Origin of the sequence: Tropicibacter alexandrii (assembly GCF_003667315.2) — a bacterium.
In the GTDB taxonomy this organism is placed as follows: domain Bacteria; phylum Pseudomonadota; class Alphaproteobacteria; order Rhodobacterales; family Rhodobacteraceae; genus Tropicibacter; species Tropicibacter alexandrii.
The window spans coordinates 1-57432 of record NZ_RCTZ02000018.1 but is presented as its reverse complement, the minus strand read 5'-3'; the positions used below and the strand labels follow the sequence as shown (position 1 = coordinate 57432).

Annotated in this window: 50 protein-coding genes, 2 tRNA genes and 1 pseudogene (1 of these 53 only partly in view); 33 read left to right on the top strand and 20 right to left on the bottom strand. The window is 58.9% G+C overall.

Annotated features, from left to right (window positions below; all coding sequences use genetic code 11):
• The 3 genes in view from D8Z78_RS18970 to D8Z78_RS18960 are tightly spaced (each overlapping or abutting the next) and all read left to right on the top strand, a layout consistent with a single transcriptional unit that may run on beyond the window.
• Positions 1-1375, top strand: the end of a protein-coding gene (locus D8Z78_RS18970; protein WP_128910858.1) for a hypothetical protein. 1460 nt of this gene lie to the left of the window's left edge; 1375 of the gene's 2835 nt are visible here — the last part of the coding sequence; the start codon falls outside the window, past its left edge; its stop codon occupies positions 1373-1375.
• Positions 1342-3732 (top strand): amidohydrolase family protein, encoded by a 2391-nt coding sequence (locus tag D8Z78_RS18965; RefSeq protein WP_128910857.1) that lies wholly within the window; start codon positions 1342-1344, stop codon positions 3730-3732. Before D8Z78_RS18970 ends, D8Z78_RS18965 begins: the two co-directional genes overlap by 34 nt.
• On the top strand, positions 3671-3991 hold the full coding sequence (locus D8Z78_RS18960) for a hypothetical protein (protein WP_164933013.1): 321 nt from the start codon (positions 3671-3673) through the stop codon (positions 3989-3991). Before D8Z78_RS18965 ends, D8Z78_RS18960 begins: the two co-directional genes overlap by 62 nt.
• A 150-nt stretch (positions 3992-4141) precedes the next feature.
• Here D8Z78_RS18960 and D8Z78_RS18955 read toward each other — a convergent pair whose 3' ends face one another.
• The 5 genes and pseudogenes from D8Z78_RS18955 to D8Z78_RS18935 all read right to left on the bottom strand — a co-directional run.
• Complete coding sequence (locus D8Z78_RS18955; protein WP_240672187.1) at positions 4142-7438, bottom strand: DUF499 domain-containing protein; 3297 nt, start codon at positions 7436-7438, stop codon at positions 4142-4144.
• A 48-nt stretch (positions 7439-7486) separates the two neighbouring features.
• Positions 7487-10285 (bottom strand): DUF1156 domain-containing protein, encoded by a 2799-nt coding sequence (locus tag D8Z78_RS18950; protein ID WP_121632041.1) that lies wholly within the window; start codon positions 10283-10285, stop codon positions 7487-7489.
• Positions 10286-10287: 2 nt separating this feature from the next.
• Positions 10288-10680 carry a hypothetical protein gene (locus D8Z78_RS18945; protein WP_121632043.1) on the bottom strand — a complete coding sequence of 131 codons (393 nt, stop codon included), beginning with the start codon at positions 10678-10680 and terminating at the stop codon, positions 10288-10290.
• A 13-nt stretch (positions 10681-10693) separates the two neighbouring features.
• A complete protein-coding gene (locus tag D8Z78_RS18940; protein ID WP_121632045.1) occupies positions 10694-14200 on the bottom strand; it encodes a helicase-related protein in 3507 nt (1168 codons plus the stop codon).
• A gap of 224 nt (positions 14201-14424) precedes the next feature.
• Positions 14425-14550, bottom strand: a pseudogene (locus D8Z78_RS18935) (ATP-binding protein); the annotation flags it as partial.
• Between the two features lie 293 nt (positions 14551-14843).
• Here D8Z78_RS18935 and D8Z78_RS18930 point away from each other — a divergent pair.
• The 6 genes from D8Z78_RS18930 (at position 14844) to D8Z78_RS25375 (ending at position 19134) form a co-directional block, all read left to right on the top strand.
• Complete coding sequence (locus D8Z78_RS18930; protein WP_121632047.1) at positions 14844-15185, top strand: hypothetical protein; 342 nt, start codon at positions 14844-14846, stop codon at positions 15183-15185.
• A 60-nt stretch (positions 15186-15245) separates the two neighbouring features.
• Complete coding sequence (locus D8Z78_RS18925) at positions 15246-15662, top strand: hypothetical protein (protein WP_121632049.1); 417 nt, start codon at positions 15246-15248, stop codon at positions 15660-15662.
• Positions 15663-16077: 415 nt separating this feature from the next.
• Positions 16078-16404: a hypothetical protein gene (locus D8Z78_RS18920; protein WP_128910856.1), complete on the top strand. Its 327-nt coding sequence runs from the start codon at positions 16078-16080 to the stop codon at positions 16402-16404.
• Positions 16405-16662: 258 nt separating this feature from the next.
• Positions 16663-17019 carry a hypothetical protein gene (locus D8Z78_RS18915; protein ID WP_128910855.1) on the top strand — a complete coding sequence of 119 codons (357 nt, stop codon included), beginning with the start codon at positions 16663-16665 and terminating at the stop codon, positions 17017-17019.
• 224 nt (positions 17020-17243) lie between these two features.
• Positions 17244-17480, top strand: coding sequence for a hypothetical protein (locus tag D8Z78_RS18910; RefSeq protein ID WP_121632055.1), 237 nt, complete (start codon positions 17244-17246; stop codon positions 17478-17480).
• A 76-nt stretch (positions 17481-17556) separates the two neighbouring features.
• Positions 17557-19134: a recombinase family protein gene (locus D8Z78_RS25375; RefSeq protein WP_420824329.1), complete on the top strand. Its 1578-nt coding sequence runs from the start codon at positions 17557-17559 to the stop codon at positions 19132-19134.
• Here the strand turns inward: D8Z78_RS25375 and D8Z78_RS18900 are convergent.
• Both D8Z78_RS18900 and D8Z78_RS18895 read right to left on the bottom strand, forming a co-directional pair.
• Positions 19097-19172, bottom strand: a tRNA-Thr gene (locus D8Z78_RS18900). The two genes, D8Z78_RS25375 and D8Z78_RS18900, sit on opposite strands and share 38 nt — an antisense overlap.
• 49 nt (positions 19173-19221) lie before the next feature.
• Positions 19222-20874 (bottom strand): ABC transporter permease, encoded by a 1653-nt coding sequence (locus D8Z78_RS18895; protein WP_121632058.1) that lies wholly within the window; start codon positions 20872-20874, stop codon positions 19222-19224.
• An 83-nt stretch (positions 20875-20957) separates the two neighbouring features.
• Between D8Z78_RS18895 and D8Z78_RS18890 the strand changes: the two genes are divergently transcribed.
• Entirely contained in the window at positions 20958-21839 is an 882-nt protein-coding gene (locus D8Z78_RS18890; RefSeq protein WP_121632060.1) for a hypothetical protein, read from the top strand.
• Here D8Z78_RS18890 and D8Z78_RS18885 read toward each other — a convergent pair.
• The 3 genes from D8Z78_RS18885 to D8Z78_RS18875 are packed head-to-tail and all read right to left on the bottom strand — an operon-like array spanning position 21836 to position 24349.
• Positions 21836-21937 carry a DUF2474 family protein gene (locus tag D8Z78_RS18885; protein WP_121632061.1) on the bottom strand — a complete coding sequence of 34 codons (102 nt, stop codon included), beginning with the start codon at positions 21935-21937 and terminating at the stop codon, positions 21836-21838. The two genes, D8Z78_RS18890 and D8Z78_RS18885, sit on opposite strands and share 4 nt — an antisense overlap.
• Entirely contained in the window at positions 21937-22941 is a 1005-nt protein-coding gene (gene cydB, locus D8Z78_RS18880) for a cytochrome d ubiquinol oxidase subunit II (RefSeq protein ID WP_121632063.1), read from the bottom strand. Before cydB ends, D8Z78_RS18885 begins: the two co-directional genes overlap by 1 nt.
• The gene (locus D8Z78_RS18875; RefSeq protein ID WP_121632065.1) at positions 22931-24349 is read right to left on the bottom strand and encodes a cytochrome ubiquinol oxidase subunit I; all 1419 of its coding nucleotides are present in this window, start codon (positions 24347-24349) and stop codon (positions 22931-22933) included. Before D8Z78_RS18875 ends, cydB begins: the two co-directional genes overlap by 11 nt.
• Positions 24350-24547: 198 nt before the next feature.
• Between D8Z78_RS18875 and D8Z78_RS18870 the strand changes: the two genes are divergently transcribed.
• Together D8Z78_RS18870 and D8Z78_RS18865 are read left to right on the top strand one after the other, a co-directional pair.
• A complete protein-coding gene (locus D8Z78_RS18870; RefSeq protein WP_121632067.1) occupies positions 24548-24928 on the top strand; it encodes an arginine transporter in 381 nt (126 codons plus the stop codon).
• Between the two features lie 58 nt (positions 24929-24986).
• Entirely contained in the window at positions 24987-25952 is a 966-nt protein-coding gene (locus D8Z78_RS18865; protein ID WP_121632120.1) for a LysR family transcriptional regulator, read from the top strand.
• Between the two features lie 47 nt (positions 25953-25999).
• Here the strand turns inward: D8Z78_RS18865 and D8Z78_RS18860 are convergent, their stop codons facing one another.
• Genes D8Z78_RS18860 through D8Z78_RS18850 form a run of 3 tightly spaced genes read right to left on the bottom strand, consistent with a single transcriptional unit; the run spans position 26000 to position 27874 of the window.
• Complete coding sequence (locus D8Z78_RS18860; protein ID WP_121632069.1) at positions 26000-26761, bottom strand: alpha/beta fold hydrolase; 762 nt, start codon at positions 26759-26761, stop codon at positions 26000-26002.
• A 3-nt stretch (positions 26762-26764) separates the two neighbouring features.
• The gene (locus D8Z78_RS18855) at positions 26765-27475 is read right to left on the bottom strand and encodes an NUDIX hydrolase (protein ID WP_121632070.1); all 711 of its coding nucleotides are present in this window, start codon (positions 27473-27475) and stop codon (positions 26765-26767) included.
• Positions 27476-27487: 12 nt separating this feature from the next.
• Positions 27488-27874: a DUF983 domain-containing protein gene (locus D8Z78_RS18850; RefSeq protein WP_121632072.1), complete on the bottom strand. Its 387-nt coding sequence runs from the start codon at positions 27872-27874 to the stop codon at positions 27488-27490.
• Positions 27875-28212: 338 nt separating this feature from the next.
• Here D8Z78_RS18850 and D8Z78_RS18845 point away from each other — a divergent pair, with 338 nt between their 5' ends.
• From D8Z78_RS18845 to D8Z78_RS18830, 4 genes are all read left to right on the top strand, one after another.
• Positions 28213-28782 carry an EF-hand domain-containing protein gene (locus tag D8Z78_RS18845; protein ID WP_240672186.1) on the top strand — a complete coding sequence of 190 codons (570 nt, stop codon included), beginning with the start codon at positions 28213-28215 and terminating at the stop codon, positions 28780-28782.
• 105 nt (positions 28783-28887) lie between these two features.
• Positions 28888-29457, top strand: coding sequence for an RNA polymerase sigma factor (locus D8Z78_RS18840; protein ID WP_240672185.1), 570 nt, complete (start codon positions 28888-28890; stop codon positions 29455-29457).
• A complete protein-coding gene (locus D8Z78_RS18835; protein WP_121632075.1) occupies positions 29450-29803 on the top strand; it encodes a hypothetical protein in 354 nt (117 codons plus the stop codon). Before D8Z78_RS18840 ends, D8Z78_RS18835 begins: the two co-directional genes overlap by 8 nt.
• Before the next feature lie 4 nt (positions 29804-29807).
• Positions 29808-30296, top strand: a complete 489-nt coding sequence (locus tag D8Z78_RS18830; RefSeq protein WP_164933012.1) for a periplasmic heavy metal sensor — start codon at positions 29808-29810, stop codon at positions 30294-30296.
• 45 nt (positions 30297-30341) lie between these two features.
• On the opposite strand, the gene D8Z78_RS18825 is transcribed toward D8Z78_RS18830, so the two are convergent.
• Positions 30342-31799 (bottom strand): diguanylate cyclase, encoded by a 1458-nt coding sequence (locus D8Z78_RS18825; protein ID WP_121632085.1) that lies wholly within the window; start codon positions 31797-31799, stop codon positions 30342-30344.
• A gap of 104 nt (positions 31800-31903) precedes the next feature.
• On the opposite strand from D8Z78_RS18825, the gene D8Z78_RS18820 reads away from it, so the two are divergent.
• The 7 genes from D8Z78_RS18820 (at position 31904) to D8Z78_RS18790 (ending at position 38615) form a co-directional block, all read left to right on the top strand.
• On the top strand, positions 31904-32188 hold the full coding sequence (locus D8Z78_RS18820; protein WP_121632087.1) for a DUF3572 domain-containing protein: 285 nt from the start codon (positions 31904-31906) through the stop codon (positions 32186-32188).
• On the top strand, positions 32185-32886 hold the full coding sequence (locus tag D8Z78_RS18815; protein ID WP_121632089.1) for an HAD family hydrolase: 702 nt from the start codon (positions 32185-32187) through the stop codon (positions 32884-32886). Before D8Z78_RS18820 ends, D8Z78_RS18815 begins: the two co-directional genes overlap by 4 nt.
• Positions 32887-33078: 192 nt before the next feature.
• Positions 33079-34644, top strand: a complete 1566-nt coding sequence (locus D8Z78_RS18810; RefSeq protein WP_121632090.1) for a trimethylamine methyltransferase family protein — start codon at positions 33079-33081, stop codon at positions 34642-34644.
• A 161-nt stretch (positions 34645-34805) separates the two neighbouring features.
• Complete coding sequence (locus tag D8Z78_RS18805; protein ID WP_121632092.1) at positions 34806-35408, top strand: heme NO-binding domain-containing protein; 603 nt, start codon at positions 34806-34808, stop codon at positions 35406-35408.
• Positions 35405-36400, top strand: a complete 996-nt coding sequence (locus D8Z78_RS18800; protein WP_121632094.1) for a GGDEF domain-containing protein — start codon at positions 35405-35407, stop codon at positions 36398-36400. The genes D8Z78_RS18805 and D8Z78_RS18800 overlap by 4 nt, the downstream gene beginning before the upstream one ends.
• Positions 36401-36461: 61 nt before the next feature.
• Positions 36462-36536 (top strand) — tRNA-Gln (locus tag D8Z78_RS18795).
• Between the two features lie 144 nt (positions 36537-36680).
• The gene (locus D8Z78_RS18790; RefSeq protein ID WP_164933011.1) at positions 36681-38615 is read left to right on the top strand and encodes a site-specific integrase; all 1935 of its coding nucleotides are present in this window, start codon (positions 36681-36683) and stop codon (positions 38613-38615) included.
• Here the strand turns inward: D8Z78_RS18790 and D8Z78_RS18785 are convergent.
• The 3 genes from D8Z78_RS18785 to D8Z78_RS18775 all read right to left on the bottom strand — a co-directional run bounded on the left by D8Z78_RS18785 (position 38607) and on the right by D8Z78_RS18775 (position 41268).
• Positions 38607-39857, bottom strand: coding sequence for an AAA family ATPase (locus D8Z78_RS18785; RefSeq protein WP_164933010.1), 1251 nt, complete (start codon positions 39855-39857; stop codon positions 38607-38609). The genes D8Z78_RS18790 and D8Z78_RS18785 overlap by 9 nt on opposite strands.
• Before the next feature lie 311 nt (positions 39858-40168).
• Positions 40169-41056 carry a metallophosphoesterase gene (locus D8Z78_RS18780; protein WP_121632099.1) on the bottom strand — a complete coding sequence of 296 codons (888 nt, stop codon included), beginning with the start codon at positions 41054-41056 and terminating at the stop codon, positions 40169-40171.
• Positions 41053-41268 (bottom strand): hypothetical protein, encoded by a 216-nt coding sequence (locus D8Z78_RS18775; protein ID WP_121632101.1) that lies wholly within the window; start codon positions 41266-41268, stop codon positions 41053-41055. The genes D8Z78_RS18780 and D8Z78_RS18775 overlap by 4 nt, the downstream gene beginning before the upstream one ends.
• A gap of 530 nt (positions 41269-41798) precedes the next feature.
• Here D8Z78_RS18775 and D8Z78_RS18770 point away from each other — a divergent pair.
• Positions 41799-42587, top strand: a complete 789-nt coding sequence (locus D8Z78_RS18770; protein ID WP_128910854.1) for a hypothetical protein — start codon at positions 41799-41801, stop codon at positions 42585-42587.
• Positions 42588-42938: 351 nt separating this feature from the next.
• Here the strand turns inward: D8Z78_RS18770 and D8Z78_RS18765 are convergent, their stop codons facing one another.
• The 3 genes from D8Z78_RS18765 to D8Z78_RS18755 all read right to left on the bottom strand — a co-directional run bounded on the left by D8Z78_RS18765 (position 42939) and on the right by D8Z78_RS18755 (position 46033).
• A complete protein-coding gene (locus D8Z78_RS18765; RefSeq protein ID WP_121632104.1) occupies positions 42939-44132 on the bottom strand; it encodes a hypothetical protein in 1194 nt (397 codons plus the stop codon).
• Positions 44129-44842, bottom strand: a complete 714-nt coding sequence (locus tag D8Z78_RS18760) for a hypothetical protein (protein ID WP_121632106.1) — start codon at positions 44840-44842, stop codon at positions 44129-44131. The genes D8Z78_RS18765 and D8Z78_RS18760 overlap by 4 nt, the downstream gene beginning before the upstream one ends.
• 867 nt (positions 44843-45709) lie before the next feature.
• Positions 45710-46033, bottom strand: coding sequence for a hypothetical protein (locus D8Z78_RS18755; RefSeq protein WP_121632108.1), 324 nt, complete (start codon positions 46031-46033; stop codon positions 45710-45712).
• Between the two features lie 77 nt (positions 46034-46110).
• Here D8Z78_RS18755 and D8Z78_RS18750 point away from each other — a divergent pair, with 77 nt between their 5' ends.
• From D8Z78_RS18750 to D8Z78_RS24880, 9 genes are all read left to right on the top strand, one after another.
• Positions 46111-48966 (top strand): type I restriction endonuclease subunit R, encoded by a 2856-nt coding sequence (locus D8Z78_RS18750; protein WP_206169712.1) that lies wholly within the window; start codon positions 46111-46113, stop codon positions 48964-48966.
• Complete coding sequence (locus D8Z78_RS18745; protein ID WP_121632111.1) at positions 48963-50489, top strand: restriction endonuclease subunit S; 1527 nt, start codon at positions 48963-48965, stop codon at positions 50487-50489. The genes D8Z78_RS18750 and D8Z78_RS18745 overlap by 4 nt, the downstream gene beginning before the upstream one ends.
• Positions 50486-51337 carry a hypothetical protein gene (locus D8Z78_RS18740; protein WP_121632112.1) on the top strand — a complete coding sequence of 284 codons (852 nt, stop codon included), beginning with the start codon at positions 50486-50488 and terminating at the stop codon, positions 51335-51337. The genes D8Z78_RS18745 and D8Z78_RS18740 overlap by 4 nt, the downstream gene beginning before the upstream one ends.
• Positions 51334-51471, top strand: a complete 138-nt coding sequence (locus D8Z78_RS24715; RefSeq protein ID WP_164933009.1) for a hypothetical protein — start codon at positions 51334-51336, stop codon at positions 51469-51471. Before D8Z78_RS18740 ends, D8Z78_RS24715 begins: the two co-directional genes overlap by 4 nt.
• Complete coding sequence (locus D8Z78_RS18735; RefSeq protein ID WP_121632114.1) at positions 51461-52453, top strand: DUF4917 family protein; 993 nt, start codon at positions 51461-51463, stop codon at positions 52451-52453. Before D8Z78_RS24715 ends, D8Z78_RS18735 begins: the two co-directional genes overlap by 11 nt.
• A gap of 4 nt (positions 52454-52457) precedes the next feature.
• Positions 52458-54350 (top strand): DUF262 domain-containing protein, encoded by a 1893-nt coding sequence (locus D8Z78_RS18730; RefSeq protein ID WP_121632116.1) that lies wholly within the window; start codon positions 52458-52460, stop codon positions 54348-54350.
• Between the two features lie 6 nt (positions 54351-54356).
• Positions 54357-55832: a class I SAM-dependent DNA methyltransferase gene (locus tag D8Z78_RS18725; RefSeq protein WP_121632117.1), complete on the top strand. Its 1476-nt coding sequence runs from the start codon at positions 54357-54359 to the stop codon at positions 55830-55832.
• 820 nt (positions 55833-56652) lie between these two features.
• On the top strand, positions 56653-57051 hold the full coding sequence (locus tag D8Z78_RS18720) for a helix-turn-helix domain-containing protein (protein ID WP_121632119.1): 399 nt from the start codon (positions 56653-56655) through the stop codon (positions 57049-57051).
• Positions 57052-57222: 171 nt separating this feature from the next.
• On the top strand, positions 57223-57432 hold a 210-nt coding region (locus D8Z78_RS24880), incomplete at its 3' end, for a hypothetical protein (RefSeq protein ID WP_206169711.1).

The following is a 57432-nucleotide window of genomic DNA, read 5'->3' as shown; positions in this document are numbered from 1 at the left end:
GGGATGCATGCGCGCGCTGTTTGCACTCAACTTGCCGATTTCCATGATGCAGCGCGAGCGCTACGCGATGCCAGATGTGCGCAAGTCCATCTTTGATTTCATTTGGGAAGACGCGAGCCCTGATCTTCTGGAAGTGGCTGGACGCCTCGGCTCCATCAGCCGGTCTGGAAAAGATGAAGAGGGTGCGAACATTGGCAACTTGCGGGCCAGTTCCTTTGGGTCTGTTGGTACGATGCGCGATGTGCGTGGAAACCGCTTTTCCCGATTGTTCGATTTCACACAGGAGCAGGTCAAAGCAGGGGCCAAAAAGATAAAGGACGTTGATGAGGTTGTAAGAAATCAGACTTCGAACTTCTCGAATTCGAAATGGGTTCGGAGTTTGGCAAGTGAAGGAGAAAGAGCCGAGTTAAGCGCTGAAAAAGGAATCCTCTGGTTCCCGCTCGAAGACCTCGAAGCGCGCAGCGGTCAATTCAAGAACGTGCTCGGCTTGGCCACATTTGACCGTTTCAGTAGTCGGGGAGAGCAGTTCCGCTCGATTTCTGCGCTCTCACTATTCGCGGCAATCGGTGAGCTTTTGGCGCGAGATGACGTCAGCGATCTCGGCTCAATGGCACCGACCTCGATAATGCCTGCCTTCATGCCAGACGCGAAAGTGGCCCGCGAAGGGTCGGTCGATGTCTCATCCACTTCAGCAGATGAGGAAGACGACAATAACGACGAGATCGAGACTGAAGACGAAAACTCTGAATATACTGCGTTTCTGAAAAACTTGCAGGCTTGGCATGAATTTGCGAGCGCGAACTCGGAACATGCTGCGTTGTCGCCGGCGATGCTGGCGCGTGTTTCTGAACGCATTCACGATCAACTGATCGCTCTGGATGAAGCCGTGAAGGTAGACTGGAAGACGGGTCACATTCTTCATCGCCAGATCACAAATATATTGCATGCTTTGCTCGTAGTCTCGTCAGGTTGGTCCGGGCGTCTCGACTCGCCCAAAACCTCTGATCGCCCCTTTGTTGAGGGCCTACAACGTGCCGCCGCAGATGATGCGCGCAGGTTCCATTCGCTGGCCGCAATTGTGATTTCCTGCCCACTTGTCTGGGTATTTCTCAATCCCGAAGAATCCTACAAGCAAAGCGGGACCAACCTTCAGTTTCTGCGCAATGAGGTCGAAAAAGCCCTGACGACTTGGCAGGAAGCGCGTGGCTCTAAAGAGGCGACATTCAATCCGGAGTGGCTAAAAGCTCCGGAAATAGAAATTGCAATTGGGCGCAGCATCAAAAGAAACTCTCAACGAACGTTACCACAGAATGGCTTTTACGATGTTCTAAACGTGGTGCCTTGTTATTCACCGAAATCCGGCACCTCAAAATGATCGACGGCGGGCCCGAGCAAAAAGCGCGACTTCGCGGTTTAATTGATGTTGCCAAGGCCACGCTCTCGAACGTGCATCTTGCCCGATTTCTCGAGCACGAGGCGTCGGGACGCCAGGCCGAAGGTCAGCTTCAATCAGTATGGGGACAGCACAGCAAGCGCGATGCGCTGAAGGCTGCTCATGCAAGCGGGCGCTTTCTTCACTACCGAAAGCTGAAGCCAAAGCTGACAGATGAAGCCATCGAGAACCGCATTGCCTTGACCGCGGCGGAATTGGATCAGGACACGCATGCAAGCCGTCGCAATATTCTTGATGACCCGTCCAAATGCCTGGTTCCAGTCCTCACACGTTTGGGAGAAACGTTCCTTTGCGAAGGACGCGACGGGTCCTTGCGTGTGCATACACGGCTATTGGCCGAATGGCAGGACTTGATCCTTGTTGTTCCTCCAATGTTGATCACTGCGGCTTGGATGGCGGCGCGCCGTCCAAAATCATGTGAAGACCGCCAATCTCTCTCAGCAGTGAAGAGCTTTCAGAAGAAGGTACAGGGATGGCTATGCGACAGCACTCTTCCAGTGGATGACGACCCTTTGTTGGATCATCTCTGCCGGTTGGAAGGGCTTGACGAGACGCACATGCACCTGAATGGCACCACAGAAGCGGAGAAGGTCTGGATCGATGCGCTACTGCGCCCCGAAGCCGTTGTCGGAGCGCTGTCGCACAAGGTCGTATCTCGGGAGAGCGGCTTGCATGTTGCAATCGGGAACGGCGTTGAGCGGCTGCTCCAGCAAGAAGACCAAAATCTCTCGCCAAGGCGCCTCAGATCTCGGGTGGCACAGGCAATTGCCCTTAAAGTCTTTCTTAAGGAAAAAGTGGGCCAAGATCGCCCGAAGGCTGCTCGAGCGGCGGGCCACTCTTACACACGTTCAGCCGAGAACCGTATTGCCGGATCGCAAGTATCCAGGACAACCGCTGAGGCGCTGCATCTGATAGACATTATCGGAATGCTTGATCAACCCGAGCCGCGCGAGATGTATGGGCTGGCTTTCTACTGGTATGCCCTACTGCGCGCACAATTTTGCCGCCTCTTGGTCCAGCAGGTTTCACAGAAGGGATTTGACCAGTTTCAACATATTACCTTGAACGAACTGCGGGAAACGACGGAAAAAGACTTCGCTGATCGGTTCCGGCAGATCGAACGGGGGGTGCAGTCGCCGGTCGATTTCTTGGAGGGGCGTTTTGCTCCAAAAATGACGCCAGACGCCACTGCAAAGCGATTGATGCAAATGCTGCGCGGCTATCTTGAGTTCTTGGACGAGAAACCAGACGGAACGCCGCGGAAGCATCGCCATGGCCATCTATCCGATCCCCAAAAGACCCCGATCTCACTTACCGAACTAATTAGATTGGTCCGAGTTTTCGAAAACGGTTCGGATAACTTACCGCTCAGCGAACGCCGCTTGCGGCTTGGTTTGGTTGCGCATTTTATCAAGCGAACTGACGGGGACGAACTGGAAAAGTTTTATCAACGGACGCAGCCTGCGCCAGTCTGTCGAGACGCCAAAGTGAGACGTGAAGTCGATCAGGCCGCACGGGCTCTGGTCGTCTTGATGAACAGCACCTCGGGTCTGTCAGACCTTATTCGCGGAGTAGATGCCGCAAGCAACGAGAGGCACGCTGGCCCAGAGGTCTTCGCACCGGTCTTCCGCAGAATGCGGCGGGCAGGCGTGAAACGCTTTACGTATCACGTAGGAGAAGATTTCGTTCACTTGGCATCAGGTCTCCGCGCTATTTCGGAGGCTATACATTTCCTGGATCTCTCCGCCGGGTGTCGCATTGGCCATGGAACTGCGGCAGGCCTGCCGCATGACAAATGGTGGAAAGCTCAAGGAGGAGCGGTAGTCCAGACCCTCGAAGAACGCTTGGATGATCTCGTCTTCGTGTGGGGTCTGTTGCGACAAAAGTCTTTGCTGCCAGAGAAAATTGTCATGCTCGATATGGAAATCCGTCGATTGGCTATGCGGATTTGGAAAAATCCCGCGCTCACGCCTGACGTTTTGCACCGTGCTTGGAAGCTGCGGCACCTTGATCCGATTGTGCGAACATATGGACGTTACGACGTAGATCCCGATCGAGACGAAGAGATCAAGTTGTTTCGGAATAGCGCGGCAAAGGATCCGGACGCACATTCTCAGTTTCTTCGGCGCCATGGTTTCGGCGTAGAAGCTGACGTTTTGACTCGTGCAAGGCAGCCAAATCTTTGTCGAGCAGGCTGCAGACGTCTTGTCCGCAGAAGTGCTTCCGGTCGTTCAATCTGCGGTTCTGGAACTGCTGCAATGCCAAAACGTCGGCATTGAAACCCTGCCCAGCAGCAACGTGCGCATCAGCATACATGAAACCTACGATGATCACCATGTCACCAGGTGGCTGGGATATGGCAGTAACTTCTGCCCGGCTTCGGTTGTTGTCGGCTCGGATGACCCAGGTATTTTCGCCACGAGCCTCCGTATGGAGTACGCCCATATCAAGCGAGCGCTGCAGGCCCAAGGCGCTGGAATCGATGCCGATGCCCACCTTCAAGAAATGTGTAAAGCCTCTAAAAGGTATCGCTTTTGACGGTCTATTTGGGCACGAAGTGAGTTCGTCTTTGCGTTGAGAAAGACGCGCAGGTGATTTCACCTCATCGTCGCAATAATCGCTCCCAGCGCATCTCATTCGTTAATCCTTGGTGCAGAGAAAGATTGCAGCCCACCCCCATTCTCGAAATCATCGGATAGATTTCTCCGTGAAGCCCAACGTAGTGGCGTTCTCAATGAGCGTCCGAACTTTTGCGCGATCGAGGCCACTTGGCACCTCTGCATCGATTTCAAGGCGCAAGGACACTTCAGCACCCTGTAGCGTTGTAAGTTGTTCCACGATAGCCTCGACGATTTGGTGCATGTCTCGCGCAGGACGGTCTGGAGACAGCATGACAGAGCCCACAAAACGGGTCGGTAGCCTCTCCGTTTGGGTTTCGGTTGTAGTGACTGGTTTGGTGTTGACCTCTGCTCCTGACGGAGTTCCGTCAATCGTATCCTCCGTACCTGTGGTGACAGTTGCTCCTGAGTTTAGACCGCCAGCTTCGGGCGCAGGTGCCGGTTTCGGTCGATGCGCTTCGGCTGTTTTCGGATCTACAATGACGGTGTCGCCGTCGATCGCAACTAAGGTGTTTTGAGCGTTCTCAATCGCGAGGCCAGCGTATGCTTGAGCATTTTCGTCCCAGTGCTCCGCGTAAGCAAATGGTCCCGGGAGCATCCCCGAAACTGCGGCTCGGACTGCTTTGATGAGTGTGTCCCGGTTCTTTAGCCGCGGAAGGTAAGTGTAGCGGTTCTGGTACTCCCAGAGGTCCTTCAGGTGAAGGTGGGGTTTGCCATTCCAGATGTACTTTTCAAGTTCGCGATTGAGGCGCTCTGGCCCGATCTCAGGAAGCAATGCTTCATCGCTGACAAGCTTCTTGCTTGCCCTGCCAAGGACGCCATCTTGCGCCGGAATTTTCGCCGATGCGAACTCAACGTCAGACTGAGCTGTGTCTTGGTAGGGATAGATCAGATAACACCAAGTTTCTTTCAAACGTGTGCTTGCTGTTTCGCGAGCTTCCTTGGCTTTATCCTTTGCGAGTGCGATTTCCGTTGTTCGCAGGTTTAGACGTCCCGTTTCCGCGTCGCGCAGGACACCGTCCCAGGCCAGTGATGACCTGACAGCATCTTTGAGGTTGTCGAGCTGGCGGTTGTCCGCCGCGAGAAAAACGAGGGTATTCCGATACACCCTTGGGGTTGCGCCACGTTGGAGGAGAATGTCTTTTACTTCCACCATGGCCAGCGACCCATCGCGACCAGAATGCGGATGGGAAACCCCCAGTACCACAGCACGCACCCCGCCTGGGTCGTCTGGGACTTCCGACGATCCATCGGGGGCTACCTGAACAGCGTCAAACTGACCTCGATCAGTCAAACCATTGATGTAGTTCGCCAAAGCCTTGTCGATTTCCACGGTAACAAGGGCCTCTTCGAGTTGAGCTGCCCGATCCGCTGCGACGCGGTTCAAGCTGGCTGACATCGAGTACCAATAACGGCCAAGGTCACTGTGCATGAACTTGGCTTGGTTCGTCAGGCGGCGAAGGGCATCCCCGAAAATGGCGACTTTCTCACCGGGCTGAACCACACCGAGGTTTATGCGCTTATCGTCGATTCCGCGGTTTTGTTGGCCTTCGGTGGGGGCAGTTGCCGCAAAAATCGCTCGTGCGACCCGTCGGGTCGCAGAGTATCGGTTTAGGTTCGGTGCGGCTTGGTCGATTTTGTACGGTGTGGAGTTCGCCCCGTCGACGTCGCCTGCAATGATCCCTTGCCAGGCATTCGGCAGGTAATGCAAAAGCTCGGGTTCGACGCGCGCGGAACTGATCGCTACACTACCCGGCATGATCATGACGGAGGGGTCACCCGACATCCAAAGCTCATGGATCACTTGAGCCATCAACCGCAGCACGCCGCGCGTTTTCTGGAACTTCTCCAGAGATCCCCAAGCAGTGTAGAGGTGGTCGAAGAGGTCCGGATGGATGGGATAGGCCTTCTCCAGTTTGCGGCGGTAATCTTCGTCAGCACAGCCTTGGGGAAAGTCGTTCGGACTTTCGCGATACAGCTTGGCGAACTGCTTCAGCGTATTGTCCCTATGCATGTACTTGTCGCCAGGAATCTCCTTGAACAGGCGCCGCCGGACGATCTCGTAGCTCTCCTCCTGCGATGCCGGACGCCACGAACTTTCGACACGGCTGAATGTCTGTTTCAATCGTGCCAGAGCCTCTTGGCCGCCCTCGCCGCCGACTTCGATCTGAGAGGCCGGGAGGGAGGCAACAAGAAGCGTTTGTGGCGAGGCCTTCACCGCTTCAGTCAGCGCCTGAACGAAAGACAGGTTGGCGTCGAATGAACCTGACGGCAGCCCTTCGACCTTGTAGATTTGGCGCAGGTAGGCGACCCATTCGTCAATCAGGATCAGGCTTGGCGCACATTTCTTGAAGATGGCTTCTAACAAGTTTGACCCAGGGGCGATACCTCGGGCATCGTTTTCGGCGATCATGTCGAATGCGTCTGGACCGCCAAGCTGCCACGCAAGCTCACCCCAAGTCGTCCTGATTTCTCGGCCATCTTCCAAACGGATGATGTCCTGCGGCCCGCGGGAGGTGCCTACAAGCACAGCTCGGCTGATCCGATCCGGAACAGTAAGCCCCTGTTCGGACAGAAGCTGATCGAGGCCCGGCAAATCCTGAACAGGCGTCTTCCCAACCATGTGGTAGAGCGCCAGCATCGAGTGCGTTTTGCCCCCGCCAAAGTTGGTCTGCAATTCGACCACCGGGTCCCCCGCTTTACCCGACAACCGCTTGGTAGCCCCCTCCAGCAGCTTGCTCAACCCGTCCGTCAAATAGGTACGGCTATAGAACTCGCGCGGATCGCTATACTCGAAAGGCGCGCTGCCGTTGTGCACCTTGGCGAGGTCGGCGGCGAACTCGGCTTGCTGGAACTCGCCGGTCGCCACGTCCTGGTGCGGTTCAACCACGTCACGCCATGGCAACAGCCCAGACACGGTCTCCGTTGAGATGGTCGATGTCTGCCCTTTCCGCTCCTCCGAACGCGCAAGCTCCCGGTACTTCGTGCGCAGGATGGTATCCCGCATCTTGCCGAGCTGGCCCGCCGTCTCACCGGCGCTGATCGCCTCGCAAAGGCGGCGCATGGAATCCAGCGCCCGCTCGGCATCGTCATAGCTGAACGTCTCGTTGTGCGAGAGGCGGTTCCGTACCTCCAGCAGCTCGGACACCATGGACCGCTCCATATGGCCCAGAACGCCGGCGAAACTGTCCTTCCAATAGGCCATCATGGTCTGCAGGAGGCCCTGTTGGTCCCACGCGACCTTGCCCTCGGAATTCGGACGCAGCCCACGAATTCGTTCGACAACCTCGATCTGCCAATGCCCCTGCAACGTGCTGTCGAGGCGCTTCTCCACGAACGGGGTCAGCGCGTCGGGCATCAGCTCCATGCCTTCGAAAACGGTTTGGCGTGCACTCTTTGCCATGGGAAACCTGCCTTAAATGTCCATCGCCGATTGGCGGTTCTTGTCTTCAATGTTGACGGTCGCGGCCAGGCGCGTCAGGTCGGTCCAGACCGCGATCAGCCCGTTGTAAGAGGTCGCCTCCTTCGCGTCCTTCCTCTTGTTCGAGCAGAGGTCGTAAAGGTAATAGGCGAGGTCCTTGACCATCTCGGCACGATCCGAACCCAGCTTTTTCAGCAGGACCGCGGCTGCGTATTCGCCGTCGTTTTCCATCACACGGATCAGGTGCTGACAGCATTCCCAGATCGTCAGGTGATCGTCCTCGGCCGGGTCCCAATCCGGATCCAGTTCGGCGCGCTTGAGGATGCGGACCTTGCCGGCGGAGCTGTCGACGATCCCGGCATGCTTCACGCTCTCGACCGAGATGCCGCGCGCGCGGGCGAGGTTGTCTGCCGCACCGTAGTCGCCTTTGTCGGTGCCGTGCTGCTCGAACCAGGTCGCGGCAAAGCGGGTGTCGGCGTCGAATTCGCCATGCAGGTCGTTCAGGAACTCGTCGAGCTCGGCATTGATCAGCTGCAGCGCAGTTTTGACCGTCATCGGGCTGTCGTCGGCCTCCAGCACCGCTTTGTAGCGCGAGAAGACGCCCATGCCGGGGCCGATGGCCGATTGAGGCATGTCGGCGGGGGAGACGTTTGCAGCCTGAAGCTCGGCAATGGCCGGTGGGAGTTCGCGTTTTAGGGCGCGGATGAACTCGGCGCGAGTAATGGTTTCTGCGGTGTCTTCCTTCTTTCGGCAGACCAGAACAACTGAGTTTGCAAGAGCATTAGAGCCCGTGGCACGCATTCTCCGTCCAAGTTCGGTGCGAACTGGCCAAGTGCCGGTTACAGAAAACCCTGCATCCAGTACAGCTTGGATAAAAGTAGCCCAGCCAGTCGAACTGATACCCTCACGCTCAATCTCACTCTGCTTGAAGGCGTAATATATAGTTGCTGGAAATTCCGGTGAGACCCTGCTTCCTAAACGTGAGATCGCGCTCCGCATACCATTCAAAAAAAAGCTCTCGGCTCCTTCTTTTCCGCCATGGCGATATGGAGCAGCTACGAGCTCTTCGGATTTGGGAGTTACCAGATAGGAAAACAGGTCCGGGTAAACATCCCGAGCCACCCTCTTGGCCCAAACATAGAAGAAGTCTGATAGGTCAGCGTAGCCAATATTGTCGTAGTAAGGTGGATCAGTTGAAAGTGCGAACCCGCTTAGCTCAGCTGATCCAGCTGAGGCTTGAAAAACCTCTCCATTGGGGGCCGCGAGCATTTTTGAGAGCGCATCAACGTTAGATTTGATCCCACCCAAAAAATTCCCACTGGAACTTGAGAAAACATTGCTCTCGGCGAAATCCCAAGTCATTGGAATAGCTTGACGTCCGAAAGTGTTTCGCGCGTGCTCCCGGCTCGTTGCCCACGTTGCTATAGTGGAGTTGCGATCAGCAACTTTATCAACTGCAAAACCCAGATAGATGCTGACTGCTTCCGCGTATGCTCTTGCGCCATGACCACCGCCTCGGAGTGGCTTGCCGTCTGCCTTTAATCCTGCTGCTGTTGCTTCAATCTCAATTCGCGTACGTGCTTCAGCAACTAAGTCGCTGAAAACGTTGAGAGCTACCAGCTGACGGTCTGTAAATAGATCTCCATATTCTGACATTCCATAGTCCGGAGGGGTAAATGCTCTCCTGTCTTCTGAAAGTGGCGTTGCTGGCCGCCAAGTTGGCTTGGCGTCCTTTGCTGCCTTCATCTGATCTGAGTTTGGCGGCAAATATACTCGGCCTTTGGGTCCATCAGCTACAACAGCCAAAAGGCATTCTTGAAGCCCGTTTTTCGCTTCCCTTCGAACGTGATCCATCGTGATAGCTGTATTTGAGAGTATACAGCGAAAGTTTGCTCCCCGTCCGGCTTTCGTGCCTTCTTTTGCCTTTGCCAATTCTTCTGAAGTTCCACCGCGTCTTATGCGGAAGGAAATGTTCTTGGTTGTTCGGTCAGCCGCCGCTTCAACCCATACTTCCTTGCCCTTTTTCCCGCTGAGAAGAAAGCTTGAAGCGATGGGTACTTGCACATCTGAAAACGCCGGGTCCGGGCTCGCCACAGTGCGCGCCCAGATCCAAGCGATCACGGTCGCCTTGCCGCCACCAAACTCGCTCGGCAGGTCGACCTTGGGGTAGAGATGCCCAATGCGCTCCCACGCCCTCTCGCGCATCCACTCGCCGTAGTATTTCACGTCCTCTGCCAAACCTTGGGCGTTCTTGTAGCCGCCATGTCCAGCCTCAGGTTCGCCCGGGTGGATCGGCTGCATGTCCTTGAACTTCGGCGGGATCTCGATCATCGCCTTGCCGATCATCACCGCCACCGGGTTCAGGTCGGACCCATAGGCGGGCAGCCCCAGCCGCTGCGCCTCCAGCGGGATCGATCCGCCGCCCGAGAACGGGTCATAGACCGGGGGCAGCTCGCCATCGCAGCTGGTGCGGATCTCGGCCCGCGCGCGCTCCAGAACCTCCTCGTTGGTCGAGTTCTCCCACTTCACCAGGTCCTCAATGATCTGGAACAGCCGCTTGCGCTCGGCCTCCACCGCCTCCTCGGTCGGGAACTTGTCAGGATGGCTTGACGGATCGTCCACCAGCTGCGCGAACAGCACCGCCCGACACGCCGCCAAAGGCCGCCGTGCCCACCACAGATGCAGCGTCGAGGGATGCCCATGCCGGATCGACTTCTCCCGCGCCGACGCAGCGTTGATCGCCTCGAGAGGAATGGCGACTTCGATGAGTTTTTTCTTGTACGTCGTGGTCATAATTATCGTCTTTCGAATGTCGCCTGGCCGGACGGGGTCAGGACGAACACGAGTTCGTTGTTGATCGTTTGACCCGAAATCAGATCCGCATCCAATAGGGACTTGATCAGGCCCTTGTCGGGGAAGCGGCGCTGCCCGTCAGCAAGGTCGAAGACCGCGGGGAAGCTGCCCGGTGGCAATGGGTCGGGGCTGTGGCTCGCCAGTTCGAGGTAGAACCCGATGGCAGCGAACTTGCGCGCCGTGTCGGCCCGTCGTTCTCCCCGCGGACTGCTTCGCCAGGACTCGGGGTCTTGAGGGTTCCGCACGCTGGTCGATTTCGTGAGGGGCTTGCTGGCGCCCGGATAACTGTCGGAGATCAGCTGCTCTGCGCGCTCAGCGCGAATGGCAATTCTCATGCCTCAGGTCCTTTCAAGAACTACCGGTCGCCTGATCAAGCAGACTGTTGATGTTGAATTGAATGGCGGTCTGCCCGAACTCGGGTTCGCGCGTCATGAGGCGGCCTGGCCGATAGATCGGTTGCTGGGCAAAGCCATTCGTGACCGAGACGAACACAAGGAAGAACTGATCTTCTTTGTTCAGCGAGGCCATCAACTCGTTGCGGGTTATCATTATTGTGTCGGCACCGTCCACCCGCCCTTTGACTTCGAGAAACCTGAGGTGGCCTGTCGTAGGGTCAAAGGACTCGATGTCGTAGCCGAGGCCGCGCAGGTGTTCTACGCTCCGGGGCTCATTGCCCATAGCCCGTTCTGCCGCCATCACCGCGTTGATAGCTTTGGTTTCGATCTCCTGCCTCGCAGCGGCGTCCTCCGAGAAACCCTTCCCTACCGTCGCAGGTGCCATCCGCCGTTGCAGAAGTCCTTTGGGCACAACAATCATGCCACCGCGGACACGGGGCGGTTGGGCGGAGATGAACCTCTCCTGTTCGATCAAGGCCAGACGCCGCTTGAGACGTTCGGCGAGGTCTTCCGCCCGCCTCTGCGCGTTCTGCCAGTTGAGGCGGGTCTTTTTGCCGGCTTTTTCTTGCTCCTTGAGCTCGAATGCACGCGAGTCCCAGTAGTTGATCTCTTTTTTGAGGCGCGCTTTGACCTCCTGCTCGACCTTGTCGATTTCCGGCACCCGCCGCGCGCGAACTTCGGAGACATGCGCCTGAGCAAGCTCGACTGTGGCGAATTGAACGACCTTTTTCTCGAGGTCAGTCCGCAACCACTCGGCGTTTAAGAGATCCTGCACGCTTTTAGTTTCTTGGGCAGTTGCTGGGCGCAAGCTCAAATGCGGTGCAATCCCCGCGTTTGAGACGTCTCCAGCCTCGTTGATCATCGCAAATTGGAGCTTCTGCGAAATCACGTTGGGTTTTCCGAGGGCGTTTGGTCGCCCATCTTGAACGCTGTGCTCCATGAGAAAGAGCGCTGAGACATCGCTTCTGTCGTCGGTGTCATCGATCAGCACGGCACCCTGTTTCATGAGGTGGTCGTTTTGCTCTCGAACGATGCTTATGACAGCATCCAAGAGAGGGTGTCCCGGGTAAACGAAGGCGGCGACCGGCTGCTGGTTGATCTTGTTCTTTTCGAAACAGATCCGCTCGTATTTTTTCTGTAGCGGCGCGCCCGTGCCGATCTGTCGGTCCCGTTCCCGAACGCTCAACGGAACGTGCTTGATTTCCCAACGCCCCTCTTCCCGCCGCTTTATCTGGCCGCCAAGACGTTCAAACGCTTCGACAAAGAAGCTTTGAATATGGTGAGGCTGAAGCCTTTGCGCATCCGCTCGTTCCATTTCGAGCCGCAACTCTTGAACGCGTGCTTCTGGCATCGTATCGCTGGTAAGCTGGCGCTTTTGCAAGAGCTGGAGCAGGTGACTTTGGTCGACCGCTCCATCAACCGTTTGGAAGAGACGTGCTTTCACCTCATCTTGTTCGCCGTATTGGATGGCATCGAAGAGAAGATCTTTGAGCGCGCGTTCCTCGAACAATTCGCCAAGAACATCGTACACGCGCCCCCCGAGCGCCTCGCGCGCAGCCTCAAGCTTCTCAAGAAGGCGCGCATAGACCTCACCCTCACGCGTATCTTTCGCCACAAGGTTCCACAGGTGGCATACCTCAGTCTGACCGATACGATGGATCCGACCGAAGCGCTGCTCGATCTTGTTTGGATTCCAAGGAAGGTCGTAGTTCACCATCAGATGGCCGCGCTGAAGGTTCACACCCTCACCGGCTGCGTCATTGGCGATCAACACAAGAAGGTCGCGATCTTGCATGAACCGTTCAACAATCTTGCGGCGTTCTTCGCGCGAAACGCCACCATGGATCACATCAACCGCTTCGGGGCGACCGAGCCTTCCAACGATCTTCTCGCGCAGATACTCGAGCGTGTCCTTGGGCTCAGTGAAGATGATGAGTTTTCTCCGGTATCCTTCTGGATCGAGCATCAAATCGTCGTCGAGGATGCGGTCCAGCTGCTGCCACTTCGTATCCTTGCCAGAGCGAAGCACCCCAAGCGCCATGCTCTCAAGGCCTTTGAGCGTCTCGACTTCGATTTCGAGCTGTTCGACGGTTTCGGCAGTCGTCGCCCCGGTTGAAATCAGTTCTTCGAGGTCATCAACTTCATCTTGGCCGTATTCGTCCAGATTGCGCAGCATTTCATCGCTGATGGCGGCACTCTTCAGAGCCGAAGATTTGCCAGCATTGGCCAGCCTGGCTTCCGACAACTCATTCTCAAGGCGCTCTCGGCGCCGTTTCAATGACTGGTAGATGGCAGCAGGGCTGGATGCGAGCCGCCTTTGCAAAATCTGAAGGGCGAATCCAACGTTGTTGCGTTTCTTGCCATCGTCCTCCGCGAAGCGCTGCACCCGGTTCATTTCGTTCCGCACGTACTCGGTTACAGCTGTGTAGAGTTCCGCCTCCAGCGCGGAGAGTTCATACTTCACCGTATAGGCGCATCGTTCTGGAAAAAGTGGTCGGCCGTCGAAACGAAGCAGCTCCTCTTTCGTAAGGCGGCGCATCATGTCTTCGACGTCAGCAACATGGACGCCATCACGGAAACGCCCTTCGAAGCGATCACCGTCCAACAAGGCCATAAAGAGCTGAAAATCCTTTTCCTTGCCATTATGCGGTGTCGCCGACATCAGCAGGAAGTTTCTGCAAGCTTTGCTGAGTTCCTGGCCAAGCTGGTAGCGCTTCGTGTACTTGACCTCGCTGCCGAAGTAGGTCGCCGACATCCGGTGCGCTTCATCAGCGATGATAAGGTCCCATTCGGTAGAGGAAGTCAGCTTCTGCTGCAGCTCTTGATTGCGAGAGAGAACGTCCAGCCGAGCAATCAGACGATTATTGTCCTCAAACGGATTTCCGGACCTGGAGCTTTCGATCATGTCGCGGGTCAGAATATCAAATTCGAGCCCAAACTTCTCCCCCAACTCGTCCTGCCACTGCTCTACAAGACTACCAGGCGCAACCACGAGGCAGCGTTCGAGGTCGCTTCTGGCGATCAGCTCCTTTATCAAAAGGCCAGCCATGATTGTCTTCCCTGCGCCGGGATCATCTGCCAACAGAAAACGCAACGGCTGTCTCGGGATCATCTCGCCATAAACAGCAGATATCTGGTGTGGCAGAGGGTCCACGAGGCTTGTGTGGATGGCCAAGTAGGGATCGAAGAAGTGGGCGAGCTTGATACGATTGGCTTCGGTCACCAGGCGCAACAAAGAGCCATCCGCATCGAACGACCACCTGCGTCCGGCAGCTTCCAAGGACAAACGATGCTCATCATCGCGGTAGATGGTAGTTTCCGCAATTTGACCAGAAGCATTTCGGTAGACGAGGTTGACGGCCTGATCACCGATCCACTCAACCGAAACAACGTCGGCTGAACCACCGGCAACTATGCCTTGGACGCGAGCGCCTGGCTTTAGGTCTTCAAGTTTTGTCACCGTAAGGCCTTGATGATTTTTGGCTTCGTTGGAATGACGGTTTCATACGTGATCGACAGTGTCGAGCCTGCGGAGAAGGTTTCATTTGTCAACGGCGGAACAAAACCCTGCCATTAGGGCGGAGCAAAATCCGGCCAGTTTGGGGTGCGCGCCTTGGAGCGTGCGGCCCTCATATAGCAGGCGCGTTCCAAGGCGCATTGGCCGCCAGGCCAATTCTTTGAGGATCAGTTTTGGGCAGTGGCGAGGCGAGCGCGGCTCTGGCTGAGGCGGTAGCTTTCGCCGTTCATTTCCAGGATGTTGACGTGGTGGGTAAGGCGGTCAAGCAGGGCACCTGTCAGGCGCTCTGTGCCGCGAACATGGCATGAGCAGCGCGATGAAGGCCACGTACACTGGTCGAGGACTTGCGCGACGGGATGCAAACCGAGCATGGCGTGATGTCGAAGCCCAACCCCGTCGCCAGCAGGGCCTCCGTTTCACAGGGATGATCCTGCACATCCAAAAAATCTAAGAAAAGCGCTTCGTCCTTTCTGAAACCAGCCAATCTCTTCGTTGCCAAGGCGCTGTTGGGCACCGCGCCAAGGTCTTGATGTCGGTCAGAAAGTTGCCGGCCACCCCCCCCCCGGCAATAGAGGAGTCTGCCGCCATGCCCAAAGACGTTTTCGTTCCGTCCCCGTCTGCGGAATTCATAGTCGCACATTGCAACGCACTCGACTGCGCCACGCTTTTACTCGGCGGCGCAGCGGCGCAAAAGCGCTTTCGTCGTCTGCTCGATGACGTGACGGCCTCCCCCATGACGACGCGCCGCCAAGAGCGAGAACTGGACGCGCTCGAAGATCTTCTGTCCCTCCGCCACGTGCATGACGACGAGCGGATCGAGGCGGAATGCTTTGCCGCAATCGACCCAGCCAGCCCCATCGTTGAAGAAATCTGCGCCTTGCTCGACGGACTGCAAGCCGCGCGCGCACAGGAAATCCTGCTGGCCTGAAGATCTCACCGGTGTTCAAGGCACCAGGAATTCCCCACCACACTGGTTCAGGAGACTGAAATGAAAAACCGTTTCAACATCGAAGACGCGGCCCTGAAAGCGTGCTGCGAATTGTCATACCTTCGGGATCTTGTTTCCGAGGCACGCGGACGCATGACCGTCTCGCTGGGCTCCAGCTTCGATCGGATGCTGAAAGAGGCCCATTCGTCAGGCTTCTTCGAAAAACCCGTTCTGGAACATGCTCAAGAGCTGCGCCAACGGGTTCTGCGCGACCTCCCCAGCCTGGGCGGCGCGCCGATCCCCGCGCGCAGCGATGAAGGCGATCTCATCTGGCTGGGCGGCACGGATGAAAGCCGCGAAATGTCCGAGATCGAGCGCAGCCTTGGGCGCTTTATCACGAATGCGAGCTGGGTGAACTGGGCGCTGGAAACAGAAGCCGCGCTTGATCGCCGGAGGGCACAACTGGCGGCCGGCTGAAGCACGTTTTTTGTGGCGATGAGGCTGCGAATTGGCCGTCGTCTCAGAATTTCGGAAAAACCTCGTGGGGCTGCCGGGGGCGGCCCCCTTTTTCTTGCCAACCGCTTGCTCGGGAGCGTCGGAACCTATCAGGTGGTCTTCCTGATCGCAGATTTTCATCTCTTCGCGCCCAGTATCGCGTAGGTCGGCCCGAACAGATAATCCCCACGGCACCGGTGGAATTTTCGGGCATTATGTCTTTTTGATCGTCCTTTGCTGCACGCTCGGACAACATCCGAGCAGGAATTTTTCCCATGTCTGTAAATGCACTGCCAACCCACAGCCAGACATCTCTGCTTTTTTCCCTGCTTCGATGTAAGTTTGGTAATCTACCGCAAATCTCCCGACTTTGAACAGGAAAACGGGCTGCCCCAGCATGGGGCAGTCCGTTCAATTGGTCAGCACTCTGGTGTTGATCCTGCACCCACCGCCTTGCGTGGAGCTGTTGCCGATTTCCCGAGTAACCAATCCTGATTTCGGGCTCGAAAGTCCCACGCTTGGTTCAATCAGTAATGGAGCTTGGCCTGAATACACTCAACTTTTGGCCGGCGATTTCCTCGATTTTGACCCACCTACGGCAGTGCAGAAAGGACCGCTCAACAAAGAAATTGTAGATGCAGACTTGAATACACCTCAGATTTTTTCCACGCGCGCTCGCAGACCACATTCATCAGATCAAAAAATTGATCATTACCCACATTGATCAGATGAAAGAGCAAGGGCACATTTTTTTGATTTTTTGCTTCGCCGAAAGCTTATATGGCCAACTTCAAAATCAAGACAACTGGCAAAGAGTGCCAAACTCGACAGTCAAGCAGAGTTCCAAACCGACATATTGACGGCCGCATTGGCAACTAATGCCGTTCTCACCCCGGCGCGGCCTCGGGCATGAAAGCCCCGGGAGCAACTGCTTGGAGACCTCCGAATGTTCTCACTTGTAAAGACCCATTTCGAAATACCCATGTCCTACACGGAAAGCCTCGAGGTCGCCTTGCAACGTCTTGGCAACTACCTCGATAGTGAATTCGACACCCTGCAAAGGGTACTTATTCTTATTGGCCAAACTGGAGTTGAGGACCATCTCTCGATCTTGTCGCAGCTGCACTTGTCGCCGCAAAATACGGCCATCACGCTGTACCGCCTCTTGGACGAAGCTTGCCTCCGGCTCAAAACACTCCAGCAAGTGGTCAATGCGATTCCCAACCGAGCACCCTTGGACGTCGCTAACGGACCTGCGGATTTCGATGCGATGGTCAGGTGGAGCGCTTCACGACTCCAAGACATCATTTCGACGATACAGCATGCGCTGCAGCACTGAAACGTACCGCCCCGGGTCCTTCTCCGGGGCGTCCATTCCTGTTGCTCCGCCCCGAAGACGTCTCCAAGGAGAATCCTTGACGAAACAAACGAGGAAAGCTACGCGGGGCGCGCAGCCATTAGGATGGCGCCTGCCCTTGTTCACCAAGCAAACGGACAAATCGTCCGGTCATCCTTCACCCCAAAACCTGCCGATTGCCGTCGGTTCAGGAGAGGAAGCTGTTTATGTTGCAAAAACCTAACATTCACAACCCCACTTCAGTGGTCAATGATCCTTCGATTTCATCCTCTGCTGCGGATGACAAATCCGTGCATATTGATGTCGAAAAGTATCAAAGATTGTTCGACAATCCAAAACTCAGTGAGACCGAAAAAGAGCAAATGGTTCGGTCAATCTGGGCCTTACTCATGGCAATGATTGATTTGGGTTTCGTCCTGAAAGAAGCCAATCTCGAGGGCTAACGTAAGCGCACAAGATCTGCCCGAAGGGTCGCTCCGACTGCTCGGGTATTGGATAAGAGAATAGAGGACGAAAAAGATGAGTCATGTTACTTCGATAGGATCGACTGGATTGAGGGCAGTGATTTATTGCCGTGTGTCATCCGTCAGGCAAACAAAAGATGGATCTGGGCTGGCGACTCAAGAGCAACGTTGCAGAGAATATGCTGACTCGGTCGGCTTGGATGTCACCAAGGTCTTCAGAGATGATATGACAGGCTCTGGCGACTTCATGAAGAGACCAGGCATGAGAGAGTTACTGTCATTTGTTGGTCGGTCGTCCAAGTGCAAGTATGTCGTCATTTTTGACGACCTCAAGAGATTTGCACGAGATACCGTTCATCACTTGACGCTGCGCGACACACTCATGTCGCATGGAGCTATGGTCAAGTGCCTGAACCATACCTTTGATGATTCTCCGGAAGGGCGTTTTCTTGAAACGATTTTGGCTGCCCAAGGTCAGCTGGAAAGGGAGCAGCTTGGGCGTCAAACCAACCAAAAAATGCGCGCACGGCTGATGGGCGGATATTGGGTGTTCAAAGCCGCGATCGGTTACAAATATGTTCGGGATCAAAAGGGCGGTGGCAAGGTGTTGGTTCGCGACGAGCCCTTGGCAAGCATTATGCAGACCGCGTTGAAAGGCTATGCATCAGGTCGCTTCGCCACACCAGCTGACGTCAAATGTTTTTTGGAGTCTGAACCAGAGTTTCCCAAAGACCTGAAAGGCGAAAGCGTACGTTTTGAAACGGTAGATCGCCTTCTGAGGAGAGTACTGTACTCAGGGCACCTCGAGCACAAAGAATGGGGGATATCGCTGCGCAAAGGGCACCATCCAGCGCTGATCACATTGGATGAATTTGAAATGATTCAGCAGAAGCTCGATGGAAAGAAGCGAGGCTTCACACGCATAGATGAACACCCGGACTTCCCACTAAGGGGCTTGGTGGCATGTAACGACTGTGAGCAACCCATGACGGGCTCATGGTCACGAGGAAGCACGAAGCGTTTCGCCTACTATCGCTGCCAGACGAAGGGCTGCGTCCGTTCCGGAAAATCTATCAGGGCAGAGCTTGTTGAGGCTGACATGGCGAATCTGTTGATGCAAATCTCGCCCTCACCGGAAACTCTAAGCGTTGCTAACGCCATGCTCAGTGATGTGGTGGCAAATCAAGAAAATGAAGTTGAGCGAACAAAGAAGGCTACGGAAAAACGTCTGCGTGAAATCGACCAAGCCGTAGATGCTCTTGTTGATCGCATCGCTGCAACCAAAGAGCCTCGGCTTATAGACACTTATGAAAGCAGGGTGCTCGACTTGGAGCGCAAGAGGACAATTCTCACCGACAAGCTGCAGACTTTGGTGGGGCGCGAACAAAGTCAGTCCGAAAGTATCGAACTCGCGCTAACGCTCCTTTCAAATCCTTGTAAAATATACAAAAAAGGCGATCACCGAGTAAGGCGGCTTGTAGCAAAATTAGCTTTTGAGCGACCTGTTCCGTACTCCAAGGAATCGGGCTATCGAACGCCCGATCTGTCCTTTCCTTTCAAAGCCTTAGAGGACTTTAAGCTGGGAAAAAACAAATTGGTGCCCCCACACGGACTCGAACCGCGGACCTACTGATTACAAATCAGTTGCTCTACCAGCTGAGCTATAGGGGCGCCCGCGCTCTCTTATGCCGACTCGCGGTGCTTGATCAAGGCCCAACTCTCAACGATTTGCTCGCGCCAGCAACCCGACGGCCAATAGCCCCACGAGGATCACCAGCATCGCCGCCGGGGCGGCTTCGCCCAGGGCTTCGAGCGAGGCCTGCTCATGCACGCGCGTCGCCAGCGTGTCGTAGTTGAACGGGCGCAGCAGCAGCGTGGCGGGCAGTTCCTTGACGCAGTCGACAAAGACCAGCAACAGCGCCGAGGCGACCGAGGCGCGCATCAAGGGGTAGTAGATGTCGACCAGCACCTGCCCTTGGTTGCGGCCCAATGACCGGGCTGCCGAGGCAAGGTTGGGGGACACACGCCCCATCGCCGCATCCGCCGCGCCCTGCGCGATGGCGAAGAAGCGCACGCAATAGGACAGGACCAGCGCAAAGGCCGTGCCCGTCAGGATCAGGCCCGGGTCCCAGCCGGTCAGGCCCCAGATCCCGTCCGCCACGAAATTGTCGATCGCGGCGAGCGGGATCAGGATGCCGACGCCCAGCACCGCGCCCGGCGCCGCGTAGCCGATGGTCGTCACCGGCAGCAAAAGGCGCGGCAAGCGCCGCCCGGACAGGCGCACGCCATAGACAAGGAACACGCCCGCCAGCACCGTGATCACCGCCGCGATGCCGCCGACCGACAGCGTATGCCACACGGCCAGCCACAGTTCGGGATCGGTCCAGTTCTCGGCATTTTCGACCGCATGGCCAAAGATCACCCCGGCGGGCAGGACGAAGCCCATGGCAAAGGGCAGGGCGCAGGCCAGCGTCGCCAGCCACGCCGCAGGGCCGCTCAGCGGCTTGCGCGGGACGGGGCGGTGGCGGGTCGACAGGTTGAAGAAGCGCATCTTGCGGCGAGAGACCTTCTCCATCAGCACGAGGAAGATCACGAGGAACAACACGACCGACGCGATCTGCGCCGCGCCGCCCGCGTTGTTCGCCTCGAGCCAGGTCGAGAAGATCCCGGTCGTCAGGGTCTGCACGGCGAAATAATCGACGGTGCCGAAATCGTTGACGCTTTCCATCATGACGATGGCGACACCGGCGGCGATGGCGGGGCGGGCCAGCGGCAGGCCGACACGCCAGAACCGGGCAAAGGCGCCGCTGCCCAGCGACTGGGCGACCTCTTCGGAGGCGGCGGATTGTTCGCGAAAGGCCGCGCGGGTCAGCAGATAGACATAGGGGAACATCGCCGCCGCCAGCACGAGGATCGCCGCGCCCATGGACCGGATTTGCGGGAACCAGTAGTCGCGGCTGCTTTCCCAGCCGAAGATGCCGCGCAGCGCGGTCTGGACCGGCCCGGCATATTCGAGGAAATCCACCAGCGCATAGGCGCCCACATAGGCCGGAATCGCCAATGGCAGCAGCAACAGCCATTCGAGCGCGCGCCGCCCCGGGAAATCGTAGCGCGACACCAGCCAAGCCGCCCCGGTCCCGACCATCGCCGACAACAGACCCACGCCGCACATCAGGATGAGCGTGTTCCAGAGATATCGCGGAAGGGTGGTCGAGATCAGGTGGGGCCAGATATTCTCGCGCGGGAACAGGGCGATGCCCAACACCGACAGGATCGGCGCCACGACGATCACCGCGATCACGACCGCGCCGACCGACCAGCGGCTCGGCCAGCGCCGGTGTTGTCCCTGCATGCCTGTCTCTGCCTGCGCCATGCCGCCCAATCCGCTGTTTCCCTTTGTTCAAATCCGGTTATAGTGCGCGCCCGAGCCAACAAAAACCCCGGAACGCCCGATCCATGCAGGTCATCCTACATACCGGTCTTCACTGCACGGATGAGGACCGCATCCTGAAATGTCTGTTGCGCAATTCCGAAGCCTGGCGGCATGACGGCGTTTCGGTCCCCGGGCCCAGCACCTATCGCCAGCTTCTGACCGACTCGATCAATCGCATCGGCGCGGCGCAACCCGCGCCCGACGTACGCGAGATCCTGCTGGACGCGATCCTGACAGAGGACCCGGCCCAGATCGACCGGCTTGTGCTGTCGAACGACAATTTCTTTTGCGTGCCCAAGCTGATGTTTTCCGGCGGGCGCGTCTATCGCAAGGCCGAGGCGCGGCTGGCCACCTTTGCCCGCATCTTCGCACAGGACGATGTGGAACTGTTCATGGGGCTGCGCGACCCCGCCAGCTTTTTGCCCGCCGCCTTTGCCGCCACGCCGCATACGGATTTCCTTGATTTCCTGTCCGGGGTCGAGCCGATGCACCTGCGCTGGTCCGACCTGATCCGACGCATTCGCGCCGATGTGCCGCAGATGCCGATCACCGTCTGGTGCAACGAGGACACGCCGCTGATCTGGGGGCAGGTCATCCGCGAAATGGCCGGGATCGAGATCACCCGCAAGATCACCGGCGCGTTCGATGTCTTCGCCTCGATCATCTCGCGCGAGGGGATGAAGCGGTTCCGCGCCTTCCTCAAGGAAAACCCAACGATCAACGAGATGCAGAAGCGCCGCGTGATGTCGGCCTTCCTCGACAAATACGCGCTCGACGAGGCGATCGAAGAGGAACTGGACCTACCGGGATGGGATGCGGCCTATGTCGACATGCTGTCGGAACTCTACGAGGACGACATGTACGAGATCAGCCGCATCCCCGGCGTCACGGTGATCGCGCCCTAGATCGCCAGCCGGATCACCCATGCGACCACGCCCAGCACCACCACGCTGGCCAGCCACAGCCCGATGAACCAAGCCCATTTGCGCAGCAGCGGGGGCATCAATGATAGCCCTCGTTCGGGTCCATCTTGCCCCGGAACACCCAGTAGGCATAGGCCGTGTAGGCAAGGATGATCGGGATCAGGATCACCGCGCCGACCAGTGCAAAGGCAAGGCTGCTCTCGGGGGCGGCTGCCTGCCATATGGTCAGCGACGGTGGCACCATCATCGGGTAGAAGCTGATGCCCAGCCCGATGAAGCCTACGACGAAGAATCCCAGCGCCGCCAGCATCGGCGTCACATCCGACCCGCGCGCCAGTCCCGTGAAGAACACCCAGACCAGCGCCAGCATCACCACCGGCACGATCATCGTCCACAGGCTGCCGGGCAGGCTGAACCAGCGTTGGAAATAGACCGGGTCCTGAAAGGGCGTCAGCAGGCTGACCAGACCGATCAGGACCAATGTCGCGATGCCCAGAAGCCGTGCATAGCCGCGCATCTGCATGTTCAGCGCGTCCTCGATCTTGAGCACCAGCCAGCAGGCGCCCAACAAGGCATAGCCCACGACCACCGCCACGCCAGTCAGCACCGAGAACGGGGTCAGCCAGTCGAACCAGCCGCCCGCATAGGCGCGGCCCTCGATTTCGATCCCCTGCACCAGCGCCCCCAGCGCGATGCCTTGGCACAGCGCCGCAAGGAACGATCCGCCGAAGAACGCCGCATCCCAGACCCGCTTCCAGCGTTTGGTGCGCCAGCGGTACTCGAAGGAGACGCCCCGGAACACCAGCGCAAGCAGCATCAGCGTGATCGGCATGTAAAGCGCGGGCATCACCACCGCATAGGCCAGCGGGAACACCGCGAACAGGCCGCCGCCGCCCAGTACCAGCCATGTCTCGTTGCCATCCCAGACCGGCGCGACCGAGTTCATCATCAGATCGCGGTCGCCTTCGGTCTTGGCGAAGGGAAACAGGATGCCGATGCCAAGGTCGAACCCGTCGAGAACGACGTAGACCAACACCGCAAAGGCGATCAGCCCGGCCCAGATGAAAGCCAGATCAAGTGCCATGGCGGCTCTCCTTCGATGGGCCGTGGGTTTGCAGGGCAGGGGTGATGCCAGCGGTCCGGATCGGGCCGTCCGCCAGACCGATCGTTAGGGCGCCGGGACGCTTGTTCATCATCCGCGCGATGTAATAGGTGCCCGCGCCGAAGACGAAGAAATAGACCACGATGAAGGCGATCAACGAGGTCGCCACGGCCGGGGCATCCACCGGGGCAAGGCTGTCCGAGGTGCGCAACAGGCCGTAGACGGTAAAGGGCTGGCGGCCGACCTCGGTCGTCACCCAGCCTGCCAGCACCGCGACGAACCCGGCAGGCCCCATGGCCAGCGCCGCCCGGTGCAGCAGCGGGCTGTCATAAAGCCGTCCGCGCCAGCGGGCCCACAGGCTCCAGACGCCCAGACCCAGCATGGCAAAGCCGAGCGCGATCATGATACGAAAGCTCCAGAACACGATGGCGACGGGGGGCTCGTCGTCGTCGGAGATGGTATCGAGACCGTCCAGCGGTGCGTTCAGGTCGTGCTTGAGGATCAGCGAACTGAGCTTGGGGATTTCCACCGCGTAATCGATGCGCTTCTCGGCGGCGTTGGGGATCCCGAAAAGGATCAGCGGCGCGCCGTCGGGGTGGCTGTCGTAATGGCCTTCCATGGCCATGACCTTGGCGGGTTGGTGTTCCAGCGTGTTCAGCCCGTGCGCGTCGCCCGCGAAAATCTGCAAGGGCGTGACCAGCGCCGCCATCCACATCGCCATCGAGAACATCCGCCGCGCCTCGGGATCGGCGCGGTTGCGCAGCAGGTGCAGCGCGCCGACGGCCCCCACCACCAGCGCGGTCGTCAGGTAGGCCGCCAGCACCATGTGCACCAGCCGGTAGGGGAAGGACGGGTTGAAGACGATGGCCCACCAGTCCTCGGGCACGAATTGCCCGTCCGCGTTTACCGAATAGCCCGCGGGGGTCTGCATCCAGCTGTTCACGCTCAGAATCCACGTGGCGGACATCAGCGTGCCAAGCGCGACCATGACCGTCGCGAACATGTGCAGACGCTCGCCCACGCGGGCGCGTCCGAACAGCATGATGCCAAGGAAGCCCGCTTCGAGGAAAAAGGCCGACAGCACCTCGTAGGCCATCAGCGGCCCGACCACCGGCCCGGCCCTGTCGGAAAACACCGACCAGTTGGTGCCGAACTGGTAGGACATGACGATGCCCGACACGACCCCCATGCCGAAGGCGACGGCAAAGATCTTTTTCCAGTATTGGAACAACGTCAGATAGGTCTCGTCCCGGGTCTTCAGCCACAGCCCGTTCAGCACCGCGAGGTAGCTGGCCAACCCGATCGAGAAGGCAGGAAAGATGATGTGGAACGAGACGGTGAACGCGAACTGCATCCGGGCCAGCGTCTCGGCGGAAAAATCGGCAAGCATGACCAAACTCTTGAGATTGCTGGTTGGTACAAGTGTAGGCGCGACAGGTGCCGCGTCGAAACCTCTGCGCGCATTGCGACTCTATGGCACGCGTGCGCTCTGCGTTGCGAAGCGTGGCAGTTTCGGGCATGATGCCCGCAAAGGCAGTTTGGCCATCAGACGGGACAACCCGCAAGGTCAGGACAAGAGACAGGTGTGATGAGAACAGCAGGGATGATCTTGGCGCTGGCGGCATTGGCCGCCTGCGGGGGCGGGGATCGAAACGCACGCTATTACGGCACATCGGGCGCAACGCTGCGCACGGCCCCGGTGATCGATACGTTCCAGACCTCGGGCCCGATCTATGCGGCCTGTCTGCGCTCGGGCCGCAAGGCGGCGAATACGCGCCTGTGCGGCTGCGTGCAGGGTGTGGCCTCCGGCACGCTCAGTGGCGGCGAACAGCAGAAGGCGGCGAGCTTTTACGCCGATCCGCACCGGGCGCAGGAAGTCCGGCAATCCGACAACCCCGCCAACGAGGCGTTCTGGCAGCGCTACAAAGGCTACGCCGCGCAGGCCGAACAGATCTGCCGAGGGTTGTAACGGACGGCTTGACCACGACGGGCCGATTGCGGAACATCCCGGCGCCGGGTGGGGATATATCATGCTCAAGGGAGTGTCATTGCGCGGCCTCGAAGTGTTCGAGGCGCTGGCTGCAACCGGGTCGGTTGCGGGCGCATCGCAGGCGACGGGTTTGAGCCTGCCTGCGGTCAGCCAGCAGATGCGCAACCTCGAAACGGCGCTGGGCGTCGAGCTTGTGGACCATGCCCGGCGGCCGATGGTGCTGACTCCGGCGGGGCGCAGCTTTCTCACGCGGACGCGGGCGGTGCTGGGCCAGCTCCGGCTGGCGCAGGACGAACTGAGCGTGATGGAGCTTGGCCACCTGCCGGAATTGAGTCTCGGCATGATCGACGATTTCGACAACGACCTGACGCCGCGTCTCGTGACGATGCTTGCAGACAGCATGGCCGGGTGCCGGTTCCGGCTGATCACCGCGCCCAGCCACGAGATCAAGGCCGAGGTCGTGGCCCAGCGGCTGCATGTCGGCGTGGCGGGGTCGTCGGGCGAAGTCATGGACGGCGTCGTGGAACACCCGCTGGTTCTGGAACCCTACATTCTGGTCTGCGGGCGCGGCAAGGCGGCCGAATTGGGCGGTGCAGAGGCGGTCATGCACGCGCTGCCCTTTCTGCGCTATGACCGGGCGCAACTGATCGGGCGGCAGGTCGAGGCGCAGCTGAAGCGGCTGGGGCTCGACTTTCCGGACAGGTTCGAGATCGGGTCGCACCTGTCCCTGATGACGCTGGTGGCGCGCGGGGCGGGATGGACGCTGACGACCCCCATGGGATACATGCGCGCCGTCCGCCAGCACGGCGCACTCGAGGCGCACCCGCTGCCTTTTGCCCCTTTCGCGCGCACGGTGTCGCTGTTTGCCGGGGCGGATTGGGGCGGGACGGTGCCGCGCGACATGGCGCGGACCTTGCGCCACCTGATCGGCGAAACCGTGATCGCCCCGGCGCTGGAGGTGCTGCCATGGCTCGACGGAGAGTTGCGCATCCTCGACACGTGATGCCTGCCCCCGCATAGGCGGTGGCCGGCCGTCAGCCCATCAGCCCGTCAATCCGCCAGTGGCAGGAAGGCCCGCAGGGAGGCCTCGAATTCGCGCGGCTTGTCGGCATGCAGCCAATGGCCCGCGCCGGGGATCTTTGCAAAACGCGCCTTGGGAAAGTATCGCCGGATGGTGTCGCGGTGCTCCGGCAGGACATAGTCGCTGTCGGCCCCGGACAGGAACAGGGTCGGACCGTCAAACTGGCCGTCCAGATCGGGAAAGGACAGGATCTTGTCCATGTCGCGCGTCAGGGTGTCGAGATTGTATTTCCAGCGTCGGCCGGCGACGTCCAGCGACTGGGTGAAGAAGCTTTGCAGCGCCTTGTCCTCGACATGGCGCGCCAGTTGTTCGACCGCGTCCGACCGGCGCGTGACCTGCGACAGGTCGACAGACCGCATGGCGTCGATGAATTGCATCTGGCTGTGGCCATAGCTGACCGGCGCGATATCGGCCACGACCAGCCGGTTGACCCGTTCGGGGTGGGTGATCGCCAGCGCCATCGCCGCCTTGCCGCCCATCGAGTGGCCCACCACGTCGGCCCGACCGCCATGGGTTTCGATCACCTCGGCGAGATCGGAGGCCATGTCCAGGTAGCTGTGCGTCTCCGTCTGCGGGCTGTCACCATGGTTGCGCATATCCGGCGTCAGGACATGGCGGTGATCCGCCATCCGCTTGGCGATCACGCCCCAGTTGCGCCCCGACCCGAACAGGCCATGGGCGATCAGCAGAGGCAGGGCATCCAGCGAGCCGGTCTCGATCACGTTCAGCATGGCTCAATCCACCATGGGTTGGCCGTGAATCCGCAGAAACAGGCTTTCCTCGTCATCGTTGCGAAAGAAGGGCACGCTGTCGGGCGGCGTGTCATCCTGCGCCCGCGCAGCGACCTCGGCCAGCACCACCTCCGTGATGAAGGGCAGGTCGAAATTGCGCACCTCGTCGACGGCGATCCATTGCAGGTGGCTCAACTCGTCCGTGGCGGCGGCGAAATCGTCCGGGTCGGACACCAGCGCCTCGGCATCGAGCATGAAGAAGCGCGCGTCGAAGCGGCGCGGACGCCCCGGCGGGGTGATGGCGCGGAACACGAATTGCAACGCATCGGCGGCGGGGCGGTGGCCCGTGCCCGCGAAGCTCAGCCAGTCTTCGGGGATGTTGCCCGGCCACGGGGCGGGCACGCCGAGGATCTGGCCCGTTTCCTCCCACAACTCGCGCACGGCGGCAGCGGCCAGCGCGCGGGCCAGCGCCGGTTCGGCGTCCTCCGACAGCCTCGCAGCGCAGAGCGGTGGCAGCGGACGGGCCAGCGGCACATGCGCGTCGGCGGCATCGACCGCGCCGCCGGGAAAGACGAACTTGTTCGGCATGAAGGCGGCCTTTGCCCCGCGCTGGCCCATCAGGACCCTCGGGCGGGTATGGCGGTCGCGCAGCACGATCACGGTGGCGGCGTGGCGGATGGCGGTCTTGTCCACCGGTCTGGTCGTGTCGGTCATGCGCTCTCCTCGTCAGGCCGAAGAGGAAAATCCATGCATGCCGCGCGCCCACTGGAACGCCACGATCACTCCCTTCAGCCGGGGCAATAGATAAAGCGACAAGGCGACACAGCCAACCGCGAAAGTGGTGAACAGGATCAATGGCTCCGGGCGGAACGTGGTGAAGACCGTCAGCAGCAGCGGCGCCATGATGTGGCCGACGATCAGGATCGTCAGGTAGGCCGGGCCGTCATCAGCGCGGTGGTGGTGGAACGGCTCGCGACAGACGGGGCAGTGATCGCGCACCTTGAGATAGCCACGCAGCAATGGACCGGAGCCGCAATTCGGGCATTTCCGGCGCCAGCCCTTCAGGACGGCGGGCCAGGTTTCACGGTCTTCGGTGGTTTCGGCGCTGCACATGCTAATACTCGGCTCCTGTCGCGGTCCGACGAAGATGGTGCAGGACCACGGCTGACGGAAGGGTACAGAATGTCCTTGCGTCCGTCTGTCACATGGCTCGGACCGCGGTGCCGGTCGGGGCAAGGCGCTTCGAAGCGCCTTGGGCCAAGCGCCTTCGAAGGCGCTTGGAACGCAAATTCGAATTTGCGTGGATCAAGGCCTTTCGAAAGGCCTTGGACGCCGGATCGTCTTTTTTCGCAAAAGACCGACGGAACCCGCCCGCTGCTGCGTGGAAGCTTTCATGAGACGCCTAGGAAACAGGCGGCTTGGTTGAAACGCAAGTAGGAAGGACCTTGCAGATGAAACGAGTGGTATACATGACTTCGGGTCTCGTGGCGCTGGCGCTCGCTGTTGGCGGCGTGGCGCATGCGCATGGCATGAAGGGCGGCGAGGGTGCGCGCGGGGCGGGACCGGCCATGCTGATCCAGCAAGCCGACCTGAACGGCGACGGCAAGGTCACCGCCGAGGAATTCTCGCAAGCGCGCACCGCGCGGTTTGCCGAGGCTGACGCCGATGGCGACGGCTTCCTGTCGTCCGATGAACTGGCGGCCGCAGCCGACAAGATGCGCGCCGATGCGCAGGCCGCGCGCCGGCAGGCGATGCTCGACCGGTTGGATGCGGACGAGGACGGCAAGCTGAGCATCGAGGAAATGGCCGCAGCAGGTCCGCAGCCGCAGATGTACGACCGTATGCTCGAGCGGTTCGACACCGACAAGGACGGCGCGATTTCCACCGAGGAACTGGAGACCGCCCAAGCGGGCATGGGCCAGCGCCGGATGGGCGGACGGGATGGTCACGGGATGCGTGGTCACGGCGATCACGGGCGCGGCGGCGAGGGCCATGGTCCGTGGTGGCTTCAGGGCAACTGAGCCCGGGGACACGCTGTCGGGGCGTTCTGCGGGACGCCCCGGCGATTGCAGGGCGGCGCCAAAGCGGGTAGCGCCGGGACATGAGCCAAGATGCCATATGATGCCATGAGCGATATCGCCGACGAGGACCTGCTTGCGGCCTATGCACGCGGCGACGCGCAGGCGGCGCGTGCGCTGACCGCGCGCCTCGGGCCGCGTGTCTTTGCGCATGCCATGCGCATGCTCGGCGGCGATCGGGCCGAGGCCGAGGACGTGACGCAAGAGGCGCTCCTGCGGCTTTGGCGCGCGGCACCGGACTGGCGCATGGGCGAGGCGCGGGTGACGACGTGGCTGTACCGTGTGACCGCCAACCTGTGCATCGACCGGATGCGCCGCCGCCGCGCGGGCCCGGCGCTCGACGCCATACCGGAGCCGGAGGACGGCGCGCCGTCGGTCGCGGCGGCGATGATGGCCCGGGCGCGGGCCGACGCCTTGCAAGCGGCGTTGATGACCTTGCCGGACCGGCAGCGCGAAGCGGTGATCCTGCGCCATATCGAGGGGCTTTCGAACCCCGAGATCGCCGAGATCATGGATCTCGGCGTGCGCGCCGTGGAATCCCTGACCGCGCGGGGCAAGCGCGGATTGGAGGCGGCCCTGTCGGGGCGCAAGGCAGAACTGGGGTTGGAAGATGACTGATCGCAAGGACGAGACCGGACTGGACGCACTGTTCGCCGCTGCGCGCGACGAGGCTCCGATGCCCTCGGGCGACTTCATGATGCGGCTGCAGGCGCAGGCCCTGGCCGAAATGCCGCAAGCCGGAGCGCGCGCGGCCGAGCCCGGGTTCTTCGCGCAACTGCGCGAGGCGCTGGGCGGCTGGAAGGGGGCGTCGGGGCTTGCGGCGGCGTCGCTTGTCGGCCTGTGGCTGGGCATCAGCCCGCCTGCGGCGGTCAGCGAGTATTGGCCCGGCGCATCGCAGGTGAGCCTTGGGGAAATCGGGCTGGACCCGGCCAGCGGTTATGATCTGGCATGGATCGAAGGATAGGGACATGAGCGAAAAGACGGGTATGCGGGGATGGGTGAAAGCGGTGCTGGTCGGCTCGCTGGCGCTGAACCTGTTGGTGGCGGGGCTGGCGGTGGGGGCGTTCCTGCACGGACCCCCGGGCCACCCGCCGCGCGACCGCGACCCGGCGCTGCCCTTCACCCGTGCCTTCGACGAGGACCAGCGGCGCGACCTGCGCCGCGCGCTGCATGCGGAATTCCGGCAACGGCGCGAGGATGGCTCGGGCCTGATCGAGGACTACCAGCAGGCTTTGACCGTCCTGCGCGCCGAACCTTTCGATCCCGAGGCGCTGCGCGCCGCGCTTGAAGCACAGGGCGCGCGGGCCGATATGCGCCGCGTGCGGGGGCAGGCGATCCTTGCACAGATGCTTGGCGACATGTCCCCCGAGGCGCGTCGCGCCTATGCGGACCGGCTGGAACATGAATTGCAGGACATTCTTGACCGGCGCGAACGCTGGTCCGGGCAGCGCGATTGACCGCAAAGGGCCCCGGCGATCGACCGGGGCCTTGTCGTTCATGGGTCAGGTGCGCGAGGCGTGCCGGGCCTCCGGCCCGATATGGGCCTCGGGCTGGATTGGCGCGGGCCTGCGGCGCGGCAGGGCGGTGACGCGATCGGCGATGACCAGCGTGTTGCGGCCCTTGTCCTTGGCGGCGTATAGCGCGCGGTCGGCCCGTTCGATCAGGTCCAGCGGCCCCGCTTGATCGCCCGGGCGCCCGATGGCGACGCCGATGGACAGGGTCACGGTCAGCGCGCGCCCGTCCGGCAGGGTCACCGGCTGCTGGGCCATGACCTGACACAGACGCTCGGCGGTGGCGCGGGCGGCGGGCAGGTCGGTGTCTGGCATCGCCACCAGAAACTCCTCACCGCCCCAGCGCGAGATCAGGTCGGCGGCGCGCAGATTGTCGCGCAGGCGTTCCGCCAAGGCGACCAGAACCGCATCCCCCGCACCGTGTCCGTAGCGGTCATTGACCTGCTTGAAGTGATCCAAGTCCGCCACCAGAAGCGTGTAGGGACGGCGCTGTTCAGCGGCGCGCTCGGCGAGCTTGCGGATATGCGGCATCGCGTAGCGACGGTTGTAGAGCCCGGTCAGCGGGTCGGCGACGGCGGCGCGCAGCCCGTCGCGCAGATTGGCGCGCAGCCGGTCGTTGGTGCGCTTGCGGGCGATCTGCTTCTTCAGGCGGATGGCCAGTTCGGTCAGGTCGGGCCCGCTGCCAAGCAGGTCATTGGCGCCCATGTCCAGCGCGCTGGCAGCCTCGCGGCGCTGGTGGGATTGGGCGACGTAGACGATCGCGGCCTGCCGGGTCAGGGACGAGGCCCGCATCTGCGGCAAAAGCATCAGCCCCTCGCCACGGCTGTCGGGCCCTTCGGCGATGACGACCACGTCGGGTGCCGGGGTGCGTTCGCGCAGCGCATCCTCGGCATCGACGAGTTCGATCCGGTGGTCGAGACGGTCGCGCAGCCCGTGCAGCAGGGCTTCGGGGTCGGTCAGGTTGCCGGTGGTGATCAGGTTCACCGTCGCGGGCTGGGTGAAGGCGTTGGTCTCTTCCTCGAAGCCAAGCCCCAGCGCGCGGCGGGTGTCGTCGCGCAATTGCAGTTCGGCCTCGGCGTCGCGGGCACGCAGCAGCGAGCGCAGCCGCGCCAGCATCACCAGATCGTCGATCGGACGCACCAGCACGTCATCGGCCCCGGCGCTGAGCGAGGCGAGCCGTTCATGGGCATCCTCCTCGCCATGGATGATGACGATGGGCGTGCGGGCATTGGCAGGATCGCGCTGAATGGCCGCGCAGAGCGCGCGACCGGACATGTCGGGCAGGTCCGAAGAGGTCATCACGAGATCGGGCTTGGCCTTGCGGATCATCGCGATTGCGGCGTGACCCGAGGCGGCCTGAACCACCTCGTAGAAGGCGGCAGACAGCTTCACCCGGAGAATGATGCGGTTCGTGGGCACCGCATCCACCACAAGAATCCGACCTGTCATCGTGTTTTAACCCCGCTGGCAGCACCATGTCGGGTGCTTGCACTTCGTCTGGGTCTCAGATTTGATGAAGATTGGTTAAGAAACCCTTTCGGGATTGTGGCAGAATGACAATTTCACAGGATCGTGCTGAAACGATCGGGATACAGGCCGTTGCTTGGTTGGCGGCGAATGACGAGCTTTTTCAGGTGTTTACCGGGGCGACTGGCGCGTCGGAAGCGGATTTTCGCGCATCCGTCAGCGACCCGGATTTTCAGGGATCGGTGCTGGATTTCCTGATGATGGATGACGCTTGGGTTGTGGCGTTTTGCGACGCACAAGGTCTGGGATATGACATGGTCATGATGGCGCGTCAGGCGCTGCCCGGCGGCGGGCAGGTGCATTGGACATGACGCGCAGATTCGACGGGCTTGTGTTCGACAAGGACGGCACCCTGTTTGCCTTCGGACCGACTTGGGAGGTCTGGGCGCAAGAGGTGCTGGCGCAGCTGTCGCGGGGGGATGGGGCACTGGCCGCACGGTTGGGTGCGGCGATCGGCTTTGATCTGGGCGCGGGACGGTTCGCCCCGGACAGCCCGGTGATCGCCGGCACGAATGCGCAGATCGCCGCCTTGCTCGCAGACGAATTGCCGGGCCGAAGCGCGGGCGAAATCGAACTGTACCTTGTTACGTCCGCGGCATCCGCCCCGCTGGCAGAGGCTGTGCCTCTTGCGCCGTTTCTGGCGATGCTGGCGGCGCAGGATCTGGCACTGGGAGTCATGACCAACGATTCCGAGCAGTCGGCGCGCGCGCAACTGGGCCGGGTCGGTGTGCTGGGCATGTTCGATTTCGTGGCCGGAGCGGACAGTGGCTTCGGGGCAAAGCCGCTGCCGGGGCCGCTTTTGGCGTTTGCCGAGGCGCTGGGGCTGGAGCCGGAGCGCGTGGTGATGGTGGGGGACAGCACGCATGACCTGCATGCGGGGCGCGCGGCGGGGATGGCCACGGTGGGTGTGCTGACCGGCATGGCCGGTGCCGAGGAACTGCACGGGCTTGCCGACGTGATCCTGCCCGATATCGGCCATTTGCCCGCTTGGCTGGCGGAAAGCTGTTAAAAGGGGCGCTGACGCGCACAGGTTGTCTCGGCGGCCTCCCTTTGGTCGTTGCCTCGGGTGGGCGCTCGTGGCGCGGGAGCGGCATCGCGGCGGGCAGTGCGTTGTTTGAAAGCGACGGAATCCGTCGCGGACCGACAGGAAGACGGGCTGCGGGCGGCGTCAGGGTAGGGAAAAGCTGTTGAGGAGGCTTTCATGCCCGACGATTCCCTGACCCAGTCCCGCCGCCGCCGCCATGGGGGCCGTTCGGGCAACACCCGCCGGACCGGACCCGCGATCGAACAGATGCCATGGCGGTTGCCGGTGAACATGGACCGACCGACCGAACCTTTGGACGCCGAGGGCGTCGCGCGGATGCACAATGCCGCGATGCGGGTGCTGGAGGAGGTGGGGATCGAGTTCCTCCATCCCGATGCGGTCGAGATCCTGCGCAAGGCGGGGTGCCGCGTCGAGGGCGAGAACGTGCGCATGGACCGCGACATGGTCATGGAGTTGGTGGCACTTGCGCCGTCGGAATTCACCCTGACGCCGCGCAACCCTGACCGGACCCTGACCATCGGCGGCAACACGATCCTGTTTGGCAATGTCTCCTCGCCGCCGAATTACTGGGACATGGAGATCGGGCGCAAGGTCTCAGGCACGCGGGAGCAGTGTCGCAACCTGCTCAAGCTGACGCAGTATTTCAACTGCATCCATTTCGCCGGAGGATACCCGGTGGAGCCGGTGGATATTCACCCGTCCGTGCGCCATCTGGACGTGCTCTATGACAAGCTGACGCTGTGCGACAAGGTCGTGCATGCCTATTCGCTGGGCCCGGAGCGGGTCGAGGACGTGATGGAGATGGTGCGCATCGCAGGCGGGCTCAGCCATGACGCGTTCGAGGCGACGCCGCGCATGTATACCAACATCAACTCGACTTCGCCCTTGAAGCACGACTGGCCGATGCTGGACGGCTGGATGCGCCATGCGCGGCGCGGGCAGGTCTGTATCGTGACGCCCTTCACGCTGGCGGGCGCGATGGCACCGGTGACGATGGCGGGCGCAGTGGTGCAGTCCATCGCCGAGGGGCTGGCGGCGGTGGTGCTGGCGCAATTGGTGCGACCGGGGACGCCCTGCGTGATCGGGACCTTCACCTCGAACGTGGATATGAAGACCGGCGCACCGGCCTTTGGCACGCCGGAATACATGCGCGCGACGCAAATGACGGGCCAATTGGCGCGGTTCTACGGCTTGCCGATGCGGTCCTCGGGCGTGTGTGCGGCCAATGTGCCGGACGGGCAGGCGATGTGGGAGACCGAGCACAGCCTGTGGGCGGCGATCCAGTCGGGCACCAACATGGTTTACCATGCGGCGGGCTGGCTGGAGGGCGGGCTTATCGCGAGCCCCGAGAAATTCGTCATGGATTGCGAGGTGATCCAGCAGTTGCAACGCTACATGGAGCCGGAAATCTGGGATGTCTCGGACGCGGCGCTGGCGGTGGACACGATTGCCGAGGTTGGTCCGCACGGTCATTTCTTTGGCGTGCAGCACACGCAGGACCGATACGAGACGGCATTCTACCAGCCGTTCCTGAGCGACTGGAAGAACTACGAGGGTTGGGAAATCGCCGGCGGCGTCTGGACCGCCGAGCGCGCCCATGCGCGGTTCAAGGCGATCATCGACACGTTCGAGGCGCCCGCCCTGGACGAGGGTATCCGCGAGGAATTGGAGGCCTTTGTGGCCAAACGCAAGGAAGAGGGGGGCGCACCCACCGATTTCTGAGGCGGGGCCGGGGCACGACCCCGGCCTACGGGCTGTCCCGCCTGTCGGACCCACCGCAGGCTTGACCGGACCGCTCCTCTATTTCCGCACAATTGAAAGCTTTACCCGAAAATTAAGCGTCCGTGGGGCACAGTCCTTTCCGAAGAAGGAAGGTGAGTCGCATGCATGGGCTGATACTGCGAACCTTGCAGGTCTACGTACAGGATACCTACGGGTTGGACGCGTGGACGCGGATCGCCGACGAATCCCGGCTCGATCCGCACGACTTCGAGGCCATGCTCAATTATGACGAACAGATCTATTTCAACGTTCTGAACGGCGCGGAGATCATCCTGTCCAAACCCTCCGAGGCGTTTCTGGAGGATTGTGGCACCTACCTCGTCTCGCACCCCAATTCCGAGGGCTTGCGGCGGTTGTTGCGGTTTGGCGGCGTCGATTTCATCGAATTCCTGCACTCGCTCGACGATCTTCCGGACAGGGCGCGGTTGGTCGTCGCGGATCTGGAACTGCCGGACCTCGAGTTGCGCGACAGTTCAGGCGGCCAGTTCCAGTTGAAGGTCGCCCGGGGTTTGCCGGGCTTTGCACATGTGATGGTGGGGTTGCTGCGGTCGATGGCGGATGATTACGGGGCGCTGGCACTGCTGGATTACAGCAGCGGTCTGCGCGGCACACATTTGATCGACATTCAGGTGGTGGAAACCGCCTATAGCGAGGGACGGGACTTCGAACTGGCGGCCAGTGCCCGCAGCGGGGAGGGGGCATGAGCCAGTTTCCCGAGGAGATGCTCCATAACCTGTTGCCGATGCATGCCGTGCTCGACCATGAGGGGCGCATTCGCCAAGCTGGTCCGACCTTGCACAAGTTGAGCGAGGCGCGGCTCGAGGGGTCATTTTTCCTTGACGTGTTCGAAGTTTACCGGCCGCGGGCCATCACCGGCATGTCGGGCCTGTTGCAGGCGGAGGGGCGCAAGTTGCATATCCGCTTGCGCGGAGGCGTGCGCACGCCGCTCAAGGGGATTCTGGTGGCCGACGGGCAGAAGGGCGCGATCGTCAACCTGTCCTTCGGGATCAAGATGGTGGATGCGGTGCGCGACTACGCGTTGACCAGCACGGATTTCGCCCCGACGGATCTGGCGATCGAGATGCTCTACCTTGTGGAAGCGAAGTCCGCCGCCATGGAATCGTGGCGCAGCCTCAATACCCGGTTGCAAGGTGCCATGGTTGCCGCCGAGGAGCGTGCGTACACCGATACCCTGACCGGCCTGCGCAATCGGCGGGCCATGGATGCCGCGTTGGAGCGGCAGGTGCGCAGCGGGCAGCGATTTTCGGTCATGCATATCGACTTGGATTTCTTCAAGCAGGTCAACGACTCGATGGGGCACGCCGCAGGGGATCACGTGCTGCGCCAGACAGGCCGCGTCATGTTGGAGGAAACCCGCGGCGAGGACACGGTCGCGCGCATTGGTGGCGACGAATTTGTTATCATCTTCCCGAATCTCGTCTCGCGGCGGCGGCTGGCCGATCTGGCCATGCGCCTGATCGAGCGCATTGAGAAGCCGGTAGTCTTCGAAGGGCGCGAATGCCGGGTGTCGGCAAGCATCGGGGTCGCGATGTCGGACGGTGACACGGCCGATCCGGTGCTGTTGATCCAGCATGCCGACGAAGCGCTTTACGCGGCCAAGCGCGCAGGCCGCGCTCAATTCCGCTTCTATGAGCAGGCCAATCCGGGCGGTGCGCGATTGAATGCGGGTTTATGAAAAAATCTGTATCTGGGGGCTTGCACCCGTCGAATCTAAGTCGTAATACCCGCGCCACGGTTGGGGTGTAGCCAAGTGGTAAGGCAACGGTTTTTGGTACCGCGTACCGTAGGTTCGAATCCTACCACCCCAGCCAGTTTTCCTTCAAGGGTCGATATTGCGAGGATTTCGGGCACACGCCGAAATGCCGTTTCCCCAGTGCATCACATGGGTGCGCAACAGGGGTGTGATACTGACCGTCAGGATGGCGTCCGCATCTCCCGAACGGGGAGAAGGACCGATGCACGGCTTGAACCATGTACACCGAAGGGGCGCGATCTACGTCTGGCGCCGCCGCCTGCCGAAATCATTGGGCGAAAACAGATATTTGCAGGTGAGTCTGCGGACGAACAACTTTTTTTCAGCAAATCGTCTTGCAGCGCTTGTAAATGAGAAGTTCGTGGCATTCTTACCGTGGGTGAAAAACGAGCGCATCTCCATCGCGGAGGCTCAGCGGTTCCTCTCGGCCGAGGTGGCCAGTGCCTTGCGGCAGATTGAGGAGGACCGTTTCCTTGAGCCCGACGCGACGTCACCGGATCAGTGGCGCACCAGGTACTTCAATGAGAGGTGCCGGTCGGTCGCTTTGCGCATCGTTGCCAGCCGCCGCTCCGGTGCCTGTCTTTTGGACGAAGACCGCCAAGAGCTCATGAACGAAGGGTTCACGGAAGGCCACCTGTTGCAGGTGTGTCGGGAGATCGAGATCCTTGTCCGGGAATTGGATACGGAAGACTTCGAACTCAAGACCCGTGCCGTAGCATCGGCAGTTTTCCTTCGTGATGACCTGTCCGCCCATGATCTGCGTGCGGCCAAGTCACTACGTCTTCAGGCCCAGGCCATCGCTCTCGAGGAAACCGACCGGCGCAAGACGACTGGTCCCTTTTTGGCCCTTAACGAAGAGGCGTGTGTCTCGGGCTGGATGACGCAGCAGGCGACAACCAGCGCGGTGCCGGCTCCAGTTCCCGACGTTGTAGCTGATGCCGAGGTTCCTATCGCCAATGCGTTTGACGTGGGCAAGTCCGAGGACGCTCCTAGGGAAGCGCAGAAGGAGGAGCGGAAGGATGACATCGCCGGTCTTGTCAAGGAGCACCTGAACGCCTTGGACAAGCAAGTCCGATCTGAAGCCGAGAGGAACAAGATTGCGAAAGATGTGCGCCAGCGACGTTCTGTGCTTCGGCATTTCCTCCAAGCGATTTCTTCGCGGAATCTGCTTGATCTCACCCAAACAGATCTCGCGAAATATGACGAGATTATGGACACTATCCCAATAGAGCATGGCAAGAGTCCGGAAGACCGTCAGCGCACGGTGCATGAACTGGTCGAGCGGGGCGAAGATCTTCCAGAAGAGGAGGTCGGATTGTCTTGGCGAACCAAGAACAGAAATTGGGGGATCGTTAAAAGCTTCCTTAAGTTTGCACGCGTAAAGCATGGCATCGTGCCTGTAGCAACGTTGTTCTTCGAAGATCTTTACGCAAAAGTTGACGAAGGAGAGGCCAATGTCCGCCTCGCTTTCACCAAAGAGGATGTGGAAGGGCTTAGCCAGCACCCCGTGTGGCGCAACGGACATTGTCCCGAACGAGATCAGGACGGCTGCCGTTTCGAGAGGTTCGGCCTATACTGGATGCCGATCATCGCAGACTTGACCGGCATGCGGCGAGAAGAAATTGCCGGCATGCGTCTGGAAGACGTCGTCACCGATCACGCTATTCCGCATTTCGATGTACGACCGAATCAGAATCGTAGGCTGAAGAACAAGTCTTCCAAGAGGGTGGTTCCAATCCATATGGCATTGGTCAAGCTGGGCTTTTTCGAATACGTCGAAGGCTTGCGCTCCAAAGGAGAGAAGGACCTGTTTCCGGACTTGAAGCCAGCGCCGGGTGGGTCTTTCGGTGGGGTGTTCTACAAAGCCTGGAAGCGGGTGCTTGACGAGCAATTAGGTCCGGACTTAGTCGGCAAGGTTTTCCATTCGTTTCGCCATAGGTTCATCACCTTGCTGCGCACTGAGGCAAGTATACCGAAGGATATCGTCCAAGATATCGTTGGGCACAAGCACCCTGACGAAACCGATGGGACGTACTTTGACAAAGTGCAATTCCGCGACCAGATGCTCATCAGACTGAATCCGGCAGTCCAGTCTGTTCCGTCGGCACATTGGCTTGGGCCAGATGTTTCACTGTAAATTTGACTGATCTTTGGCGGAGAGACGATTAATCGCCCGTGCCAGAAGCCGCAACGAGAATCGTGGATGCTGCCAATTTTCCTCGATGAACCGGCGAGCAAAATCCTGCATCAGTTCGTCGTCAGGGCACAGTACATCCAGCGCTTTGAGATACTGGGCCTTGGTCATTGCAGGCACTTGGATGACCTCAAGTCGGCTGAGAAACGGTTGGGACAGCTGATCCAGTTCGTTTGCAGTAAAGATCCAATTCAGCCGTGACATGTCGCATACAAGGCCGCTGGCGGGGCAGCGCCAGCTGGTCGCCGAATGGGGGTCAAGCAGGGGCAGCAGCGCGTGGATCAGGCTCGTGGCTGTGCCGTTGCTGCTTTGAGCGCCGCCTGCGGCCTTGTCGAGCTCGTTGATGATCATCAACGGATTTGCACAGCGCTGCTCTGCAATGAACCTAAGCGGTTCCCCGATCCGGCTACTGGACCAGCCGGCTTCGAGCCCCGCGACGCGAAATGCCGCGGAGCCTGCCGAACCATCCATCTCGTGCGAGGGAACGCCAGCGGCGTCGGAGATCAGGCTTGCGAGCATCGATTTACCGGTTCCACCGGGGCCATGCAGTAGGATCGGGGGAAATCCCAGACCCTCGCCGACGTGGGCCTTTGCCAAATGCCAGATGCGCTCCAGTTGAGCATCCATCCAGGGCGCCCGTGCATAAACGTCGGCGATCATGACGTCGATGTCATGCGCAGTTCGAGGCCCAGCCAATACAAGCGGACCCTCACCGCCTTCGAGCTGATCGACCCAATCATGGCGATGTCGGCTTGACGCGACCTTGGCGATTTGGTCCGGGGCCACTTCTGCGTGGACCGTTTCGAGGATTTTAGCTTTCAGGGCATTCAACTGGTTCTTGGGCAGCCGCAGCGCGTCTGTCATGGCTTGTTCAATGATCGAGGTGCAGCGACGGCGGTTCACAGTTTCCTCGGTGAAAAACTTCACCACATCGGCCTCGAACTGCGCATATGAACTGCAAATCCCGATGCCGAGAGCCCGGATCCGATCATCGGTGGCCGAGGAGAGATCTAGGCTTAGATCGGCGCCGTCATCGTCATCGGGCCAGGTCAAGGTTACAAATTCGTCAAACTCCAGTCCAGCGGCCCCGAAGATCTCAATCAAATCATTGATTTTAGGTTGAAGCCATGTCTTCAGAGCGTCTGGCAAACGTTGGCGGACATGCCATTCTTCAGTCCGCGGCATGCGATACACCGTGTGATGAGTGTTCATTTCAATTGTGTGTGCGAAAACCGGAGATTTCGAGCCGTTCCGACCCATTTCGTTATTCCAATTCTGGTAGAAGAGCTTTTCACTGTTATCGGCCGACGGTCCTCGGCGAGCAGATGATCACGGACAACATTCGCGAGTTGCGATGCCGTTATATGGCCTTGGGGTGGGCGAGCTCGCGCCAGTTGTAGACGAGATCGGAAATGATACTGTGAGATTGGCCTCGATGATGCGGGCGCGCTTGCAGCGCTCTCTCAGTCGGCGGGACAATGTCCCGTCCGTGACAATCACACGTCATAGCACCATGCCTCCGGCACCATGGTGGCGGCATGGACCTGAACCATGGCCTGCGACCCTTCGGACCAGATCTGTGCCCAGGCGATCTGATCCCGAGTGGTGGCGCCTGCGTCGAGGCACAGTGTGCGATGGGTGTCGATCCCGTCACATGGCTGGAGTCCGTCCGGATCGGTCAGCAGGGACATGCGGACGGCGGGTGTGTGGCCGTGAACGACCACTGTGTCTCCCCAACCGTAATGCTCCCCGTCCCAATTCCATCCTCCCTGCCAATTGAGGAAGGGGGAGCGGATCGTCGCCCAGTGTTGGTCGTTGTGTCGATGCGGGCGTGCGCGTTCGAGATGTTCATCCGGCGGCATATGTGGATGAAGGCCGGCATGGACACAAAGCACGTCTCCAAACTGGAGATGAGAGGGAGCGGCACGGAGCCGCTCCTCAAAACCTGCCGGGATAGCGGCGCGGAGCGCGGTCAGCGCGTCCGGCCATCTGAGATCGCGCCAGCCACGATCCACCTCATTCATCACTTTCAGACCACCGTTGACGACCCATTCACCCGGCGGATGGCCTGCGAGAACATCCAACAGCAGGAGTTCGTGATTACCGGGCAATACGCGCACATCGTCGTCAATGCCGCCCGCAGACATGGCGAGACGCACGGCGCCTAGGCTGTCTGGACCACGATCAATCAGATCCCCGAAAAAGACGATATTGCGCTGCCGACCGGGGTGTCGCTCGACGGCGTCGAGCGCTTGCAGGCAGGCTGAGAGGGCACCAGCCCTACCGTGGACGTCACCGATGAAGAACAAGTCGAGGTTGTCCGGAAAGTCACCCGGCAGCGTCCGGGCGTCCATGTTCAAGATCGAGTACTTCGCAGTGCTCATGCCAGAAGTTCCACCAGAAGCGTCGAGGCGGTCTCAAAGATGAAGACTGTCGTGTCCGAAATTCCGGCGGTCTGATCAAGACGATGCAGAGCGTTCAGGATGTTTTGGGTTGGCTGCATTTCTGCAAACCCGACCCAAGCCTCGCAGAGCGAGTAGACAAAGACCAACGCGTTGAGATTGAAAAACGCAAAGCGAGAGATTTTACGAACCATGATTTTGACTTCCTCGACTGAAAACGCAGTGCAGACAGCCGGAAAAATGAAATCAGGTGATGCGACCGTTATCTAGGCTTCACCTGCACACCACCGACTGCCCCTTGAAACGGGGTGCCTGCGTATCGAGAAGGTGAGCGTCTTCATGGTCATGCAACGCATTTGGGTGGTCGGTGGGAACCTGACAAGGGTTGAGCTGTGAAAAAGTATGCCTAGCCAAAGTTTTCTGAAATCAGAGATCTGATGTCTGACATGGGCTTCCCGTCTTCAAGCTGGAGGGAAATAAATCTGTGTGAGCCAGGATTCCAGCTCGCCATGGAAAGGTCTGCGAATTTTGTTAAAGCCGCTTGCGTAGATCTAATCTTTGCCCACGTCAAGACGCGAAGAGATATTGCTCTAATCATCGAGGATGAGTACGGGAGGCAGGCTGAAGGCTCTGCGAATAAAGGATTATTTCGCAATTTAGGTTGTACGCATCTTGCGGACCAGCAAGCGGTGAACGACAATTGGACAACGAAACGGAGGACACCATGATCCGCACTCTTTTTGCAGCCACGCTTGCAGTCCTTGCAGCCGCAGCCCCCAGCTTCGCCGGGAGCGCCCCTTGGGAAAAGAAGCAGCCCGCCGGCATGACGCAGGAGCATGCTGAAATCGCTGCCGCCGTGAACAAGCGGATCCAGAAGATCGGTCGCGAGGCATTTGGTTGGGATCCACTCGACGTTCTTTGGAAATTTCAGGGTGGTAAACGGGCAAAACAGCCGGTTTCCAACATGACCGCGACGACGGTCCAAAAACTCTTTATCGGGAATTACTGGATCTACGGGAACCCTGGTAAAGGTGGCGGAAGCGACTGGTCCATCCTGTATTTCAGCAATGACGGGGTTGATCATTTCTGTCGACGCCTGAATGGGAAAACCCATGAATTCGTCAATAATCGCGTGATTTCAAAGACTTGGCATGGTGAGGCGAGCTTCTTCCATATCAACCCTGGGCAGAAAGTGAAACGGAATGAGCTGGCATGGCCGATGATCTATGACAGCAAGACCGGGTCAGTTGCTGTCTATGCTTGGAATAAGGGAAAGAGAAAATACCTTCCCATGCAGGGCTGGGTTCAGGCCGAATACCCGGCGGCAGCACAGCAATATTGCCCGAACCTTCCGCGCAAGGCGAAAGTGAACGCGAGCCAAACGGGCAGCACCCTGGCCGAGATCGCGAAAGGCGCAAAGCCCATCCGTGGCATTCCTGTCGCCTACAAGCAGAACCTGATGAACCCGCTGACCGCCGAGATGCTCTACTGGGCCTACCCGCCGGTCAAGTGATCCGGGACATCCCCGAAACAGTGGGAAGGCGCCCGATGGGCCAGCCGTTGCGGTAGATGTTGATCAAGCGGAGTGCCGGTGCTTTTGGGTGTCGGCAATTTCTTCTTGGATGCAAAAATTCAAGAGTTTTTGGCGATGGTTGTCGAATCTTAAAACATCCCGAATTGATCGTCGACATATCTGCACTGTGATCGCCTCGGTATCTTGCACAACCCCACTGACCTCAGACTGAAATGTCTGATCGTTTAATAATCGCGAAGAGGTGAAACGCATTATTAAACGATCAACTTTTGGCAAGTGAGTTGACATGCGTTGGCAGAAAAGTCGTTCTTTGGGAACGACTGCCGGCGTTCAAGCATCCACAGGCTCTTTGCCATTCTTCCTTGTGAGCTTATCGAAAAGTTCCTCGTCTTCGCAAAGCCACAAAAGAGCTAGTGCGCCTTCTTCGCGATTCAGGAGTAGTGCAGCTTCGCGGTCTGGGCAGAGTTTTTCGCAACAGGCGCGAAGATGGTCGAGTTCGTGCGCAGTCGCAGACAACGATCGCTCCAGGATGTGACCGAATACGTTCAAGCGCTTTCCGGTCAAGGCCTCCAGATCTGCGGCAGCCGCCTCGACGTAGGCCATTTCACCTGCCTCGACGCTTTGCTCGAAACGCAGCTTCTTGTCGCGCAAATCTTGATCAAACTGTTCCGCGATGAAATGTTCATGAAGCGCTTCATCGATGGCCCGGTCATTTTCTTTTCGAGCGCGCTCCTGCCAAGTTGTCGATGCCTGGGGCATCGCGACAAGTTGCAGGTTGGCCGCAGCCTGTGCTTCGCGTTCGCGCCATTCTTGGACCTTGCGATACTCAGCGCCGTCGTAGGCCTCGTGGTCAGCATAGTTTATCATGGCGAGGTAATCTGCTGACCGGGGATCGTCATGCTGCGGCGCTTGAGCGCCGGGCGCAAACACATCCATCCTTACCCCGCAATGCTCGACCAAAGCATGGAGCAGCTTCATGACGCTTTCTCCATCGAAATGTTCGCAGTAGAATCGGTGGAACCTTTCAAAGTGCGCCTTCAAGCGTTCGTCGGGCGACTTGATCGGATCGATACCCTTCTCGATGCGTTCCACGGTTTCTTGGCACAGAATTTCGAAAAACTGCTGACTGAAAGCACGAAAGCCCCAGGCAGCAGCATTAGACTTCGCGAGATTGCGCGCCATTGCACGCTTTTCTTCCGCAGTGCCGGGGGCTGCCGAACACTCAATGCGCGCGTAGTCCTGGATTTGTTCATCATCAAGATGGGCTAGTGCTGCGCGACCAAAGCTGTCTCGAACTTCGATTCCCTTGTCATAAATGCGGATCGTGAACGTTCCGGACTTTGCGCCCTGCCTTTTTTCAGCTTTTGCGGGATCGGCGCCCTTGGCCTTCTTCTTTTCCGCTCGTGGAACATATCCGAAATATGCAGTGCGCCCGGCGGTAGGATTGTCGAAGTTGATGGATTTGTATTTCGGCTTTGGACCTTCGAACCAGGAGAGGCGGTGCGCCTGAAGAGAGTTCGTCATAATATTAAATCCGCCCCTTGATTGAACGTCCAACGCGCTATCAACCCTCGAGATGGCGATGTCGAGTCTTCAACGTGATCCCGGAAATGCTCCCAGGTTTGCTGTGCGAAACCGCCACTGCAATCCACGAATATGGAGTTTTGATGCTCGGTTTCGGTCTTCAAGTCAAAAAATACGGCGTAGTAAAACAGGTCATTCCGATAGACGTTCACCCGTTGTAGGTAATGTTTGTTCCCGCCATCCATGACCTTCCAGTGGAAACCATCTCGTTCGCCATTGATTGGTGCGACGAAAGCTTCCAGGAAATCGACGGTAGACTTTGGGGAGTGATGAACCGCGCGTGGCGTAAATGTCAGAGAGTCGATGAAAGGCTCTGATACGCCTTCAAGTTTGTCGATCCACAGGTGCATTTTCTCAGCGAACAACCCTAGTGTCCGACGGTACAAACTTTCGGCCTTTGCTTTGGACAGACCTGCGTAGACGAGGCGGGCGATTGTTCGACTCCGGTGTTCTCTCGGATCCGCCTTCTGCTCAATGTCGACGCCCGATGGCGACATGCAGACCATGAAGTACTCGTGCATGCCCTCGTAGAGCGCATCGGAAACGGTCTGGTTGAGCCCTTCAGCAGCGGCTTCGGCGCAGATCAAAAGAGTTTCGAGGCTTGCGGTGGGCGCTATCGACGAAATGTCGTACTGGGTTTCCTCATTCATGTGTGTTCTCTTTTCGTGGTATTTTTCGGTTCAAAGTTTCGCCAAGTCAGATTACGTGGTTGCACGAAAGAGTGGGATAAAATTCAATGTTCTCGAAGGAGAGTCTGAAATAAAGGGGGTGGTGTAACCCGGAGGGTTATTATTTTGAGTGTGAAATTTTATTTTCAGAATTAATTTTTCCCAAGGGTGATTCCTTTTGTGCCCATCGGGAAGGGGGTTGCACAGATATTATCTGAATTCAGCGGATCGCATCCGTCAGTACGCGGAGAGGTTAAACCCTTTGGGTAGAGATGGTAGCAAGTGTTCAGGGAGGAGAAGCCCATTGTGTAGGTGTGGTGCTTCTGGATTGCGGGATCACACTCTATGCAAAGTAGGCCATTTCGGTTGTTGGGGTTTAACCCTTTTCGAAGAGGAGGTGCCTTATGTTTTACCCTTGTTAATCAAAAGGGTGAAAGCGGACCATGACAGAACCCGTGACATCCGCTGCGCTAGGATGTCACAGAACCCGTCACCGGCCCGTCTGGGCCCAGTTTTTATGCCTTCGCAACGCTCGGCCCTGGACTGCAGTCCAGGAGGGGAGACCCCTCTGCGGCTGGAGCCGCATTCACCCACACTTAGAAAAAGGGCATGGACCATTTGAGTGGAATTTTGAAAAAGTAAAGAAATTTGAAGAATTCAAGGTGTTTGCGTTGCGATAATCACCTAAGAATACTTTTAAAACGATGTCGCAACCGCATCGCGGTGGGCGCAGGTGTTTTTGTATCGTTTAAGGTGACAATCTTGGGCGACAGTATTCGCAAAGCAGCAAGGGCACCCTTCATCGGCAGGGCCGAGAGAACTGCACTTGTGTTCTCTCGGCACAGCAAGTTACCACATATCGTCGTAGGGGATCTTCCAGTGGCTGATCCATCCGCGGATCTCGTCATCCGGCAGGATGTCATCGGGCCAGTTGCACATCGCACGATTACTGATCGCGACGAGCGTTGCATTGCGCGTTGCCGACTCCCCGCGGCTGCCAAAGTGATAGGATACCGCTCCCAAATCAATCGGCACCTGAACCCGGAATGCCAAGGAGATCAAGATCTTCATAAGCACCTGCCCGCCCCCGGTGCCCGGGTGCTTCCGGACTACGGCGGTGATTTCTTCGATAGCTGCGCGAAACTGCTCATTACGCGTCTGTTCATTGGTCATTGAGATGTTCCTTTCGTTCATCTCAAAGCCAGGTAGGCGCAAAAATTGAAGCATGCAAACCCCCATGCGGAAGTTTTTTGATCTTTGCGGCACACGCCAGCGCCGGATGCGACTCTGGTGCAAGCACTTGCGTATATTCGATCGTTACTTCATTCTCAGGAAGCATTTCATCAAGGTGCTTTATGTCCCCTGCTGTCAATCAGAACCCCGAACAGATCGCCCGCGATAGAATTGACCAATTGCTCGTCGCTGCTGGCTGGGTCGTTCAAGATAAAGCCGAAATGGACTTCAACGCTGGACTTGGCGTGGCGGTCAGGGAATATCAGACAGACATTGGTCCTGCTGACTACGTCCTGTTCGTTGATCGACAGGCCCTCGGTGTGGTCGAGGCAAAGCCTGAGGCTTGGGGGGAGAAGCTGACGACCGTCGAGGAGCAGTCCTCCGGATATGCGAACGCACAGTTGAAGTGGGTCAGCAATGCGGAGCCATTGCCCTTCGTGTATGAAAGCACCGGCACGATCACACGGTTCACCGATGGCCGGGATCCGTCACCGCGGTCTCGCGAAGTCTTCACTTTCCACAGGCCGGAAACCCTGAAGTCGTGGTCGAATGCTCCGTTCTCATTCAGGACCGGGTTGAGCAAGCTCCCTGACCTCAATACCGACGGCCTCCGAGATTGCCAGATCACTGCAATCACGAACCTCGAAACCTCTCTTCAAGCCGGGAAGCCGCGGGCCCTCGTCCAGATGGCGACCGGCTCGGGAAAGACCTTCACCGCTATCACCCAGGTCTATCGCCTGCTTAAACACTCCGGCGCGCGCCGCATCCTGTTCCTGGTCGACACGCGGAACCTGGGTGAACAGGCCGAGCAGGAATTCATGGCCTACGTCCCGAACGACGACAACCGCAAGTTCACTGAGCTCTACAACGTTCAGCGCCTGACCTCGCCTTCGATGGCTGGTGACACGCAGGTCGTCATCTCAACCATCCAGCGGATGTATGCCACGCTGAAAGGCGAGGACCTCGATGAAAGCCTCGAGGATGAGAACCCCGCCGAACAGAAATTCCGACCGAAAACGCCGAAGCCCGTCGTCTATAACCCGAAGCTCCCGCCCGAGACCTTCGATGTCGTGGTGATCGATGAATGCCATCGTTCGATCTACAACCTCTGGCGCCAGGTCATCGAATACTGGGATGCCTTCCTCGTCGGCCTGACCGCTACGCCGGACAACCGTACCTTCGGCTTCTTCAAGAAGAACGTCGTCAGCGAATACACCCATGAAAAGGCTGTTGCCGACAAGGTCAACGTCGGCAACGAAGTCTACATCATCGAGACCAAGGTCACCAAGGGTGGGGGCAAGGTGCAGGCCGAACAGCTGGTCGAGAAACGTGAACGGGCGACCCGTGCAAAGCGTTGGGAAACGCAGGATGTCGATGAGGCCTATGCCGCCACCCAGCTCGACCGTTCAGTCGTGGCGCCGGACCAGATCCGCACCGTCATCCGCACCTTCCACGATCAGTGGCCGGACATCTTCCCCGGCCGCAAGGAACTCCCGAAAACCTTGATCTTCGCCAAGACCGACAGCCACGCAGATGACATCATCCAGACCGTCCGCGAGGAATTCGGCGAGGGCAACGAGTTCTGCCGCAAGATCACCAACGGCGCGAAGAACCCGAAATCCTCGCTCACGTCCTTCCGCAACGAATACTACCCGCGGATCGCAGTCACCGTGGACATGATCGCCACCGGCACCGATGTGAAACCCCTCGAATGCCTGCTCTTCATGCGTGATGTAAAATCGAAGAACTACTTCGAGCAGATGAAGGGCCGCGGCACCCGCGTCGTCAAACCCGATGACCTGAAAAAGGTCTCCCCCTCAGCCGAGGCGAAAACCCATTACGTCATCGTCGATGCAGTCGGCGTCACCAAATCGGTCAAGACCGCCAGCCAGCCGCTCGACAGCAAACCCTCGATCCCCTTCAAGGATCTCGCCATGAACCTGATGATGGGCGACCGGACCGAGGAAACCGTCAGCTCCCTCGCAGGGCGTCTGGCGCGGCTGGATCACAAGCTGAACCCCGAGGATCAGGAGAAGGTCACCGACCTGGCGGGCAAACCCCTGTCCGCCGTCATCCGCGACCTCTTCGATGCCATCGACCCGGACAAGGTCGAGGCCGACGCCATCGCCGCTGGCCACCCCGAGCCTGACGATGCCGCCATGAACGCCGCCCGCGAGAACCGCATCAAGCAGGCCGCCAATGTCTTCACCGGCACGCTGATCAACACGCTGGACACCATCCGCCGCGACACCGAACAGACCATCGACCATGACACCATCGACGAGGTGATCACCGCCGCATGGGCGGGCGACGCGGATGAGAACGCCAAGGCCATAGCACAGGAGTTCGAGGAGTACCTGAACGACCACCGCGACGAGATCGAAGCGCTGACCATCTACTTCGACACGCCCGCCCGCCGGGCCGAGGTCACCCTGTCGATGATCAAGCAGGTGCTGAAGAAACTGACCGAGGATCGCCCCCGCCTCGCGCCGCTCAACGTCTGGCGCGCCTATGCGCATCTGGATGAGTACAAGGGCGAGACGCCGAACGGCGATCTGACGGCGCTGGTGGCGCTGATCCGGCGGGTAACGGGGCTGGATGACCGGCTGACCCGCAACTCTGACCGCGTGCGCCGCAACTTTCAGAATTGGATCATGCAGCGGCACTCGGGCGCGGGGACCAAGTTCTCTGATGCCCAGATGGAATGGCTGCACATGATCCGCGATCACCTGATCAGCTCTTTCACCATCGAACGCGACGATCTGGAACTGGCCCCCTTTGACGGCAAGGGCGGGATGGGGCAGATGTATCACCTCTTTGGGGATCAGATGGAGGACGTCATGACCGAGATGAATGAGGCGCTGTCGGCATGACGGAAATACCGAAGGGGTGGATGATTTCCCCACTTGGCGACGTCATGGACGTACAGGGCGGCAGCCAACCACCTAAAAGTAATTTCAAGTACGAACCGGAGGAAGGCTATGTTCGCCTTCTGCAAATCAGAGACTACGGAGAGAAGCCCGTTCCAACCTTCGTACCGAAGAACATGGTGACGAAGTTTTGCGCGAAAGATGACGTTCTAATCGCTCGTTATGGCGCCTCGCTAGGTCGTATTCTTACCGGAATGGAGGGCGCATATAACGTGGCTCTCGCCAAAACTATCTTCTCGCGCGATTTATTTAATAGCCGGTACATTTTTTGGCTCTTGAAGACAGAGGTCCTTCAGACACCGTTGAAGATGATTTCACGATCAGCGCAGAATGGTTTTGCCCGACATGAAATAGCCCATGTTGAATTGCCAATCCCTCCTGTAAACGAACAACGCCGGATCGTGGAGCGGATCGAGGCGATGTTCGACGAGATCGACCATGGGGTGGAGAACCTGAAGAAGGCCAAGGCGACCCTTGGCCTCTACCGCCAATCCTTGCTCAAATCCGCCTTCGAAGGCCACCTGACCGCCGACTGGCGCGCCCGCAACGCTGACAAGCTGGAAACCCCCGAAACCCTTCTGGCCCGCCTCGAAGTTGAACGAGACACATGGCACAAGGCCGAGTTCCAACGCTGGCAAGATGACGTTGCCCAATGGGAAGACCGAGGCGAAAAAGGTCCGAAACCCCGCAAGCCCGAAGCCTACAAGTCCGGCGCGGCACTGGCCGAGGAAGAGCTTTCAGTTCTTCCCGACCTACCTCCGGAGTGGCTCTTCGTGCGTTTGAACGACATTGCCTACATCGGTTCGGGCATGTCCGTCAGTAAGTCGCGAAAGCACGAAGACCCAGTCGAGATTCCCTATTTGCGCGTTGCCAACGTTCAGCGTGGCTTCCTTGAACTGGATGAAATCAAAGCCATGCCAATTGAGCGATCTCAATTGGCGGGATTGCAGTTGCGCGAGTGGGATATCCTTTTCAACGAAGGTGGCGACCGCGACAAACTCGGACGTGGCTGGATATGGGAAATGCAGGTCGATCTTTGCATCACCCAGAACCATGTGTTCCGAGGAACTCCATTCCGAACAGACAAAGACTGGTCGATCTACATCTCCCAATGGGGCAACAGCTACGGCCGCGGCTACTTCGAAACGGGGGGCAAACAGACCACGAACCTTGCATCTATCAACAAGACGGTTCTCAAGGCTCTGCCTGTCCCGATCTGCTCCCCCGAAGAACAAGCCGAGATCACCCGCATCCTCGACGAGCGCCTCTCTGCCGCCGATGCGCTGGAGGCCGAGATCGACGCAGGCCTCACCCGTGCCGAAGCCCTGCGCCAGTCCATCCTGAAACAGGCCTTCTCCGGCAAACTCGTCCCCCAGGACCCCAAGGACGAACCCGCCGCCACCCTCCTCGCCCGCATCAAGGCCGAGAAGGCCACCAAGCCAAAACGGCAAAGGAAACGCGCATGAGCCCCCACACACCGGTGATTGGTCGAGGAGCGGTTGTTTCCGCATGTGCCATCCTCGAAAGAGTGATCAAGACCAACGCTGAACTTGAAAGCCTATTGCTGGAATACGGGCTCTCTGGTCATGTGGGCAGCGGCGGGTCTATTGCCAAGACCATGCTCAACCTCCAGCGTTTCGCGGTGCAGACCCCGAGCTTCGGGGTTCAAACTGATTACGGCAACAAAACGCTTGCGGAACTTCTGCTCGACTTGGCAATCCGGTTGGACGGAAGCAATGCCGATCACGAGCAGTGGGGCAAACTGGAGCGCTACCTGAACCTTGATGGCTTCGCTCTGCTCAAAAACGTAAGCCAAGGCATGTTCAGTAAAGAAGAGACGATCACCGGGTTTACATTAGCACTGCCAAATTTCGTCGCCCTCCCCGAAAGTGCCAGCGAGGTTGACGTCCTTCTTGATCGGAATGATTTCTCGGTCGCCAAACGGCATTTGCAGAGCGCAAAGGAGAACATCACTCAAGCGGATTGGGAGGCCGCGAACAGTCAGTGCCGAACATTCCTGGAAGCCCTCACTAACGCCATCGCAGATCGTCTCCACCCATCAGAGGCGGCAACGCGGGCCAGCGGATTGGCCAAGCGGCAACTGCTTGCCGACAAAGGTTTCCTATCACGAGAAAAGCACGAGTTTGGCGACGGGAACAAGCAGACGTTTCTCCCAGGGTTGGCAAAGTTGCTACACCCGGATGGCGCACACCCAGGTATCTCGACACAGTATGACGCGATGTTCCGCCTGCAATTGGTCGTGGTAACTGCTCGGTGGATGCTGATGCGCCTGGAGAAAGAGCTGGGCAGATGAGCGACGTAGAACTGTTCCTGATGCAGGCAGGTAAGGGTGGCCAACTCAGGGCGTTACCTCTGCTGGAGCACATCCGAGCCATTCTCGCAGAGGCTCCCGCGGCGAAACTACGGGAAAAAACCGATGCCCGATGAACTCGTCAGTTTTCAAGATGCGATTGAAGCAACCGAGGGCAGGAATAGGGGCCTCCTCATCGGCAATGGCTTTTCCATTGATTATTTCAGCTACCACAACCTTCTTGAAGCCGCTGGCCTTGCAGAGGGCAGCCCGATCAAGAGGCTTTTTGATGCCTTGGATACCGTGGACTTTGAGGCCGTTATTCGCGCCTTGGACGACGCAATTGTTGTGGAGCAGGCCTATGGCAACCAAGATCACGCGGATGAACTTGAGCATGACGCCCAAGCGGTTCGAGAGGCCCTCGTAAAGGCAGTCAACGCCACTCATCCCACCCACCGCGATGAACTTACGTTCAAATATGCAAGCGCAGATGCATTCATCGGCCACTTCGGGACAATCTTTACACTGAACTATGACCTGCTTCTGTATTGGGTAAACCTGCATAGCAAGCGTTTGAACGATGGCTTTGGACTGGGGCAGGAGATCGAAAATGGTCGTTTTCGAGGCCCTTTCAACCAGCGCTCTTATTGCGACATCTTCAACCTGCACGGCGGGCTGCATCTCTTCCAAAATCGTCAGGATGAAGTCTTCAAGGCTCAGCATACCGACGAAGGTATGATCGCCACGATTTCCCGGAAGATTGTTGGGGAAAAGCGCCTTCCCCTTTATGTCGCAGAAGGCAGCTCAGTAGCAAAGGCGAGGAAGATTTTCGCCAGCCCGTATTTGCGTCATTGCTTCGGAAAGTTGCGCGAGCAAACGGGACATATTTTTGTGTTCGGGCACCGTGCGGACAACAACGACGCGCACATCTACCATGCAATTTTCGGAAACGAGAATATCGAATGCGTATGGTTCGGCATCTATAGGCCCGATCCAGCCAATATCCGCGAAGCCGACGCCAAATTGTCTCGTTTCAGCAAATTGGAAGGCAGCAAAGTCTCCTACAAATTTTTCGACGCCGAAACCGCCCGTGTTTGGGACGGCCCACCGGAGGAATAATACCTTGGACGCAGACGATCACCCCGTAGAAGTTGTTTTGAAGGAAGCCCGCCGCTTCATGGTTCCGCTCTATCAGCGGAAGTATCAGTGGGGCGACAAGCGGCTAGAGCCGTTCTGGGACGACGTGTCGGCCAAGGCCGCCGAGGTGTTGGACGGTGAGAGCAAGTTCGAACACTATATGGGCGCGTTGATCCTGTCTCCGGTCGAGGAAGGTTCTCAGATCGCCCGCACGCCTCGTGTGCAAGTGGTTGATGGCCAGCAGCGCCTGACCACCTTCCAAATCTTCCTGGCGGCCCTTCGCGAAGTGGCGCGGGACCACGACCTTGAAGACCTCATGGGGCACATCAACGGATATCTATTCAACGAGCCGAAGAACAAAGACAAGGACCCCCTGACACGTTTCAAGCTGACACCGACACCGTCGGACCGGGACATCTTTCACGACATAATCGAGATGTCCTACGAGGAAGTAACGCATAAGCACCGCAGCCTGTTCTATGGTCAGCGCGTGCCCAAGAATACCAGCTTTCCGGCTTTCCGTGCTTACCACCTGTTCTGCACCTGGATTGAGGAGTTTGCCTTCCACGGCCCGGAGGAAGATAGCGAACTCGATCTGGAAGGCGAGAGCAAGACCGGCGGTGAGGACGAAGTCGAGCTTGAGGTGTTGGAAGAACGCCTTGAGGCCCTGCTCAGTGCCGTCCTTGATCGGCTGAAGCTGGTGGTTATCACGCTCGGTGAGAACGACGATGCACAGGTGATCTTTGAGACGCTGAACTCGAAGGGTGAACCGCTGCTTGCGATGGACCTTGTGAGAAATAACATTTTCCATCGAGCCGAAAAACAGGACGCGCCCGTAGAGGACTTGTACGCCAAGCTGTGGGATCCTCTGGACGACATGTGGTGGCGCGAGCCTGCTCCCAATGCGCGCCCACGTCGCCCGCGTCTGGACCATTTCCTTGCGCACGTGTTGACCGCCGAAACGGGCAAAAAAATCTCGGTGCGGGAACTCTATGCCGAATACCGGGCCTTTGCGGTGCCGAAGGGCAGGCCTCGGTTCGACGATGTAGAGCACGAACTGAAACTGCTGGAGCAGTATGCGCCCCTCTATGAAACCTTGGAAGGAAGAGCCGAGGAAGACCCGGCGCTCTATTGGCTTGGGCGGAAGCTGGCAGAATGGCAGGTGACGACCGTCTTCCCGGTCGCCATGCAGATCGGCGGATCGGATTTGCCTGCACCTGAGAAGATGCACCTTGCCCAGTTGATCTATTCATTCTTGGCGCGGCGGACCATGTGCGGGCTGACCACGAAGAACCTGAACAAGGTTTTCCAGTCCATTGCTGACGTATTCTTGCACGAAGGACCCTCGGTGGCAGCCTTTCGAGGATACTTTGACCAGAGGTCCGGCGACAGCACCCGCTTCCCGCGCAATGATGAATTCCGGCGCGGCATCTTGGATGGAAACGCCTACAGCATCGCGCCTCGAACTCGCTTGGTCGACATCCTTTGGGAACTGGAAACGGCGAGCCGGTCGCATCTGGCAGAGAGCGCCACGAAGCCCAACGGCCTTTGGGTCGAGCACATCCTGCCACAGACTTGGACCGATGAATGGCCTTTCCCGGATGGGCAGAGCCATAACGTCTATTCGGATGAACCGGATGCCTTGGCCCGCCGCACCCTCGTTCATTCCCTCGGAAACCTGACCTTGCTCACCGGCGGACTGAACATCTCTTCTGGAAATTCTGGCTTCGCAGTGAAGAAGGAAAAGTTCGAAGAACACACCGGGCTATTTCTGAACAAGTGGTTTGCCAAAATCGACCGCTGGACAGAGACGGAAATCCGCCAGCGTGGAGAACGTCTTGCTGCTTTGGCGTCTCAAATCTGGATCGACCTGGAGTAATCATCCATGAACACAGCCCCAATTGTATCCAAAGTCTGGTCCTTCTGCACGACGCTCCGTGATGACGGAGTTGGGTATGGCGACTACCTCGAGCAGCTAACGTACCTAATCTTCCTTAAAATGGCTGATGAGTATTCAAGGCCGCCATATGAGCGCGACGTCGGCGTACCGGAAACCTACAACTGGGGTAGCCTTACAGCTCTGCGCGGAGCAGATCTCGAGGCACATTACGTCAAGGTCCTTCGCGAACTAGGCCAGCAGAAGGGAATGCTGGGACAGATTTTCACCAAGGCGCAGAACAAAATTACCGATCCGGCTAAGCTCTTTAGGTTGATCGACATGGTGGATGGCACCATATGGATCATGTTGGGCGCTGATGTGAAAGGCGACATCTACGAGGGCCTGCTGGAGCGCAACGCCGAGGATACCAAGTCCGGTGCGGGGCAGTATTTCACCCCGCGTTCGTTGATCCAAGCGATGGTGGAGTGCGTTCGGCCCGAACCTGGCAAGACCATTGCCGACCCGGCTTGCGGAACCGGAGGCTTTTTCCTGGCGGCCCATGATTATCTGACGGATCCCGATAACTATGCGCTCGACCGTGAACAGAAAGAATTCCTGAAGAACGGCACATTTCATGGGAATGAGATCGTCGCAGGCACGCGGCGCCTATGCCTGATGAACATGTTCCTGCATGGCATCGGGGAGATGTCTGGAGAGCCGAGCGTGTCGCCAGCCGATGCGTTGATCTCATCACCGTCAGACACAGTCGACTTGGTCTTGGCGAACCCCCCGTTCGGCAAGAAGAGCTCGATGACCTTCACGAATGCCGAAGGGCTGCAAGAGACCGAGGACTTGACGTATAACCGTCAAGACTTCTGGGCGACGACATCGAACAAGCAGCTGAATTTCGTCCAGCACATCAGAACGATGCTGAAGACCACCGGCCGTGCTGCAGTAGTGGTCCCTGACAACGTGCTGTTTGAAGGCGGCGCGGGCGAAACGATACGCCGCAAGCTTCTTCAGAACACCGACCTGCATACGATCCTCAGGCTTCCGACAGGCATTTTCTATGCACAGGGTGTGAAGGCGAACGTCATCTTCTTCGACAACAGGCCGGCCAGCAAAGAACCACAGACTTCCATGGTATGGTTTTACGACTACCGGACTAACGTGCATCACACACTCAAGCAGAAGCCGATGACCTATGCCCATCTTGAGGATTTCATTGCCTGCTACAATCCCTCCGACCGGTACGAGCGAAGCGCCACATGGACCGAGGACAAGCCTGACGGTCGATGGCGGGCATTTTCGCGTGAGGAGCTTCTGTCGCGGGATAAGGCTAGCCTGGATGTTTTTTGGCTCAAGGACAGTTCCATGACGGATCTCGACAGTCTGCCTGAGCCTGATGTCCTTTTGGAAGAGATCCTCGAAAACTTGGGTGCCGCCATGAGCAACTTCGCTGCGGTGCGTCAGGCTGGCTGATGCAGCCTTGAGTTGTACGGTCGCATCAGTGATTGGTTAAAGTCCATTGACCGTCGGTGGGGGATGTTCGGCATCGCCCACAGTTTCCGGCTCACGACGTCAAGCGGCTGCGAGCCACCTCCTTGACTGATGACGCCATGTGCGTCACAAGTGTGCAACATGATGAGGTGCGGACGATTGATTTTATTTGGAATCAATGTCTTGGCCGAAGGGACACAGTGGGGTGGGGATCCTACCACCCCAGCCAATTTAGTTTTTCCTTACATATCAGTGGTTTGCGTCCCGCCGTGTTGCGGCAACCGGAACACTTGTCCGGCGCATGACTCAGGCACCTAATGGGTGACAGACGCATACTTGGACCCAGCACGCAGGATCAACAACGAAAGCGTGTCATGGCATAGCAGATTGCGCAGTTTTGCTCGACGGAAGGCGTCTCGAATCAAATGTGCGCAGACCGTTCAACTGCGCAGCTCAGCGGAAAGATTTAGTTCATGGGACTCTGCGCCCAAGTCGCACGCAGAGGCTGATTTCTGGGCCGCCAGCGAGTCTTTCGCGCAAAACTCGGGCAGACCACTGCAAAACCAACAAGTTCGCTAGCGACTCTAAAATCGGCCTCTCCGTCGATCACTGGGCCAGCCGAACCCGGAGGGTTCGACCGCCCGCATGTCGTGGGCCCCGGCTGCATCCCCATCACACACCGCGCGTTTTCCTAGGACTTCGGTCTTTAGCGCAGACGTGGTGGTTGCTGAAAGTCCCAGCCGCATTCGTCACGCGCAGTCGTTACGGTCTCGGTATCGCAACCAATGAGATACCAGACCGAATGAAACACCCCTTTGAACAGACCGCCGCTGCCGTTTACCTGCGCGACCGCATCACTGCCCTGTCACACCGCAAGACCCAGGCCGAGATCGCCGCCGAGGCCGGGTTCGCTAATGCCAACATGATGTCGCTGCTGAAGGCGGGCAAAACCAAGATCCCGCTCGACCGCATCCCCTCGCTTGCCCGTGCTCTGGAATGTGACCCGGCGTGGCTGATGCGGCTTGCGCTGGAACAGGTGGTCGGCAAGACCTCGGCGCAGGCCATCGGCGACATCTTTGGCACACCCGTCACCGCGAACGAGCGGGCTTGGCTAGAGGAGCTGCGCGACGCCTCGGACAACAGCGATCCAAGGCTGACCGGACGCACCCGCACCGCCCTGCGCGCGATCTTCAACAAATGAGCGACGGAGCCATTGCTATTCCCAAGTCCCCGCAGGCGCTTGGGAGCAGTTGACCGCGAACGAGAAGGCGTGGATCGAGTTCATCCGCATCATCAGCGCTGGCCGCGACCCAAGGCTGCCACTGGACCGGATCAAAGCGCTGGCGGACCTGCTGGACGCGGGATGAGTCGCATGACCGGTGTGCAGCCGTTCCCCGTCGGTGGGGAACCTAGCTTGCGAATGTCCTTGCGTGATGCAAGCCAGTTAGACGCTGTATCACGCAAGTCACTATCTTGGGAGGAAACAACCCAACCGCAGGTTTTGATGGACCTGTCTCGTTTTCGTGCCGCCCCAGGTGCTCGTTTAGGCCACTTTTCTCTCGAAAGCGACGGGGCTTTTCCA

Excerpts from the sequence above, each read along its gene's own strand:
- D8Z78_RS18955 (WP_240672187.1), bottom strand. The coding sequence starts at position 7,438 with ATGGAGCTGATGCCCGACGCGCTGACCCCGTTCGTGGAGAAGCGCCTC.
- D8Z78_RS18950 (WP_121632041.1), bottom strand. The coding sequence starts at position 10,285 with ATGACCACGACGTACAAGAAAAAACTCATCGAAGTCGCCATTCCTCTC.
- D8Z78_RS18945 (WP_121632043.1), bottom strand. The coding sequence starts at position 10,680 with ATGAGAATTGCCATTCGCGCTGAGCGCGCAGAGCAGCTGATCTCCGAC.
- D8Z78_RS18930 (WP_121632047.1), top strand. The coding sequence starts at position 14,844 with ATGCCCAAAGACGTTTTCGTTCCGTCCCCGTCTGCGGAATTCATAGTC.
- D8Z78_RS18925 (WP_121632049.1), top strand. The coding sequence starts at position 15,246 with ATGAAAAACCGTTTCAACATCGAAGACGCGGCCCTGAAAGCGTGCTGC.
- D8Z78_RS18920 (WP_128910856.1), top strand. The coding sequence starts at position 16,078 with ATGGGGCAGTCCGTTCAATTGGTCAGCACTCTGGTGTTGATCCTGCAC.
- D8Z78_RS18915 (WP_128910855.1), top strand. The coding sequence starts at position 16,663 with ATGTCCTACACGGAAAGCCTCGAGGTCGCCTTGCAACGTCTTGGCAAC.
- D8Z78_RS18910 (WP_121632055.1), top strand. The coding sequence starts at position 17,244 with ATGTTGCAAAAACCTAACATTCACAACCCCACTTCAGTGGTCAATGAT.
- D8Z78_RS25375 (WP_420824329.1), top strand. The coding sequence starts at position 17,557 with ATGAGTCATGTTACTTCGATAGGATCGACTGGATTGAGGGCAGTGATT.
- D8Z78_RS18895 (WP_121632058.1), bottom strand. The coding sequence starts at position 20,874 with ATGGCGCAGGCAGAGACAGGCATGCAGGGACAACACCGGCGCTGGCCG.
- D8Z78_RS18890 (WP_121632060.1), top strand. The coding sequence starts at position 20,958 with ATGCAGGTCATCCTACATACCGGTCTTCACTGCACGGATGAGGACCGC.
- D8Z78_RS18885 (WP_121632061.1), bottom strand. The coding sequence starts at position 21,937 with ATGCCCCCGCTGCTGCGCAAATGGGCTTGGTTCATCGGGCTGTGGCTG.
- cydB (WP_121632063.1), bottom strand. The coding sequence starts at position 22,941 with ATGGCACTTGATCTGGCTTTCATCTGGGCCGGGCTGATCGCCTTTGCG.
- D8Z78_RS18875 (WP_121632065.1), bottom strand. The coding sequence starts at position 24,349 with ATGCTTGCCGATTTTTCCGCCGAGACGCTGGCCCGGATGCAGTTCGCG.
- D8Z78_RS18870 (WP_121632067.1), top strand. The coding sequence starts at position 24,548 with ATGAGAACAGCAGGGATGATCTTGGCGCTGGCGGCATTGGCCGCCTGC.
- D8Z78_RS18860 (WP_121632069.1), bottom strand. The coding sequence starts at position 26,761 with ATGCTGAACGTGATCGAGACCGGCTCGCTGGATGCCCTGCCTCTGCTG.
- D8Z78_RS18855 (WP_121632070.1), bottom strand. The coding sequence starts at position 27,475 with ATGACCGACACGACCAGACCGGTGGACAAGACCGCCATCCGCCACGCC.
- D8Z78_RS18850 (WP_121632072.1), bottom strand. The coding sequence starts at position 27,874 with ATGTGCAGCGCCGAAACCACCGAAGACCGTGAAACCTGGCCCGCCGTC.
- D8Z78_RS18845 (WP_240672186.1), top strand. The coding sequence starts at position 28,213 with ATGAAACGAGTGGTATACATGACTTCGGGTCTCGTGGCGCTGGCGCTC.
- D8Z78_RS18840 (WP_240672185.1), top strand. The coding sequence starts at position 28,888 with ATGAGCGATATCGCCGACGAGGACCTGCTTGCGGCCTATGCACGCGGC.
- D8Z78_RS18835 (WP_121632075.1), top strand. The coding sequence starts at position 29,450 with ATGACTGATCGCAAGGACGAGACCGGACTGGACGCACTGTTCGCCGCT.
- D8Z78_RS18830 (WP_164933012.1), top strand. The coding sequence starts at position 29,808 with ATGAGCGAAAAGACGGGTATGCGGGGATGGGTGAAAGCGGTGCTGGTC.
- D8Z78_RS18825 (WP_121632085.1), bottom strand. The coding sequence starts at position 31,799 with ATGACAGGTCGGATTCTTGTGGTGGATGCGGTGCCCACGAACCGCATC.
- D8Z78_RS18820 (WP_121632087.1), top strand. The coding sequence starts at position 31,904 with ATGACAATTTCACAGGATCGTGCTGAAACGATCGGGATACAGGCCGTT.
- D8Z78_RS18815 (WP_121632089.1), top strand. The coding sequence starts at position 32,185 with ATGACGCGCAGATTCGACGGGCTTGTGTTCGACAAGGACGGCACCCTG.
- D8Z78_RS18810 (WP_121632090.1), top strand. The coding sequence starts at position 33,079 with ATGCCCGACGATTCCCTGACCCAGTCCCGCCGCCGCCGCCATGGGGGC.
- D8Z78_RS18805 (WP_121632092.1), top strand. The coding sequence starts at position 34,806 with ATGCATGGGCTGATACTGCGAACCTTGCAGGTCTACGTACAGGATACC.
- D8Z78_RS18800 (WP_121632094.1), top strand. The coding sequence starts at position 35,405 with ATGAGCCAGTTTCCCGAGGAGATGCTCCATAACCTGTTGCCGATGCAT.
- D8Z78_RS18790 (WP_164933011.1), top strand. The coding sequence starts at position 36,681 with ATGCACGGCTTGAACCATGTACACCGAAGGGGCGCGATCTACGTCTGG.
- D8Z78_RS18785 (WP_164933010.1), bottom strand. The coding sequence starts at position 39,857 with ATGCCGCGGACTGAAGAATGGCATGTCCGCCAACGTTTGCCAGACGCT.
- D8Z78_RS18780 (WP_121632099.1), bottom strand. The coding sequence starts at position 41,056 with ATGAGCACTGCGAAGTACTCGATCTTGAACATGGACGCCCGGACGCTG.
- D8Z78_RS18775 (WP_121632101.1), bottom strand. The coding sequence starts at position 41,268 with ATGGTTCGTAAAATCTCTCGCTTTGCGTTTTTCAATCTCAACGCGTTG.
- D8Z78_RS18770 (WP_128910854.1), top strand. The coding sequence starts at position 41,799 with ATGATCCGCACTCTTTTTGCAGCCACGCTTGCAGTCCTTGCAGCCGCA.
- D8Z78_RS18765 (WP_121632104.1), bottom strand. The coding sequence starts at position 44,132 with ATGACGAACTCTCTTCAGGCGCACCGCCTCTCCTGGTTCGAAGGTCCA.
- D8Z78_RS18760 (WP_121632106.1), bottom strand. The coding sequence starts at position 44,842 with ATGAATGAGGAAACCCAGTACGACATTTCGTCGATAGCGCCCACCGCA.
- D8Z78_RS18755 (WP_121632108.1), bottom strand. The coding sequence starts at position 46,033 with ATGACCAATGAACAGACGCGTAATGAGCAGTTTCGCGCAGCTATCGAA.
- D8Z78_RS18745 (WP_121632111.1), top strand. The coding sequence starts at position 48,963 with ATGACGGAAATACCGAAGGGGTGGATGATTTCCCCACTTGGCGACGTC.
- D8Z78_RS18740 (WP_121632112.1), top strand. The coding sequence starts at position 50,486 with ATGAGCCCCCACACACCGGTGATTGGTCGAGGAGCGGTTGTTTCCGCA.
- D8Z78_RS24715 (WP_164933009.1), top strand. The coding sequence starts at position 51,334 with ATGAGCGACGTAGAACTGTTCCTGATGCAGGCAGGTAAGGGTGGCCAA.
- D8Z78_RS18735 (WP_121632114.1), top strand. The coding sequence starts at position 51,461 with ATGCCCGATGAACTCGTCAGTTTTCAAGATGCGATTGAAGCAACCGAG.
- D8Z78_RS18725 (WP_121632117.1), top strand. The coding sequence starts at position 54,357 with ATGAACACAGCCCCAATTGTATCCAAAGTCTGGTCCTTCTGCACGACG.
- D8Z78_RS18720 (WP_121632119.1), top strand. The coding sequence starts at position 56,653 with ATGAAACACCCCTTTGAACAGACCGCCGCTGCCGTTTACCTGCGCGAC.